A 57,671-nucleotide genomic window follows, 5' to 3' on the forward strand; every position below is an offset into this window, starting at 1 on the left:
TTCAAACCAAATTACTTATAAAAATTTGATGAAAGATTTTTATCAAAAAAACACGTATGAAGCTTGGCAGAAAGACATATTAACAAAACAGTTAACATGGTTGAATTGATGTCATTTTGTTTTTTGATTATTAATAATAGTTTTGCCTCGCATTAAGAAATTCCGATAAGGGATGCCAACCGAGAAAATGCCACGGTGGTAAAGCAATGCGGGCTTTGCAGGTCAAAAAGAATAATTGAATAAAAACCTAAAGCTTTGCATGAATTTTCTTATTGCATTATTTTATTATTAAACCATAACAAAAAATAAATAAAACATGTCGTATCTTTTCACATCAGAGTCCGTATCAGAAGGACACCCAGACAAAGTAGCCGATCAAATTTCGGATGCATTAATCGACAATTTTTTGGCTTTTGACCCTACTTCTAAAGTAGCGTGTGAAACTTTGGTTACCACAGGTCAAGTGATTTTGGCGGGTGAAGTAAAATCGAATACTTATTTAGACGTACAACAAATTGCTCGTGAGGTAATCCGAAAAATTGGCTATACTAAAAGTGAATATATGTTTGAAGCCGATTCTTGTGGGGTACTTTCAGCCATTCACGAACAATCTTCTGATATCAATCAAGGTGTAGAAAGAGCCAATCCCGAAGACCAAGGTGCCGGTGATCAAGGTATGATGTTCGGTTATGCGACCAACGAAACTGAAAATTATATGCCTTTGGCTTTGGATTTATCTCATGCTTTGTTGATTGAATTAGCCAATTTAAGAAGAGAAAACAGCGAAATTAAATACCTGCGCCCTGATGCAAAATCTCAAGTTACTTTAGAGTATTCTGATGACAACAAACCGGTTCGTATAGACGCTATCGTAATTTCGACACAGCATGATGATTTCGGTGCCGAGACTGAAATGCTCGCTAAAATCAAAAGCGATTTGATTTCGATTTTGATTCCAAGAATTAAAGCGAAATATCCACAATATGCACATTTGTTTAATGACAATATTACGTATCACATCAACCCAACCGGAAAGTTTGTTATTGGTGGGCCACATGGCGATACTGGTTTGACTGGACGAAAAATCATCGTGGATACTTATGGTGGAAAAGGCGCTCACGGTGGTGGTGCTTTCTCAGGAAAAGACCCGAGTAAAGTGGACAGAAGTGCTGCTTATGCAACGCGTCACATTGCCAAAAACTTGGTCGCTGCCGGATTGTGCGATGAAGTTTTGGTTCAGGTGTCTTATGCGATTGGTGTTGCAAAACCAACTTCTATCAACGTCGTAACTTATGGTACTTCTAAAGTGAATCTGACTGACGGAGAAATCAGTAAAAAAGTGGAAAGCATTTTTGATATGCGTCCATATTTTATCGAGCAACGTTTGAAACTCAGAAATCCTATTTATAGTGAAACTGCGGCTTATGGTCATATGGGTCGTAAACCACAAACGGTAACCAAAACTTTTAAAGCGCCGGGTGGCCATGAAAAAACGGTTACGGTTGATTTGTTTACTTGGGAAAAATTAGACTATGTTGATCAAGTGAAAGCCGCGTTTGGTATTTAACCGCAAGGCACGCAAAGTATAGCGCAAAGCGCGCAAAGTTTAAAACCTGGCTTCCTTGTGGAGTCAGGTTTTTTTTAGCCCTGATTATTTGAGATTAAGAGGAGGAAGCCCAGTGGGCTTCAGGTATTTTATAAATGCTCTTGTAAAATAAGAATCTTAATTTTAGAGAAATGCCCTAGCCCTGATAGTAGTGGAAATCCTTTTGTGGCGGTGTTCGCCATAAAAGATTGGGAACGGAAAGCAGGTTCCCGGCTCCTGAAAATAAATATTCTGAAAAGAATCGTTATTGGCGTTTGATACAAGATTCATTAATTGTAAATTCGTTTTATGAAAAAAGTTTTTGCTTTATTTTGGTTGATTTGTTTCTCAAACGCTCTTGCGCAAAAGCCTGTAGCTGTTGACACATTTGCTTTGAATGCCGATACTTTTCTGGGTTATGATTCGTTGGGCGCGATGTATAGTGTTTCGGAAAATGTACTCACAAAAAAAACCGATAAGGAAATCCGACAGTTTAAGCATCCGCAATTGGGAAAAATAACGCGGGTTGATTTGCAGAATCCGTTGAAAATTGTGGTGTTTTTTGGGGATTTTAATACCGTGATTTTGCTCGACAATCAGCTCAATGAAACGCAGAAAATAGATTTGTCGGACAACAACAATTCGGTATTGGCGCTCGGTATTGGCTTGGCTTCTGGCAACCGCCTTTGGTTGTACAACGGCTTATCGCAGAAGATTGGTTTGTATGATTATACGAAAAAGGATTTTCAAAAACTAACTACACCATTGGCTCATACGATGGTTGATTACGAATCGGATTTTAATTATTTTCGATGGATGGATGATGAGTATCATGCTTTCAATTGCGATGTATATGGGAAGATTGAAGCATTGGGAACGGTTCCTGAGTATGATCAAATGCAATGGGTGACGGATGCGGTTTTGTTATATAAAAAAGGCGGTGAATTGTATCGGTATGAATTTGTCGGAAATAAATCGACTTTAATCGAAATCGACAAAAAAACCTTTAAAAAATTTACATACAAAGACCAAATTTTATCTATTTTTACAGACCAAGGAATTACGAATTATAAAATCACAGTACCATAATGCACATAGCAGTAGCAGGAAACATCGGCGCAGGAAAAACCACACTCACACGATTATTGGCCAAGCATTTCAAATGGGAGCCGCATTTTGAAGATGTGGTTGACAATCCGTATCTCGATGATTTCTACCATCAAATGGAGCGTTGGTCGTTTAACTTGCAGATTTATTTTCTCAACAGCAGGTTTCGCCAGATTTTGCAAATTCGTGAAAGCGGTAAGAAGATTATTCAAGACCGAACGATTTATGAAGATGCGCATATTTTTGCACCGAATCTTCACGCTATGGGCTTGATGACAAATCGTGATTTTGAAAACTACAAATCGCTTTTTGAATTGATGGAATCGTTGGTGGAAGCTCCCGATATGTTGATTTATTTGCGCAGCTCGATTCCGAATTTGGTGTCGCAGATTCACAAACGCGGGCGCGAGTATGAGAATTCGATTTCGATTGATTATTTAAGTCGATTGAACGAACGTTATGAAGCTTGGATTCACTCATACACGAAAGGAAAGTTGTTGATTATTGATGTGGATAATATTGATTTCGTCAACAATCCTGAGGACTTAGGGATGATTTTGAATAAGATTGATGCGGAATTGCACGGTTTATTTTAGGCATTAAACATTCAATCATTACTTCTGTTCGGCTATAAATGAAATCGGAAACTATGAAGTATTCCTCAACAACGCTAACCAACACTTCACTAGTCGCTTATATTCTTATCATTCCTTTTTTAACGGCAGTTTATTTCGGGCTAACCCTACCTGTTTCATTCGATGAGTCCTGCACGTTTCTGCTTTTTACCAACAAAGGACTTCTAGAAACCATAACGCATTACCCTGCTCCTAACAATCACGTCTTATTTTCGATACTAACCCATCTGACGAATGGTATTCCGAACATTTCCAATCTGATGCGAATCCGAATTCCGGCAATCGGCATTCACCTTCTTACCCTTATATCGCTTTATCGATTTGTTGCTACTTTCTTTAATAGAAATCTAGCAGTGGTGGTGGTTTGCGTTTCTTCGTTGCTGTTTTTAAACATCTATTACAGCTATATGGCAAGAGGTTATGGGCTGATTAATTTATGCTTTGTCAACTGCCTTTATTATTCTTTTAAGATTTGCAATGCAATAGAAACTCGTAAAAGTTTGATTTTATTCGGGCTGTTTTCGGTAGTGGGTATGTATACTATTCCAACGTTTATTTATCCGATTGTTACTTTATCGGTTTTTATCATTCTGGTAAAGCCCAATTTATTTTGGACGCAAGTCAAAGTTGGACTTTGTGTTTTAACACTAACCTCAATGCTTTATGCTCCGATTATTTATTATGATGGTTTGGATAGTATTACGGGTAATTCATTTGTAAAGCCCATGCCGTTTATTAAAACGTTGCATTCTATACCGCTTTATTATTTAAATACAATCGCTGAAATAACCGGCATTCATTGGAGCATTGTCATTATACTAATGGGTTGGAGTGGTTATAAAATCCTAAAATCAGGAACTAAAATAGAGCGTTATTTTACTTTAATTGCAATAGCTGCTCCAGCCATTTTATTATGTATACAGCGCGTAAATCCTTATGCTCGTGTTTTTAATTATAATAGTTTTGTTTTCGTGTTGATTCTTTTTCTTCCTTATCAAAATCAAATTAAAAACCTTAAACTAAGCACCCTTTTAATCCCAATTCTAATCGCTCAAAGTTTATTGTTGTTGCATTTTAATGCTGCTATACTAAAATATGAAGATAAAGATTGTGCTATCAATATTACCTCTAATGCGATTATTAAAAAGATTATGGGCAACAAGCGTTATTTACTCAACGGCACACTTTTAAATTATAATCTTGAGTTTGATTTAATTTCGAAAGGATTCAAAAACTACCAAATTGACATGCCAAACCGATGTTTTATGAATGCAGATACAATTTCAAATTATGACTTTGTCGTTACCGAACCCGCATTGGACAAAACTCAAAAGAAGAAACCTTTATACCAAACGGAATATTACACTATTTATGGTAGTCATTGATTAAAAACAAAAAATCCCCAACAATAGGGGTTTTTCAATTCTTTTAAGGCTTGTTCTAAATCTCTAATTTACGTTTAAATTTCTCGATTTGTCTGCGATGTCTCAGCACATGCACAATGGCGTGTTCCATCATTTGTTCGATGTCATAGACTTGACCCCAGGTTGTTTTGATTTTTTTGTCTTCATCGAATTCTTCTAGTTCATCATCTTCAATGGTTTCGAAAGTTTCGTTGGTGTATGCGATTAAATTTTCTAAATCATCTCGATATTCTATCACGGTCATCCGCAATACTTTTCCGGGACGATTGTCATTGATTTTTTTTAATTTTCGAATATAGCCCGCATACGAATAACCTGAGCTTACAATATGCGTTAGTATGGTTTGAATGGATTGGCAATCGGGATTGGTTGTGTTGGCATCGACAACGGTCGTTAAGTTGGCGTACGAAACATTTACAATAACATGCTGCAATGCTGTTACTACATTTCGATATTCTCCAAGAAGCGCATTGACGGCCTTTTTTTCGTTCATTTTAAAATGTAAATCCCTCGATTTAAAATCATTAAGCAGCCAAATATAATACTTATACTGTATTATGTTAAAATTTTGAATTTTAAATATTAACTAAAATGAGTTTAAATGTTAACAAAAAAAAGCCCCGATAATATCGAGGCTTCTTTTTTATCTACTATAAAATATTATTTCAAAGCATCTACTTTAGCTTTTACTTCAGCTTCCGTTCCTTCGAAAGTTTGTGTTGCTGAAGTTCCGTTTACAGTTGTTGTAACAGTAGCTTTAGATTTGCCATTGTTGTTGCTGATTTCAACTCTTACGGTTTTATCTTGAGTCATAGCGCCTTCCGGTTTTTTTGCACAACAATCTTTTTTAGTTGCGATGAATTTTCCGTCGGCATCATAATGTGACAAACACATTTCTTTTTGCTCTGGTGTACATCCTAGTGAATCACACATTTTGGCACATTCATCTTTGGTCATGGTAGCACATTTGCTCATATCGCATTTGCCAACCATGTCGCCTGAACATTCCATTTTCATTTCAACACATTCCTTTTTCATCATGTTTGAATCACTTCCATTTCCTAAGATTGGAGCGATTACTAGACCGATTAGGCAAGTCAATTTGATTAAGATGTTCATCGACGGACCTGAAGTATCTTTAAATGGATCTCCAACCGTATCCCCGGTTACAGCCGCTTTATGCGCATCTGAACCTTTGTAAGTCATTTCACCATTGATCATCACACCAGCTTCGAAAGATTTCTTAGCGTTATCCCAAGCACCACCGGCGTTGTTTTGGAACACAGCCCAAAGTACACCTGAAACGGTAACTCCGGCCATATAACCTCCTAACATTTCAGCAATTAATTGGTTGTTGTCTCCGTAAACCAATTTCCCTAACAATACAATTGCGATTGGGAAACCGATCGTCATGATTCCCGGCAACATCATTTCACGCAATGCCGCTTTGGTAGAGATTTCAACACATTTACCGTATTCCGGTTTTCCGGTTCCTTCCATGATTCCCGGAATTTCCTTGAACTGGCGACGTACTTCGTAAACCATATCCATCGCAGCTTTTCCAACTGAATTCATGGCTAATGCTGAGAACACAACTGGTATCATTCCACCTACGAATAACATCGCTAAAACCGGAGCTTTAAAAATGTTGATTCCGTCGATTCCTGTGAAGGTTACGTAAGCCGCAAACAATGCCAAAGATGTCAATGCTGCTGAAGCGATTGCAAATCCTTTTCCTGTTGCTGCTGTAGTGTTTCCAACTGAATCTAAAATGTCTGTTCTTGTACGCACTTCTTTTGGTAATTCGCTCATTTCAGCAATTCCACCGGCGTTATCCGAAATTGGACCGAAAGCATCGATGGCTAATTGCATGGCTGTAGTGGCCATCATGGCTGAAGCTGCTAAAGCTACACCGTAGAAACCTGCCAAAGCATAGGTCGACCAGATTGCACCTGCGAATAATAAAACTGTTGGGAAAGTAGAAATCATTCCAGTTGCTAAACCGGCAATCACGTTAGTTCCTGCTCCAGTTGATGATTTTTGTACGATAGCCAAAACTGGTTTTGTACCCAATCCTGTATAATATTCCGTTACTGATGAAATGGCTCCACCAACAAATAATCCGATGATTGTCGCGTAGAAAACACGCATTGAAGAAATATCTTGTAAACCTTCACCGAAGAAAGTCATTTTCATGGTTTCCGGTAACATGTGTTTTACTAAGAAGAAACAACAAACGGCTGTCAATACGATAGAAACCCAGTTTCCGATATTCAAAGCTTTTTGCACTTGTGCTTCTTTAGCGTTGTCATCCGTGATTTTCACCAACATGGTTCCGATGATCGAGAATAAAATTCCAAAACCGGCAATCGCCATTGGTAATAAAATTGGTCCGATTCCGCCGAAAGCATCTTGAATGCTACCGCCCATATCTTTGATTACGTAGTTTCCAAGAACCATCGCAGCCAAAACTGTTGCTACATAAGAACCGAATAAATCGGCACCCATTCCGGCAACGTCACCTACGTTATCTCCAACGTTATCTGCAATTGTAGCAGGATTTCTTGGATCATCTTCTGGAATACCTGCTTCTACTTTACCAACTAAGTCAGCACCAACGTCAGCAGCTTTGGTATAAATACCTCCACCAACACGTGCAAACAAAGCAATCGACTCAGCTCCTAAAGAGAAACCTGCCAATGTTTCAAGAACAACGGTCATGTCTTCGGTTGATGTCCATGCGCCTTGCATGAATATGTTGAAGAACACAATGAAGAAAGTAGTCAAACCTAAAACAGCTAAACCTGCAACACCCAATCCCATTACGGTTCCACCACCGAAAGAAACTTTCAATGCTTGTGGCAAACTCGTACGAGCGGCTTGTGTGGTTCTTACATTGGTTTTTGTTGCGATTTTCATTCCCATGTTCCCTGCCAAAGCAGAGAAAAAGGCACCGAAAATAAAGGCAACTACAATTAATATATTGGTTTTAACACCAGGAAGAAAAGTAATCCCGGCCAAAACGATACTCGCTAATACAACGAATATGGCTAATAATCTGTATTCTGCTTTAAGGAAAGCCAACGCACCTTCGTAGATGTAATCTGAAATCTCTTTCATTTTACCATCACCGGCGTCTTGTTTTAAAACCCAAGCTCTTTTGTAAGCCATAAAAAGCAATCCAATGAATGCCATTAATATCGGCACATAAATCATGTTTTCCATAAATATTTAAATGTTTATTATAAATTTTAATCGGGGGCAAAAGTAACAAAACATTAACAAAAAACAACTATATCAGTTGAATAATGTTAATTGACCATACGAAACTTTATACTGTTTATCTATCTTTCTTTTAATCTGCTTTGCTTTGCGTCTTCGCGTCTTTGCGAGATATAAAATTCGCTCGCAAAGACGCAAAGGCGCAAAGTCATTTTTTAATAAATATATTCGACTGTTCGGTTTCGTTTGTTCAGATAATGGTGCCACAAAAGAAAAGTCGCGGCAGTTCGGTAAGGAGCCCATTGCAAAGCAAATTCTTCCATGGTTTCTTTGGTGTGAATGTCGAATAGTTCTTTTAAGGTATTGACAACTGCGATATCGCCGAGCGGCATCACATCGGGTGCTTGTAATGAAAACATCAGATACACATCGATAGTCCAGTGGCCGATGCCTTTGATTTTTATGAGTTCATTTCGGACTTCCGTTGCAGATTTTTCAGCAAAACTTTCTAGATGGATTTCTTTATTGATGATGATTTGCGACAATCCTTTGATATAACCTGTTTTTTGTCTGCTGACACCAACGGCACGAAAATCTTCGTCAGATAAATTGACTAAAGTTTCGGGTTCAATTGATATTGTTTTTGTTTTGAGCTTTAAATATGTTGCTTTGGCGGAATCAATCGAAACTTGTTGTTCGAGAATCAGCAGCACTAAAGTTTCGAAACCTTGCGGACGAAATGGGATTTTGGGTGGCCCATATTGATTGATGATTTTTTGAAAAACCGGTTCGAGGTTCGCTAAATGGTTGATGGCTTCTTTCATATGATGTGGTCTAGCCCAGATGGGAACGGCATCCTTTTTCTTGCTCCTTTAGCAAGGAAAAGATATAGTGGACAGCTGGATCAAGCTCCTAAAAATAAAAACCTATCGAAGCTTTGACGGTAAATTTATTCGCGCCTTGTACCTCGAGATAGTTGCCTCGCCAAGAGAAATCGATGCGCAACACCTTGAAAATGTTTCCGACACCGGCACTGCATTCCCAATAGAATTTTTCAGGCGCATTGTAGACCAAACCCGAAGCGTTGATCGCTCTGTTCTCGTCTGAAACCGTTCCGTAAACCCCTTTGGCTCCGATAATTTCACGCCAATTGAGCTTTCTAAGAAACGGTACACGTGCGAAAATCTTACCTTGGAAATTGTGTATCCATTGGAATGTAGCGTATTCATCGGTTACAAATTCGTAGAATTTTAAGTTGTTGAATGTGTTTTCGATGGTGAAATACGTTTGATTTCCGGGTACAACACTCAATAATCCGAGCGGCACTTTACCATAAGTTTTCCCGAATTCGGTAATCAGGTTGGTACGTCCGATAGCGCCGATGATAATCGGTTGGTTGTAATAAATCTGGAATTTATTGTATGAGAAATCACCATTCATAAAGCCTTTGTATCCGCGACTGTAATTGAAAAATACGCGAGGAAATGGGTTGTCTACTTCGTTGCGTTCTACACCAAAACCAACTGTTTTTCTTCTTGGAGTATATTCAATTTGAAGATTGGCTTCGGGTTGAATCACATCGCTTTTGACTTTGGTTAATGCTAAATCGGTGTAATAATCAAGGCTGAATGTAGAAGCTGGTGATGCTGAAACCAATGTTCTGTATGAAAATCCGGTTTGGAGTCTCAAGTTTTTGACAGGCTCAATTTCAAGTGCTATTGCGGTGAGATTGATATTCGTCAGTTTGCCATTACTTCCATTGGTGAATAATGCCGAAGATGCGAAACTTCTTCCGAGTACGTCGTTGCTTGTGGTTAGGCTGGCGCCAATTTGTTCTACATCGCGCCGGTTTCCTCCTGAAATGATGAGGCGGTTTTTCTTATTAAGCATCCATTTGCCGGAAAGACCGTATTTGAATTTGTCGTCTTTAAAGCCATATGCCGTGTAACCTTGCAATCGCCAAGGATCATTGGCACCGAAATAAGTTCTGAGGCCGGCACGCAAGCGCAAACCTTCAACATCATTATTTCCGATGGTGGAATAAATCGAACCGAATTCTACATTCCCTAACGAAACGAAACCGCTGCTGATAATCGACACAGCATCATACAAACGTTTGAATTTTTTGACCGTTTTTAAAGTGTCGAGCATTTTATAAACGCCGAGTTCGTCTTTAGATAATTTTTCAAAACGATTTTCTTCCCAATATTCGTTGGGTTTGACGTAGACGGATTCGTCAACATAATTGACATCTTGCTTATAGAATTCGTCCGGTTTCTCGATGTTGAACTTATGATTTCTGTAATAAGTCGTTCGTTTTCCGTAGACGCCTTTCGATTTTTCTTTTTTGTTTAAAGCAAAATCGGACATCATATAATCTTTGGTCAATAGGAAGACTGAGTCGTTCATTACTTCGAATTCCTGTTCGATATAGACATCTTTGACCCAGTTGATGTTGGCGCTTTTCGTTACCGCCATATTGATGTTCTTGATCGCCCATGTGGTATCATTCACCCAAAAATCACCTTTGAATGTGAGTTCATTTTTTCGTCTTGGGTAAAACACAATGTTGTAGCAAAGTTTTTTGTCGATGTAAGCTGTGTCGGTCAATACATAATTATAGACATCGATTCCGGTTCTCGATAATGGGCTGGTGAAACTCTTGTCGAAAAACGTTACGTAATTGTTGTAGATGTCGTAATCGGAATATAGATCCTTGATGAAAGCGATGATTTGTTGGTTGGTTTCAAAACCTGAGTTTTTATTGGCCTTGAGAATGTCTTTGACTTTCTTTTTTACATTATCGCCATACACATCCGACAATGCTTCGTTGATGAAAATCGGCAAATAGGTTTTTCCGGTCACTTTAGAAGTATCGACTTGGTTGAAGATAAATTCCATGCCTTTGAAGATTTTTCTCTTCATGAAAGCACTGTCGATCGAGTTCATATCGAATTCGACTTTTTCGTATTTCTCCATCTGGTATTGGTTGAACATATTCAAACCATTCTTACGCTTGCGCGCCCAAATTTTTCTTAGAATGTCTAACGCGGGATTGTTTTTCTTGGAAGTTTTTCCGGCATAAACCACCACTTCTTTTAGGTTTTGCGAATCTTTCAAAATGATTTTAAAATCATAATTGACTTCTTTGGTCAATGTCACTTCTTTGGTTTGAAAACCAATAAAGGATACGACGAGTGTTTTATAGGATTTATCAGATTCAATATAGAAATGACCGTCTTCATTGGTTACGGTTCCCAAACTCGAATTCTTAAAAACCACATTCGCATACGGAACTGGCTGATTGGTATTATCAACGACGATACCACTCACTTTGGTTTGTGCCAAAAGCCATTGCGACAGAAAGGCGAATACTACTAATAATAACTTCTTTTTCATAAACTAAAAAACTTCACCAAACAGGATTCGATGAAGTTTCAAATATAGTAATTAGTTATGAGTTATGAATTATGAGTTATGAGTTTGCCAATTCTGCATAAACTCATAACTCATAATTCATAATTCATAATTATTTCTTATACATCACTTTCTTAACCGCCTTAATCACATCTTCCGAATTCGGCAACCATTCTTTGAGTAAAGTTGGAGAATACGGTGCGGGTGTATCAGCAGTTGTAATTCTTTGAATAGGCGCATCCAGAAAATCGAACGCGCGTTCTTGCACTATATAGGTAATCTCAGAAGCTACACTCGCAAATGGCCATGCTTCTTCAAGCACTACCAAACGGTTGGTTTTTTTGACTGAGTTTAGAATCGCATCATAATCCATTGGGCGAACTGTACGCAAGTCGATGATTTCACAAGAAATACCGTCTTGGGCTAATGCATCTGCTGCGATGTGGGCTTCTTTGATGATTTTCCCGAACGACACAATCGTTACATCGGTTCCTTCTCTTTTAATATCGGCAACACCTAATGGAATCGTGTATTCACCTTCGGGCACTTCGCCTTTGTCGCCATACATTTGCTCTGATTCCATGAAAATCACTGGGTCGTTATCGCGAATGGCAGCTTTCAATAAACCTTTTGCATCATAAACTGTAGATGGAACGACCACTTTCAAACCAGGCGTATTGGCAAACCAATTTTCAAAAGCCTGTGAATGCGTTGCACCCAATTGTCCCGCAGAAGCTGTTGGACCACGAAACACCATTGGCATTGGGAATTGTCCCGCTGACATCTGGCGCATTTTCGCAGCGTTGTTGATGATTTGATCGATACCCACAAGCGAAAAGTTAAACGTCATATATTCTACGATTGGTCTGCAACCATTCATTGCTGAACCAACCGCTATTCCTGCAAAACCAAGCTCTGCAATCGGTGTATCAATCACACGTTTCGGTCCGAATTCGTCGAGCATTCCTTTCGACGCTTTGTATGCACCGTTATATTCTGCGACTTCCTCACCCATCAAATACACGGATTCGTCACGGCGCATTTCTTCACTCATGGCTTCGGCAATCGCTTCTCTAAATTGTATCGTTCTCATATAAATATTCTTTGTATCAATTTTGGATAGCAAAAGTAAAAATTTAAAAACGATAAAAGATTTTTTTTATGGTTTTTTGTGGGCGATAAAAGTGAAAACCGATTTTATTCTGAACGAAATCGATGTAACTGACTTTTTAAAACAACAAAACACCATCATTTCAATAGTGCTTGTTTGATAAGGCCATTTTATTTATACGTTACCCATTATCTTCTTCAAGATCATTATGGTCATCGCTGCCGATGCTGTAGCCGTTATTTTCCTCATCCTCACTACCGATATTTTCCTGATCGTCATCGAGCTCCGAACCCGGGACATCCAAATCATCTCCTGAATGGTCTTCGGTGAAATTTTTCTCATTTCTTTTCCCATCGGCAGTATTGGACGATTTTACCTTAGAAATATCCTCCGGATTGATTTCAGTTTCTTCCTTATCTTGGTTGTAAATGTCTTCACTTGGCGGATAATTGACGTTACCCGGAAAGGCTTTGTCTGGATTCTCTGTAGCTTTATTTTTCGGTGTTTTGACAGTGCTTTTCATGATAAATTTGATTTAAATTTTGATTAGTTCATTTTTTCTTTCTCTTTTTTGAGTTTTAATTCTTCAATATCGGCGTCCATTTTTTCTTTTTTCATTCCAACCCTTATAAAACCAAAAAGGCTCATATAAACATTAGCTACCCAGACCAAAGCAAACATTGAAATTAAGTACCCACGCCAATCTTCATACAACAACTGAAACTTTGTAATAATCAAAAGAAACACCGTAACATAATGACTAAAACAATATTCGCAGGTAAATAAGTAGAAAAATTTACGTGCTAAAATCGATTTTGAGAATTTAGATTTTTGAGCACAAAAGTCTCTGGGTTCCTTAAAAATTTCTTCCCTAGTTACCGTCCAAGCGATACACGCAATTGGAATTGCTAAGACAAACAAATAGTATAATTGTTGTGATAATTCCATTGCAAACTTTGTTTTAAACGTCGCTTTTTTTATTTACTCCCGCTTCACTCAACGCTATGGCTATAGCTTGATTTCGGTTTTTTACGTTTCCTCCGGCTCCGTCTTTTCCTGATTTTAATGTCCCTTCTTTAAATTCATGCATCACTTTTTCAATTTTTGCTTTTTGCTTTTTCGTCTCTTTAGCCATAATTTCATAGTGTTATATTGTTGAATTAAGAAAGTGGCATCTGCTACTTTTTCTTGTTCAATAAAGGTACTTTAGGCACACTTTTTTTTATTTACAAAAATTAATTTTTCTGTTATACAATTGACACCTTACGAAATCGAAATAGTAGCGCAAAATATTATGCATGCATAATACTTTTATTCAAAATAATTTTATACTTTCGCAGCAGAAATACTCTTTAAAATTTTATAAAAAATGAAAATATTAGTTTGCATCAGCCATGTTCCTGATACTACTTCCAAAATTAATTTCACCAATGGCGACTCAGAATTCGACACCAATGGCGTGCAGTTCGTGATCAATCCGAATGACGAATTTGGTCTGACGCGTGCGATTTGGTTTCAAGAACAACAAGGCGCGAATGTTACCGTTGTCAATGTTGGCGGATCTGATACAGAACCAACGTTAAGAAAAGCATTAGCGATTGGTGCTAACGAAGCAATTCGTGTGAACGCCAATCCAACTGACGGGTTTTTTGTAGCCAAACAATTGGCCGAAGTGATCAAAAATGGTGGTTATGATTTGGTGATTGCCGGAAGAGAATCGTTAGATTATAACGGTGGTATGGTTCCCGGAATGTTAGCAGGTTTACTGGGTTTCAATTTTGTAAACTCTTGCATCGAACTCACTGTTGACGGAACCAACGCAAAAGCTTCACGCGAAATTGACGGTGGAAAAGAAATCGTATCGACTTCATTACCTTTAATTATAGGTGGACAAAAAGGATTGGTAGAAGAAAAGGATTTGCGCATCCCAAACATGCGTGGTATCATGACAGCCAGAACCAAAGTATTGACTGTTTTAGAACCTGTTGCAGCCAACACAGAAACCAAAGCAGTAAAGTTTGAAAAACCGGCGCCAAAATCAGCTGTGAAATTATTCTCAGCAGACGATTTAGACGGCTTGGTTAACGCATTGCACAACGAAGCTAAAGTTATCTAATAGATGACGAATCCGCGTTAGGGATTGGAAGCAGTACCGTGTACTGCGGAAAGCCCGACCCGCAGGGGAACGCCCAAAAATTAAATTCAAAATTCAAAATAATTTCAGATGTCTATATTAATATACGCAGAATCTGCAGAAGGAAAATTTAAGAAAGTCGCTTTCGAATTGGCATCCTACGCCAAAGCGGTAGCGCAATCATTAGGAACAACGGTAACTGCCGTGACAGTAAACGCCGGAAACGTTTCAGAATTATCGAAATACGGTGTCGACAAAGTGCTCAAAATCAACAACGACAAACTGGCCGGATTTACTGCGAAAGCATATGCCGACGCAATCAAACAAGCGGCTCAGAAAGAAAACGTAAAATTGGTTTTGTTGTCATCGACGACTGACAGTTTGTATTTGGCACCTTTGGTTGCTGTAGGTTTAGAAGCCGGATTTGCATCGAACGTCGTTGGATTACCGGTGAGTACTTCGCCATTTCAAGTAAAAAGAAACGCATTCTCGAATAAAGCATTCAACATTACTGAAATCAGCACCGACGTGAAAGTGTTGAGTTTGGGTAAAAACTCGTACGGTGTTTTTGAAAACGCTTCTTCCTTAACAGAAGAAGATTTTGCGCCATCAATTAGCGATGCTGATTTTGGTGTAAAAGTACAATCGGTTGAGAAATCATCCGGAAAAGTAACGATTGCCGATGCTGATATTGTAGTTTCAGCTGGTCGCGGCATGAAAGGGCCGGAAAACTGGGGCATCATTGAAGAAATGGCTAGTGTTTTGGGTGCAGCAACGGCTTGTTCGAAGCCGGTTTCTGATTTAGACTGGAGACCTCACGGAGAACACGTTGGACAAACCGGAAAACCTGTAGCGGCGAACTTATATATCGCGGTTGGAATTTCAGGAGCGATACAGCATATTGCGGGAATCAACTCGTCGAAAGTGAAATTGGTGATCAACTCAGATCCTGAAGCGCCTTTCTTTAAGGTTGCCGATTACGGAGTGGTTGGTGATCTTTTTGAGATTGTTCCTAAATTGACTGAAAAATTAAAAGCATTTAAGGCACAAAATTCATAATTTTTTTTAAATTGTGCCTGTGAAAGGCTATCTAAATGCAGTTCGTTTAGATAGCCTTTTTTTGTTTAAAAATGTATTGGTAGTTTCTATCAATTCGTTGTACTTTTGCAATTATGAGTTTAGTAAAGTTAACTATAAAAGGAATCTCCTACAGCCAAACGCAAAACGGAGCGTATGCATTGATTCTGAATGAAGTGGATGGTGAGCGAAAACTACCAATCGTTATTGGTGCTTTTGAAGCACAATCGATTGCCATTGCACTTGAAAAAGAAATCAAACCGCCGCGTCCGTTGACCCATGATTTATTCAAAAATTTTGCTGAGCGCTTTGATATTGTTGTCAAGCAAGTCATCATCCACAAATTGGTTGATGGTGTTTTCTATTCGAGCATCATTTGTGAAAGAGACAAAATCGAAGAAATTATCGATGCCAGAACTTCTGATGCGATTGCATTGGCGTTGCGTTTTTCGGCGCCGATTTTTACTTATAAAAACATCTTGGATAAAGCGGGGATTTATCTCAAAAGCAATTCCATTGAAGCCAATAAAGACAGCGAAGAACTCGACGGCGTGCTTTCTACACCCGAAACTTTTGGCATGGAAGAAAGCAACCAATCCGGTGATACTTATACCAAACACAGCTTATCGGAACTGCACGAACTTTTAGAAGGTGCCGTTCAGGATGAGGATTATGAGAAAGCTGCGAAGATTCGCGATGAGATTTCGAAAAGAGAATCTTAATATGTTGAATCGTTGATTTGTTTAATCGTGTAATCGATAGTCCTAATCAACGAAACCCGGTTAAACGATTCCACGATTAAACGATTAAACAACAAAAATGAAACAATACCACGACCTAGTAAAACACGTCTTAGCCAACGGAACCCAAAAAGGCGACCGCACTGGAACCGGAACCAAAAGTGTGTTCGGTTATCAGATGCGATTTGACTTGAGTGAAGGTTTTCCGATGGTGACGACTAAAAAACTGCATTTGAAATCGATCATTTATGAACTGCTTTGGTTTTTGAAAGGCGATACGAATATTGGCTACCTCAACGAAAATGGCGTTAAAATCTGGGATGAATGGGCCGACGAAAATGGTAATCTTGGACCGGTTTACGGGCACCAATGGCGCAATTGGAATAGCGAAGGCATTGACCAAATCACAGAATTGATTGACACTTTAAAAACCAATCCGAACAGTCGCCGCATGTTGATTTCCGCTTGGAATCCATCCGTTTTGCCTGATACATCGAAATCTTTTGCTGAAAATGTGGCTAACGGAAAAGTGGCTTTACCGCCTTGTCATGCGTTTTTCCAGTTTTATGTAGCGGATGGGAAATTATCTTGTCAATTGTACCAACGCAGCGCCGATATCTTTTTGGGTGTGCCTTTTAATATTGCTTCTTATGCATTGTTAGTATTGATGATTGCACAGGTTTGTGATTTACAACCAGGTGAATTTATTCATACGTTTGGCGATGCGCATATTTACAACAACCACTTTGAGCAATTGGAATTGCAATTGTCTCGCGATCTGAAACCTTTGCCTAAAATGATTTTGAACCCCGAGGTGAAGCACATTCTTGATTTTACTTTTGAGGATTTTACTTTGGTGGATTATGACCCGCATCCGCATATTAAAGGTGCTGTTGCAATTTAAAAACTTATCACACAAAAACCTCAAATTTTCCTTTGAGGTTTTTTTATCAGCAAACATTATTCTCCTACTTTTCTGATTATGAATTTTTTAGCACTTTCAACCAACAGCATCATTCCATTTTCTTAATAACTATTTCATTGTAGCTTCTTAACCAACTAGGAATATCAATGCTTTTATCTAGATTTGGAATATCAATTTTTAAATCAATTATGGGTGCATTTGTGATTAGTAAACGATTCAATGGTGATTTCAAATTTATTTTCGCTACCCGAAAAGGTAAAACGATATTCACGAGCATTGCGTGCAAACATAAGTCAGATTGTGAACTGATGATTGCCGCTATCAAAAACAATTTAGAATTGTTCGCCTTTACAAAGATTCGAAATGCCGGTGGCAAATATTCTTTCCGATTGTCGAAAGACGGATTGGTTTTGGCCAATAGCAGAAAATATTCAACGGAATTGATGCTAAAGAAAGGTATTGATGAGATTACAAAATATATTGCTGTTGCAGAAATTCTAGATTTTTCCGAAAACGAATTGGTGTTTGCTGATGAAGATGTGGCTTTTGGATAAACTTCTCGTTTTAATGCATAAAAAAACCTCTAACATAATTAGAGGTTTTTTTTCAGAGCGGAAGACGAGGCTCGAACTCGCGACAACCAGCTTGGAAGGCTGGAGCTCTACCAACTGAGCTACTTCCGCGTTTTGGTGGTGCAAATATAAATAATAAGTTTATTGACTTGCAAGTTTTTTTTAATAAAATTGCTTTTTTATTTGAACCCAACCATGCTTTTACGAGCCAATGTTTTTATCCTTAAATTGTTATCGAATTAATTCATCAATAAGAATATGATTGTTATCAAAAAAATCACCGCCGACGAGTTATATCCTATACGTCACGAGATTTTACGAAAAGGGGAAACTTTTGAAAAATGCATTTATCCCAACGATAATGCAGCATCAACATTCCATCTCGGCTTGTATGAAGATGCCGTTTTGGCTGGCGTAGTTTCCGTATTTCAAACCAAAAGTGTGGTCTTTAAAGATGAAAAACAATTCCAAATTCGCGGGATGGCGGTTTTAAATAAACATCAAAAAAAAGGATACGGTGCTGCTTTGGTTCGGGAAGTCGAATCGTATTTAAAAGCAAACGAAAACAACTACACACTATGGTTCAACGCGCGCATTATAGCCGTCGGGTTTTATGAAAAAATGGGATTTGAAAAAATCGGCAATGCTTTTGAAATCGACACGATCGGCATTCATTATATCATGTATAAAAAGCAACATGACTAAACAATAAAACAATTTAAGAAAACAAATTCTCGCTTGAATAATTTCTTGAAGGATGGTATATAAACAAACACGATTTGTTTTTAATCATTTGAATAATTTCATTCGAAAGCTCCGCAGGAACTGCAGGACAACCTTGACTTCTACCCAATCGTTGGTGGTTTCTGATAAAATCCGTAGAAACATAGTCAGCAGCATGCATCACAATACCTCTTTGTCGGGCGTGATCATTCACTCCTTTTTCCAATCCGTCGAGTTTTAGAGACATGCCATGTTTCCCGTTGTAAATTTCTCCTGTAGTATAAAAACCCAAGCTACTTTTATTTGAAGAATCCGCATTGGAGAATGAATTCGCAAACTCCTCACCTGTGTTTTTACCGTGAGCAACATATGTATTCATCAATATGGTATTGGTAGCCAAATCTATAATCCAAAGTCTTTTGGTGTTTGATGATAAACTGAAGTCGATAATCGTAAGCATGTCTTTTTCCAACATGCCTTTTTGCTGCAATTGGTAAAACCCTTTTAAGGCTTGTGAGAAGCTTTTGAGTTGTGGCAATTCAAAATGATTGGCATTCAAACCCGCATATAAGTTCGCAGCTTTAGCTTCAAAACTACCATGAGTTTTGGAAATAATATTTGAATCGGAAAGATTTGTTTCGATTGGTGCAAATGACATCAAAAAAAACAAGGAGACGAAATAAAATATTTTATAATTCATTGATTTAGGTTAGGTTATACAATAGACTCGGGGCAGCAAACTTATTAAAACATATTGAACTGACCAACTTTTTTAACAAAAAAATACGATTATCTACTGAAATAATCGACGAAATGCATGTTTTGAAACAAAATCGCTGCAAGACTTATTTTTATCAACTGCGTAAAATTCGGGGATAAACCAAAACGAAAGTTTTTTGATTTTAGTATAAATCTATTGGTGCTTTCAATTTAATCGTTATTTTTGTTTAACAAATCACCACCATTTATGAGTAAATTTTCTTACTTCATACTACTTTTTACAAGCCTATTTCATGTTGTTTCCTACGCTCAAAAGAAAACGCTGCATGCTGTTGCTTCGGGCAATATTACCATCGACGGAAAATTTGACGAACCCATTTGGGAATACGCTCCGGTCGCCAAAGACTTCATCATGTTTTCTCCCGATAACGGAAAACCAATCGACGAAGCAAAAAAAACAGAAGTGCAAGTAGCTTATAATGATGACGCCATATACATTGCTGCCAAGATGTATGATGACGAACCCAACAACATCAAAAGCGAAATTACCCAACGTGATATTTTTGGTACAGCCGATCATTTTGCTGTATTCATCAACGGATTCAATGACAGCCAACAAGATTTTCGTTTTTTCCTTAGTGCCGCCGGTGTTCAAATCGATTGCATTTTTACCAATGCCAATGGCGAAGATTTTACTTGGGATGCCATTTGGGATAGCCGTGTAGTGAAAACAGATTACGGTTGGGCTGCGGAAATAAAAATTCCTTATGCTGCATTGCGATTTCCAAAAGCTGAAAAACAAACTTGGGGATTGAATTTCTACCGCGAAATTAGAAATACCAGACAATCATACACTTGGAATTTCATCGATACTAAAATCAATAATGAGAGTGCACAATCCGGAATTCTCGAAGGCATCGACAACATCAATACACCAACGCGCCTTTTCTTCATCCCCTATTCCTCTGTATATATAAACACCAACGACCATGACAAAACCAGCGGCGAAATCAAAGGTGGTCTTGATGTGAAATATGGTATCTCCAACTCATTTACACTTGATGCCATCCTAATTCCAGATTTTGGGCAAACCAAATTCGACAATGTAGAATTGAATCTGAGTCCATTCGAACAGCAATTCAGCGAAAATCGACCGTTCTTTACAGAAGGTACCGATTTGTTTAACAAAGGCAGTTTGTTTTATTCGCGTCGTATAGGAAAAACCCCTGAGATTGAACTCAATGCCGACGAAACAATCAAAGAAAATCCGAGTTCCATCAAATTGGTCAATGCCGTTAAAGTTTCAGGACGTACCAAAAACGGACTTGGAATCGGTGTGCTCAATGCCATTACAGAAAAAACCAGTGTGACCATCGATGACAGTAATACCAATACTTCACGCAGGGCTGTGCTTTCACCATTAACCAATTACAACGTACTGACCTTAGACCAACGTTTCCGTAAAAACTCTTCAGTTTCTTTTATCAACACCAACGTAACACGCGATGGTAGTTTCCGCGATGCCAACGTATCAGGGTTGCTTTTCGACCTCAATACGAAAGCCAACACTTATAATGTAAGAGGGCAATTCAAATACAGTTTAGTCAACGAAAATCCTTTCGACAAAAAAGGCTATAGTTCCCTTTTATCAGTTGGTGAAACCAGCGGAAAATTTCGTTATTCAGCAACCGGCAGATATGTCTCCAAAGATTATGACTGCAATGATCTTGGTATCAATTTTCAAACGCATTACCATATATTACAAAGTGATGCCAGTTATCGCATCATCAATCCGACCAATACGTTCAATACGTTCCAAATTTCGTCAACCTTATATTCCGAATTCGATAACCGTTCGGGGCGATTACAAGAAGGCACCATAATTCTCGGACTAGATTCCAACACCAAGAAAAATAACTATATAGGTTCGGGCATCACCATACGTCCGCACAAAATTTACGATTTCTATGAGCCGCGTTCCTTAGGCGAAACTCAGTTTGTAACGGCTCCTGAGTACATCGAAACTAAATTGTATTACTCTCCGAATTACAACAAAAAATTCATCATCGATGTCAATACCACCTACGCCGTTTTCAACGAAAAAGACCGCATCAATTATGGTTTTTCGGTTGGCCCTCGTTACCGTATCAACGACCACATTTTACTGGTTTACAAATTCACTTTCCTACGCCAAAACAACAATACCGGCTATATCGATGATTTTGATCACGACGCCAACGCAGCCACAGCTGACAAAATTATTTTCGCACGTCGCAATCGCATTACTTACACCAATACCCTCGAAGGCAAATACGCCATCAACAACAAAATCAATCTGAACCTTTCCGTACGTCATTATTGGTCGTATGCCAAGAACCGCAACATTCTCGAATTAGAACCCAACGGAGATCTTACCGAAATTGATTATTATAACCTCAATAAAGATTCTAATTTCAAAACTTGGAATTTCGACCTCTCCTACAATTGGTGGTTCGCCCCAGGCAGCCAAGTTTCGCTGTTGTATCGCAACAACTCCTTGATTTCGGAAGATGTTTTCAACACGCGTTTTACCAAAAATTTTAGCGACAGTGTCAACAACACCAACCTCGATCACGTTTTCTCCGTCAGCATCCGATATTTTATCGATTACAATTCCTTGAAACATCATTAATATTCTTTAATTTCGTAGCTATTTCCTGCTCTACGCTTCAATCTTTCACGCCGAACAACGGCGCAAAAGGATAACCGCTGCGATCAGGGCTAGGGCACCTCATTTCAAAACAACGACTCGTCATCACGAGCAAAGCGACGTGACCTCAAACCAATAAAAAACTCAGCAAAAAAATCATGAACAAGAAAGTAATCCTAATGATTCTAGACGGTTGGGGAAAATCACCCGACCCAAAAGTATCCGCAATTGATAATGCCAATGTGCCTTTCATCAATTCGCTTTATACAAAATACCCAAACGCACAATTGCGTACCGATGGCCTCAACGTCGGACTTCCTGAAGGACAAATGGGCAACAGTGAAGTGGGCCACATGAACCTTGGCGCCGGTCGAATCGTGTATCAAGATTTGGCCAAAATCAATTTGGCGGTGCTCAATAAAACGTTTGATAAAGAGAAAGCCATTGCCGATGCATTTCATTATGCCAAAGAATATGATAAAGATGTTCATTTCCTTGGACTCGTTTCTGATGGCGGTGTGCATTCACACATCAACCATCTCAAAGGTCTTATCGACGCAGCGAATAATTACGGTTTGCAGAAAGTTTTCATCCATGCATTTACGGACGGCCGCGATGTCGACCCAAAATCAGGAACCGGTTTTATCGGCGATATCGTCAATCATGTCAAAGGAACTCCCGCAAAACTAGCTACTGTCATTGGCCGATATTACGCCATGGATCGTGACAAACGCTGGGAACGTGTCAAAGAATCGTATGATTTACTCGTACACGGAATTGGTGTGCATTCCAAAGATGCCGTCAAAAGTATCGAAGAAAACTACGCAAAAAATGTGACTGACGAATTCATGCCAGCCACGGTCATGACCAATGATCAAGATCAGCCGATTGCAACAATTAAAGAAAGCGATGTCGTGATTTTCTTCAATTTCCGAACAGACCGTGGCAGACAACTAACCGAAGTACTTTCGCAGAAAGACCACCTCGACTATAACATGCACAAAATGAATCTGTATTATGTCACGATGACCAATTATGACGATACTTTCAATAACATTTACCGCATTTTCGACAAAGACAACATCACCGAAACTTTGGGTGAGGTTTTAGAAAAACACCATAAGAAACAAATCCGAATTGCTGAAACTGAGAAATATCCACATGTGACTTTCTTCTTTTCAGGCGGTCGCGAAGAACCTTTTGAAGGCGAAACCAGAATCATGCGCAACTCCCCAAAAGTAGCGACTTACGATTTGCAACCCGAAATGAGTGCCTACGAATTAGCAAACGCTTTGGTTCCGGAATTAGAAAAAGGTGAAGTTGATTTTGTGTGTTTGAATTTTGCCAATGGCGATATGGTTGGTCATACCGGTGTCATGAGTGCCGCCATAAAAGCTTGTGAAGCCGTCGATGCTTGTGTAGAAAAAGTCATTACTGCAGCATTGAAAAATAATTACACCACAATAGTGATTGCAGATCATGGCAATTGCGAAACGATGATCAATCCTGATGGAAGCCCCAATACAGCGCATACGACGAATCCGGTTCCGATTATTTTGGTGGATCCCGAATTGAAACAAATTCACGATGGCGTTCTAGGCGATTTAGCACCAACCATACTAGCATTAATGGGCATTGAAAAACCCGAAGTCATGACGAGACATTCTTTATTGTAAAAAATCGAACACAGATTTTATAGATTAGTTCATGTCAATCCGTGAAATCTGCGAAATCCGTGTTCAATAAAAAAGTTCCAAATTGGAGCTTTTATTTTTTACATTTTATTTAGTAAATCATAATATTCGCGTTCGATATTTTCCTGATGATTCGGATGGGCAATACGAACCAATTCTTTAGCACGTTGGCGAAGTGTTTTCCCATACAAATCAGCAATCCCGTTTTCGGTGATTACATAATGAATGTGCCCTCTAGTGGTAACTACACCCGCACCTTGCTTTAGAAAAGGAACAATTCTGCTTTCCCCTCTTTTAGTCGTTGAAGGCAACGCAATAATGGCTTTACCACCGGGGCTTAACGAAGCGCCTCGAATAAAATCCATTTGACCACCAACTCCGGAATACATTTGTGGACCAATCGAATCTGCACAAACTTGTCCGGTCAAATCCACTTCAATCGCCGAATTAATCGCAATCATATTCGGGTTTTTCCTAATGCGAGCGGTGTCATTCACCATCGAAGATTCTTTCATTTCTATAAACGGATTGTCATTCACAAAATCATACAATCGCTTAGAACCAATAAGGAACGTTGCCAAAACCCTACCTCTTAATGTGCCTTTGTAATTGCAATTGATGACGTCGTTTTCAATCAAATCGATGACGCCATCAGAAAACATTTCGGTGTGCAAACCCAAATCTTTATGGTTTTTCAGTTTGCTCAAAGCTGCATTTGGAATCGAACCAATACCCATTTGCAAAGTACTTTTGTTATCAATTAAAGAAGCCACATAGCCACCAATTTTTTCTTCATCAGCAGTAAATGGAACCACTTCATGAGCATAAATTGGAACATCTACTTCGACTAAATAATCAATTTCAGAAACATGCAAAATACCGTCACCAAAAGTTCTTGGCATTTGAGGATTGACTTGCGCTATTACAATTTTAGCATTTTCTATCGCTGCTACAGTCGCTTCCACAGAAACACCTAGCGAGCAATAACCATGTTTATCCGGTGGCGAAACATGAATAAACGCCACATCGATTGGCAACACGTTTTTACGAAACAGGTGTGGTAATTCGCTTAAAAATACTGGTGTATAGGATCCGTTTCCCGCTTTTAAAGTATGCCGTACATTGGCTCCAATAAAAAAGGAATTCACGTGAAAACTATCTGCCAATGCCGGATTCGCATAACGCGCCTCGCCTTCGGTATGCAAATGACAAACCTCAACATTGCGCAATTCTGAAGCCCTTTCTGTTAAGGCATTGGCCAAAATCGTGGGCGCAGCAGCTGCGGCTTGAAGATAAACCCTGTCTCCTGATTTTACTACTTTGACAGCTTCTGCTGCCGTTACATATTGACTCATACCTAAAAATTTTAATCAAATGTACGCGCGATTTCATTTTTAAAATATGACAAATCTCATTTACTATCTTAAAATTGAAAATAATAAATAAAAGTTAAATTTTCATAATCAATAGTATTACTATTATATTTGCATAAAAAACAATCAATATGCAGACTTTATTCGCAAACTTTAAAATTCAAATCAATCCCAAAATTTTTGTAAAAGATCCCGAAACATCTGTCCTTGGAAAAAAAATCATTGAGCACAGTATTCTGTTGATTAACGACATTGGTTTTGAAAACTTTACTTTTAAAAAATTGGGCGATCGCATTGGTTCGAATGAAAGTTCCTTGTACCGCTATTTTGAAAACAAGCACAAACTACTAATTTACTTGTCATCATGGTATTGGAGTTGGATGGAATATAAATTAGTATTCACGACCAGCAACATCGAAAATGCGGAAGAAAAATTAAAAAAAGCTATTGCTACCATTACTGAAAAAATTGAAGACGATTCAAATACCGAGCATATTAACGAAGCGATTTTGAATAAAATTATCATTGCTGAATTTACCAAAACCCTACATACAAAAGAAATAGATCAAGAAAATAAAGAAGGTTTTTTCTCGATTTACACTCGAATCATCAACAGAATTGTAACGATAATTCATGAGGTCAATCCGCAATATCCATTTGCCAAAAGTCTAGTATCTATGATAGTAGAAGGGAGTTTGCACCAACACTTCTTGCAAGAACACTTGCCTTTGATTACTGATTGTGATGAAAATGTAAGTCCAACAGATTTCTATCAAAACCTCGTATTCACACTCCTAAAAAAATAATCCATGTCTGCATTAACAAGGTTTTATAATTTATTGCGACTCGATAAAAAAGATGTCTTTCAATTGCTCTTTTATGCCATTTTTGCCGGACTACTAAGTTTGTCCTTGCCGTTAGGCATCCAAGCGATTATCAATTTTATTCAGGCAGGACGCATTAGCGCCTCTTGGATAGTTTTAATTGTTTTAGTGGTTATTGGCGTGGCATTGATTGGGATTTTATCTTTGATGCAACTCCGAATTTCGGAAAATCTTCAACAAAAAATATTTGTTCGTGCTTCATTTGATTTTGCTTCGAGATTCCCTAAAATAAAATTTGAAGCGCTCTACAACAAATATCCTCCTGAATTGGCCAACCGTTTTTTTGATACCATCTCTATTCAAAAAGGAACATCAAAATTGCTGTTGGATTTTTCAGCAGCAATACTTCAAATTGCTTTTGGAATTATTCTGCTCTCGCTTTATCATCCATACTTCATCATTTTCGGAATCTTATTAATTTTTTTGTTGTATTTTATTTTTAAATTCTCCTACCATTCCGGTTTAGAAACGAGTTTAAAAGAATCCCATTTCAAGTATAAAGTAGCGAGTTGGCTACAAGAATTAGCGCGCAACAATTTTAGTTTCAGAAGCAATCTCAATTACGATTTCGCCTTAGAAAAAAATAATGCTTTGGTTAGTGATTATTTGGGTTATCGTGAAAAACATTTCAGAATCATTCAAAAACAATTCAGCCAACTCATTGTTTTCAAAATGATTATCACAGCGAGTTTGCTTTCGATTGGCGGCTATTTGGTGATTCAGCAAAAAATGAATATTGGTCAATTTGTAGCTGCAGAAATCATCATTTTGTTAGTTATCAATTCTGTAGAAAAAATCATTCTCGGATTGGAGACTTTTTACGATGTATTGACTTCGGTTGAAAAAATTGGCACAATCACCGATTTGACTTTAGAAGAGGATATATCACAAGAATATGATTGCTGCTTCACCAACATTCAATTGGAAATTGAAAATTTGAAATTTCGGTTTCCTGATTCCAAAAATGATGTGATAAAAACCATTTCCTTGAAAATCAATCAAGGTGAAAAAATATATCTTGATGGTGAAAACGGCTCTGGAAAAACCACATTAATCCGCATTTTATCAGGGTTATTACAACCCACGTCAGGCGCTTTTTTCATAAATGATGATACGTTTAGAAAAATCAACCTGCAACAATATCGCTCTCAAATTGGGACGATTCTTAACGGTGAAACACCTTTTGAAGGAACCATTCGCGAGAACATTACTTTTAATGATCTGTCAGTTTCTATTGAAGAATTAAAATGGGTGATTGAAGCCATGCAACTCGGCGATGTCATCAAATCATTACCGAACGGACTCGACACAAAAATCTTTCCGGAAGGCAAACAACTGACTTCTTCTAACGCTCAGAAAATACTTTTAGCTCGAAGTATTATACACAAACCAAAAGTCTTGTTTTTTGAAAATCCGACAGACCACATGGATGAAGCGGTTGCAAAAGACATTATCGAATTTTTGTGTGCTCCCGAACACCAATGGACTGTCATTGTTTCATCTAAAAACCAATTGTGGAAAACAAAAGCCACCCGCCACATTGTGATGCAGAGTGGAAAAATGATTTCCGACATCCAAAAAACATAAGTTATGCTGAACATATCCCATACCAATCAGAAAATTAAGCCGCTCGAAAAATACTCTGCGGTCAAAAATTTAAGTAACAGACCACATTATAAAATTTTAAATCGAATTATTTTTGCAGTGTCCGTTCTAGGGCTAATTATGCTATTCTTGCCGTGGACACAAAACATTTCCGGCGCCGGTGCCATTACTACACTAAAACCAAATCAACGACCACAAACCATTCAAACGGTGATTCCGGGTCGAATCGAAAAATGGTATGTTAAAGAAGGTGATTTTGTTCAAAAAGGCGATACAATTTTATTCATTTCTGAAATCAAAGAAGATTATTTCGATCCCAATTTGGTCAGCAATACCAAAAATCAGGTAGAAGCCAAAAAGAAATCGGCGGTTTCTTATGTCTCGAAAGTTTCAGCCTTGTCGAATCAAATTCAGTCTATCGAATACGAAAAGGGATTGAAGCTACAACAAGCAGAAAATAAAATCAAACAAGCTTTTCTGAAGATAAAAAGCGACAGCATTGATTTGGAAGCCGTTAAAACGCAAATTAAAATTGCCAAAACGCAATTCAACCGATCGACACAATTGCACAAAGAAGGTCTGAAGCCATTAATCGATGTGGAAGAAAAACGATTAAAATTGCAAGAATCAGAAGCCAAAATCATTACCCAAGAAAACAAATTATTGACGAGCAAAAACGAGTACATCAACACGAAAGTAGAAATCAATAGAATCAAAGCCGAATACAACGAGAAAAACGCCAAAGCCGAAAGCGATCAATTTACAGCTTTGAGCAACCAGTACGATACGGAAGCTCAAGTCAATAAACTCGAAAACCAATACACTAATTATAGTATTCGTAACGGTTTGTATTATATCAAAGCACCGCAATCGGGTTATGTCAATCGCGCTTTGCAAGCTGGTTTGGGTGAAACCATCAAAGAAGGCACGCCCATCGTAAGCATCATGCCTTCTGAATACGAAATTGCAGTAGAAACTTACGTCGACCCAATTGATTTGCCTTTATTACATCGCGGCGAAAAAGTACGCGTTTGGTTTGACGGTTGGCCGACCATCGTATTTTCGGGCTGGCCGAATATGTCGTTTGGTACTTTTGGTGGCAGAATCGTAGCCATTGAAAATTTTATCAGCGACAACGGAAAATTTAGAGTACTCATTGCACCTGATGCGCAAGAACTTCCTTGGCCAAAACAGTTGAGCATTGGCGGCGGCGCCCAAACGATTGCACTGCTCAACAATGTTCCGATTTGGTATGAAATATGGCGAACACTCAACGGTTTTCCACCCAATTATTATCAACCAAAAACCAACAAATCAAAAGTAACCAAATCATGAAAACGATACTAACATTCTTTTTGTTTTTGGGATGCTTGAGTTTTGGACAGGAAAAAGTGCCGCATGAACTTAGCTATAATGAGTTTTTGGGATTCGTCAAAAAATACCATCCGTTGGTTAAAAATGCACAGATTCAGATTAATGAAGCCCAAGCATCTTTAATGAAGGCTCGCGGCGCGTTCGATCCTAAAATAGAAGTTGATTTTAATAAAAAACAGTTTAAAGATCAAGCCTATTATTCGATACTGAACAGCAGTTTTAAAATCCCAACTTGGTATGGTATCGAACTCAAAGCCAGCTTCGATAATAATGAAGGCATCTATCTCAATCCGGAAAACACTTTGCCAAATCAGGGATTAACTTCACTTGGCATTAGTATTCCGTTGGGTCAAGGTTTGTTCATCAATGATCGAATGGCGAACTTGAGAAAAGCCAAAATGCAAATCCAATTAAGCAAATCTGAACAACAATTAGAAGCCGTTTCCGTCATGTATGAAGCTTCTATCGCTTATTTTAATTGGAAAAAAGCTCATGATGAAGTGCAATTGTACAAACAATATAAAGTAAATGCCTTGCAACGTTTTAAAGGAATCAAAACCTTAATAGAACAAGGGGACAAGCCAGCCATTGATAGTATTGAAGCCAAAATCGTTCTAAAAAACCGAGAATTGAATTTGGAAGACGCCCAACTCAAACTGACCAAAGCCAAATTAACATTAGGTGTTTTTTTGTGGCTCGAGAACAATATTCCGTTAGAGTTGGGTGAACAAACCATCCCCGAAACGGCACTCAAATCGACCATTCAAGAAACGTTAAAAACCAACGACTTGTTGCAATCTGATTTCACGATTGCAAAGCATCCAAAAATCAATGCGCTGCAAAGTAAAATTGCAATATTAAATGTAGACCGAAAATGGAAAGCCAATCAGCTGTTACCTAAAATCGATTTGGGGTATACGTATCTTTCAGAACCGAGTTATTTTGATCGATATCGGTTGGAAGATTACAAAATCGGTGTCAATTTTTCGTTTCCAATATTGTTGCGTAAAGAGCGTGGCGATTTGAAACTGGCGCAATATAAAATTCAAGAAACACAATCCATTCTCGATTTTGAAAGACTGCAATTGACCAATAAAATTAAAGGACAACAAGCCGAAATTGGATCACTTACCAAACAAAATGAATACATCAGCAACTTGGTCGAAGATCATAAAACCATGCTACAATCTGAAGATCGGTTATTCGATTTAGGAGAAAGTTCACTTTTCCTAATCAATTCAAGGGAGAACAATTTAGTGACTGCCCAATTGAATCAAATTGCGTTAGAAAACCGTTATTATATTTCAAATTCTGAGCTTTTTAAAATCATCGCCAATCCGAATTAAATATCCTAAAAATCATTACTTTTGACGGCTCAATTAACAAGAACATGATTATCCAAAAAACAAGAGAAGAAATTGAATTGATGCGCGAAAGTGCGTTGATTGTTTCTAAAACTTTAGGCATGATTGCAAGTGAAATCAAACCCGGAGTAACCACTTTATACCTCGATAAATTAGCCGAAACATTCATTCGTGATCATGGCGCAGAACCTAGTTTTTTAGGTTTGTATGGTTTTCCAAATTCGCTTTGTATGAGCCCGAATGCGCAAGTTGTTCACGGCATTCCGAACAATACGCCACTTCAAGAAGGCGATGTGATTTCTGTTGATTGCGGTGCTTTCAAAAACGGTTATCATGGTGACCATGCGTATTCTTTTGAAATTGGAGAAGTCGCACCCGAAACCAAAAGATTACTTCAAGTAACCAAAGAATCTTTATATGTAGGAATCCGAGAATTCAAAATCGGAAACCGTGTTGAAGATGTTGGTAACGCCATTCAAAAATATACAGAATCACATGGTTATGGTGTCGTTCGTGAATTGGTCGGACATGGTTTAGGCCAGAAAATGCACGAAGATCCCGAAATGCCCAATTACGGAAAACGCGGTCGCGGAAAATTATTTATTGAAGGCATGGTTGTAGCCATTGAGCCGATGATCAACATGGGAACGCGTAATATCAAACAACTCAAAGACGGCTGGACAATCCTGACTGCTGATGGAAAACCGAGTGCGCACTTCGAACATGACGTAGCCATCATCGATGGGAAACCTGAATTGCTTTCAACATTTGCATACGTGTATCAAGCATTAGGAATTGTGAGCAATGAGGAAGATGAGTTTCGTCGTGAACCTTTGACATTGTAATGAAGAAACTTTTTAAACTCATATTAAATACCATCCCACGTCCAATCCTAATCCGATTGAGTTATATCGTTCGTCCTATTTTAGCATTGACATTAAAAGGTAATCGATACACCGATCCCATCGATGGGAAAAGTTTCCGCATGTTTTTGCCTTACGGATACGGAACACAACGCAACAATGTATTGTCACCGAGCACACTTTCACTAGAAAGACATCGACTGCTTTGGCTTTACCTAAAAAACGAAACTGATTTTTTTTCAGCACCAAAAAAAGTACTACACTTCGCTCCGGAGCAAGCTTTTTACGAGCTTTTCCGCAACCAAAAAAACTTAGATTACACCACCACCGATTTGCTTTCACCACTAGCCGATGTTAAAGCTGATATTTGCAATCTGCCTTTCGAAGACAATACTTACGATGTCATTTTATGCAATCATGTTCTCGAACACATTCCTGATGACACCAAAGCCATGCAGGAATTATATCGTGTACTAAAACCAGGCGGCATGGGCATTTTTCAAATTCCACAAGACTTAAATAGAGCTAGTACTTTTTCAGATGACACGATTACGGATCAGAAAGAACGCGCTAAAATTTTCGGACAATACGACCACGTTCGCATCTACGGAAGAGATTATTTCGACAAACTCAGAAGCATTGGATTCCTAGTCAATGAAGTCGATTATACCAAAACACTTTCTCCCGAATTAGTCGACCAATATTGTCTCGCCCAAGGCGAAATCATTCCCGTTTGCACCAAAAAATAATCGTATGCAAACGTTAATTTTCATCGATTTAAAATCAATATAGTAGTATATTTACTTTTCGAAATAATTACGCTAGTATGTTGAAATCACTTTACACTATAATATTACTCGTCTTGACTTGCGCTTTAAGCAACGCCCAAGAAGAAAAAGAAGTCATTCCGCCTTACAATATCAAAACCGTTTCGTTTGTGCAAAACGGACAAAACATCGTCCCAATATTTCAATTGGGCGACACCTTTCAATTGGCATTTGATGATTTATTTGGCAACGAAGCCAATTACTATTACCAAATCGTGCATTGCGATTATGATTGGAAACCATCGCAACTTTCCATCAATGAATACATGCAAGGTTTCGACAACCAACGCATCCAAGATTACACCAATTCCTATAACACACTCCAAGTTTATTCGCACTACAAAATACAATTCCCAAACAAAAATACCCGATTGCTGGTCAGCGGCAACTACATGATTAAAATCGTCAACGAAGATCGCGATGTGGTTTTTTCAAGAAAATTTATTATGTATGAAAACCTCGTAACCGTTTCTTCACAAGTTAAAAGAGCCAGAAACGTAGCCGATGTCAACTACAAACACAACATGGAGTTTACCATCAAATCAACTAGTATCACCTTTCAAAGCCCATTAACCAATGTTAAAATACTACTGCTCCAGAACGGCCAATTAAACTCCGGCATCACCAACATCAAACCCATGTATACCATCGGCAATGATTTGATTTATAAATACGACGCCGAAACCCAATTTTGGGCCGGAAACGAATTCCGCTATTTCGAGAATAAAGACATCCGAAGCGCCGTCAACAACATTGCAAGAATCGATTCTCAAGGCGGTGTTTACAATGGTTATTTATATACCGATGAAGCCAGATCACGCGAACAATATTCTTACAATCCTGACATCAATGGTAACTTCATTACCAAAAACTTAAATGCCGAAAACAACGACATCGAAGCCGATTACGCTTGGATCTTTTTCTCACTTTCCGCGCCGTCCTATTTCGACAAAAAAGACATTTATGTCAATGGCATGTTCAACAATTACGCGATATCGCCCGAAAACAAAATGGACTATAACGCCGAAAAATCGGTCTATGAAAAAGCCATCATGATCAAGCAAGGTTTTACGAATTACCAATACGTTGTGGCCGATAAATCAGGGAAAATTGATGCCGAAAAAGCCATCGACGGCAACTTCTACCAAACCGTAAGCGATTATTTTACGTTAATCTATTACAAAGAAAACAGCCAACGTTATGACCGCATCATTGGCAAAAGTGTTGTGACTTCGGAGAATATTATTAATTAAGAAAATTTAACTTTAATTTATCGTAGAAAATTCAATTTTTCGTAAATTTGACAGCAATTCACTTATAAATCAACCATGGTTTCACAAATAACAAGAGGCATAAAAATTTCGGTTTTGACGACTTTTGAAGGCACGTACTTCAAGAATCACAAAATCCATTTTGCTTTTAGTTACGAAGTCTCAATCGAAAACCACAGCAAAGATTCGGTGCAACTCACTTCCCGCCATTGGGAAATTTTCGATTCGCTCAATGATCTCGAAATCGTAGATGGCGAAGGCGTTATCGGTAAAAAACCGGTTTTAAAACCAGGAGAAACGCACACGTATAGTTCAGGTTGTCTGCTTGCTTCTCCGTTTGGTGCGATGCGCGGTCATTTCAACATGATCAATTTCACCTCAACCAAAAACTTCAAAGTGATTGTTCCGACTTTCAAATTGAGTGCTCCTTTTGCTTTAAATTAGAAGCTCATCCAGCTATCCGTTCCAAGTTTTTGGCTTCCCGACTTTTTTTGAAAAGCAAAAAAAGAGCTTCTGCTAGTCGCTTTTTTTTACTAACAAAAAATAGCCGGCAAACCAAAAAGCTTTCTCTGCTATCTGGGCTAAAAACCCCGAAACATTCACACAGTTTTATAAATATTGATATCCTGTTTTTCAATAAACCTTTGTACTTTTGTAACCGATTTAATTGAGAACACACATCCAACAATCTAATAATCCAGCAATCTAACAATCTAACAATCTAACATATGCTCAAAGGATTCTTTCACGTACCCAAAGCAGTTAACGAACCTGTAAAATCGTACGCACCCAATTCACCCGAAAAAGCGGCTGTTTTAGCAACATACAAAAAAATGTGGAACGAAAAAATCGACGTGCCACTCTACATCGGAAGCGAAGAAATCCGAACCGGAAATACGCGAAACATGACCGCGCCACACGACCACCAACATGTCGTAGGAACGTATCATCTCGCAGAAAAAAAACATATCGAACAAGCCATTGCCAACGCATTAGCATCAAAAGCCAAATGGGCAAACCTAGCTTGGGAACAACGCGCAGCCATCTTTTTAAAAGCAGCTGAACTTATAGCCGGACCTTATCGTGCGCGCATCAACGCTGCAACCATGATTGCGCAATCTAAAAATATATTTCAAGCCGAAATCGACGCTTCTTGTGAACTGATTGATTTCTTGCGCTACAACGTTGAGTTCATGACGCAGATTTACAACGACCAACCCAAATCAGATTCCTCAGTTTGGAACCGTTTGGAATACCGTCCGTTAGAAGGTTTTGTGTATGCGATTACACCATTCAACTTTACCGCCATTGCCGCCAATCTTCCTGCAAGTGCTGCGATGATGGGCAATGTCGTAATTTGGAAACCAAGTGACAGTCAAGTGTTTTCTGCTAAAATCATCATCGATGTTTTCAAAGAAGCCGGACTTCCTGATGGCGTGATCAACGTAGTTTTTGGCGATGCACAAATGATTAGCGAAACGATTTTTGCAAGCCGTGATTTTGCGGGTGTTCATTTTACAGGATCCACGCATGTGTTCAAAGACATTTGGAAAAACATCGGAACCAACATTCACCATTATAAAACCTACCCAAGAATTGTGGGTGAAACCGGCGGAAAAGATTTCATCGTAGCACATCCAAGTGCGAATGTGAAACAAGTCGTAACCGGAATTGTGCGTGGCGCTTTTGAGTTTCAAGGACAGAAATGTTCGGCAGCATCGAGAGCTTATGTTCCAAAAAGTTTGTGGAATGACGTCAAATCACAATTGATTGCAGATGTGAAATCGATGAAAATGGGTTCGCCTGAAGACTTCGGAAACTTCATAACCGCAGTCATTCACGAAGGCTCATTCGACAAATTGGCGAGCTATATCGACCAAGCTAAAAAAGATGCTGATGCAGAAATTATAGTGGGTGGAAACTATGACAAATCGAAAGGTTATTTTATTGAACCAACGGTTATCGTAACCACGAATCCGAAATACACTACGATGGAAACTGAATTGTTCGGACCGGTAATTACAATTTACGTTTACGAAGATTCTAAATGGAGTGAAACCTTAAAACTTGTCGATGAAACTTCAGAATATGCCTTAACCGGAGCTATTTTTAGTCAAGATCGTTACGCGATTGAAGAAGCTACAACAGCACTTCAAAACGCAGCCGGAAATTTCTACGTCAATGACAAACCTACGGGTGCCGTAGTTGGCATGCAACCTTTTGGTGGCGCTCGTGCTTCGGGAACCAATGACAAAGCGGGCTCGGCACTGAATCTGTTGCGTTGGGCTTCACCAAGAACCATCAAAGAAACTTTCGTGACACCAGAAGATTATCGTTATCCGTTTTTGGGAGAATAATCAAAATATATTTTATAGAAAAGCCTAATGCAAAACGTTAGGCTTTTTTTATTGTTCTGATTCTCAGAATTATTTAGTACATTCGATACTCTTTTTAAAATCAATGTTTATGAAAACAAAATTACTTCTTGCCCTTTCGTTTTTTACCTTTTTATGTAAAGCACAAGCGCCTATTAATTCATATTACTCAGTTGACGGATCAACCTTTACGGTGGTTAATTCCGTTCTTCCACTAGATGACACACCAACAGGCGCCAATGCGACATGGGATTTTACCTCGCTTAATCAAATCGGAACCTCCACAGAAACCAATCTAGCACCAACATCACAAGAAAGTACCACTTTCCCGAATACGACTACCAATACATTGACAACAACCGAAATTAATTTTCTGATTTCAGAATCCAATATCTACTCCAAAAATAACGCTGGCGAAGTTTCGATTACCGGAATTGTCAATTCAGAAATTGAACTAAATTTTGTAGATGACAATGCTTTGTTAGGTACTTTTCCGCTAAATTATGGTTATTCAAATTCTGATACTGTGGCAGGAACTTTCATTTCTGGAGCGTTCAATGGAGACGTTGCCGGAACGGTAAACACTAGTGTTGATGCTTATGGAACATTAAATCTTAATATAGACAGTGCTGGAGAAACTTCTTATGCAGTAACTCGCCTTAAATCTGTTCAAAATATTACTTTGCACCATTTTGTTTTCGGGAATGTAGGTACAATAGCTCAGACTGTCTACTATTATTACATCAATGGAGGTCCAAATTCTGCCATATTCAAAACGTCTCGCACCATCGTGAATGTTCCTTTGCAAGGCATCAATAATGAAACTACGGATCGAATGGAAAAATACAATATTCCGTTGGGTGTTGTTAGTAACATTGCTGTAGCAGATCAGTTAACTTTGTTTCCAAATCCAACTAATGATGTGCTTAACATTGATAACAAAACGATGCAAGCTATTAAACAAATTACCATTACTGATATGAGTGGAAGAATGGTGATGCGCAATAATGGCAATGTTAATTTGATATCGATTGGTCATTTGAAAAAAGGAATTTACACTGCAACTTTGGAAACAGAAACGAATAAAGTCACTCAAAAAATCATAAAAAAATAGATTTTAAAATTATTTTTTAGAAATTAAAAAACCACAAAAGCATTTAGTTTTTGTGGTTTTTTAATTGTGAAATGAAAGGTAATTATTACGCTTTAAACTTTAGTGGCAAATGCACTACTTTTTTGGTTTCGAAAAATTCGTCTTCAAAAAAATCAGCAATATCAAATTGTGTAGCTTTTGGAAATAAAGCCAATTCATCGGTCAAATCGCCACCTTTTAAATACAGAATACCATTCTTCAATTCGTGTTTGTTTTGCTTTTTGATTTTGTCTTTAACCCACGATACGAAATCCGGCATGTTGGTCACGGCACGACTCACGATAAAATCATAATCGCCTTTGACATTTTCGGCTCGCAATTGTTCGGCTTTCACATTTTTCAATCCGATGGATTCTGCAACGGCTTTGACCACATTGATTTTTTTTAAAATCACATCAATCAAATAAAAACGGGTTTCTGGAAACAATATCGCCAACGGAATTCCGGGAAAACCACCGCCTGTACCTACATCTAAAACATAAGTTCCGGGTTCAAACTTTTGAATCTTCGCAATCGCCAACGAATGCAATACATGCTTAATGTATAGCGCATCAATATCTTTTCTGGAAACTACATTAATTTTAGCATTCCAATCCTGATATAAGGCTTCGAGCATTTCAAATTGTTTGATTTGCTCATCCGTCAGATTTGGAAAATACTTAAGAATCTCTTCCATGCTTTAATTTTTTAACAAAAGTAATACTTTACTGTTGATATATTTATGGGAACTTTGGCAATCCAAAAATTAATAATAAGTACATTTGCACATTATACCAAATCATATGAATACTACTGCTCCAACATTTTCAAATCAAGATAATCTGAAGTTTTTCAGGACGTTAAACTCAAGAGTCAATAATTATTTCAAAGAAAACAACATCCCGAAAACCGGGAACTGGAAAATTCATTTGAAAACCGTAATTCTATTTACCATTTTTCTGACACCTTATTTTTTAATTCTGACTTTAGATATGTCGATTTGGTATCAATTGCTGCTCAACATTTTAATGGGCATCGGAATGGCTGGTATTGGGATGAATGTCATGCATGATGGGAATCACGGCGCTTATTCTTCAAAATCTTGGATCAACAAATTTATGGGTGGAAGCATTTATGTTTTGGCCGGAAATGTATACAATTGGCAAGTGCAACATAATGTTTTGCACCATACTTACACCAATATTCATGGTCATGATGAAGATTTGGATGCCGGAAGAATCATTCGTTTTACTCAAAATGCGGAATGGCATAAGTTTCATAAATTCCAACATTATTATTCTTTCTTTTTGTATGGATTGCTGACATTCAACTGGTCGCTTACGACTGATTTCAAACAAATGCGCGCCTATTTAAAAAGAAAATTATCTTACGGAACACCGCAAAGTCCACGACGATTGTGGACCGTTTTAGTCATTACCAAAATCATTTACGTTTTAATTTGGGTGGTGTTGCCTATCAGTTTCGGCGTGACTTGGTGGAAAGTATTTCTGGGATTTTTCGTGATGCATTATGTAGCCGGTTTGATTTTGAGTATCGTTTTTCAATTGGCGCACGTCGTTGAAGAAACAGACAATCCTATTCCGAATTCAAATGGCGAAATCGAAAATACATGGGCGATTCATCAATTGTATACTACTGCGAATTTTGCTCCTAAAAACAAAATCGTCAACTGGTTTACCGGCGGATTAAACCACCAAATCGAACACCATTTGTATCCTCATATCAGTCACATTCATTACGGGAAAATCGCCGAATTTGTAAAACAAACAGCCGAGGAATGCAACTTGCCGTATCATGAATTTAAAACCATGAGAAGTGCAGTCATCGCACATTACAAACATTTAAAAGATTTAGGGCAAGAGCCACAATTAGCATAAACCATAAAGACGCCATCATAAGCGTCTTTTGCTTTTCAAAAACAGACCATCTTTAAAATTTACTACATGAACCATTTTCTTTCGGATAGAATCAACCAATTATCGACATCGCAAACCTTAGCCATGGCTGCTTTAGCCCGAGAATTAAAAGCACAAGGAAAAGATATTATCAGTTTGAGTTTGGGCGAGCCCGATTTCAACACCCCTGATTTTATTAAAGAAGCCGCGAAGAAAGCCATCGATGAAAATTACAGCACTTACACGCCGGTTGATGGTTATGCCGAATTGAAAGAAGCGATTTGTAGAAAATTCAAAAGAGACAATAATTTAGAATATAAACCAGCCAATATTGTGGTTTCTACAGGAGCCAAGCAATCCTTATATAACATTGCACAAGTCATGCTCAATGATGGTGATGAAGTGATTCTTCCTGCGCCGTATTGGGTGAGTTATTATGAAATCATCAAAATGTCGGGTGGTATTCCGGTTGAAGTTCCAACTTCTGTGGAAACCGATTTTAAAATCACACCAGAACAATTAGAAAAAGCCATCACACCTAAAACCAAAATGATATGGTATAGTTCGCCTTGCAATCCGAGTGGTTCGGTTTACAATCGTGAAGAAATGACCGCGTTGGCGAAAGTCTTGGAAAAACATCCAAATATTTTTATTGTTGCTGATGAAATCTACGAACATATCAATTTCTCCGGAACGTTTTGCAGCATCGCTTCTATACCTGGCATGTTCGACAGAACGATTACTGTTAACGGAGTGGCGAAAGCATTCGCAATGACAGGTTGGAGAATTGGTTATATTGGCGCACCAGAATTCATCGCCAAAGCCTGCACCAAAATGCAAGGTCAAGTCACCAGTGGCGCCAACAGTATTGCACAACGCGCTACGATTGCTGCTGTAGATGCTGATCCTAAAGTTTTGAAATTTATGGTCGATGCGTTTCACCGTCGTAGGGACTTGGTTGTTGGTTTGGTTAAAGACATTCCTGGTTTTAAACTCAATATTCCTGAAGGTGCGTTCTATGTTTTTCCGGATGTATCTTTTTATTTTGGCAAAACATTGCGTGGCACAAAAATCAATAACGCTGATGATTTTTCGATGTATTTGTTATCTGAAGCCAATGTGGCCACAGTAACCGGAGATGCTTTTGGAAACCCAAATTGTATTCGTTTTTCATATGCAACCAGCGAAGAATTGTTAATTGAAGCGATGCGAAGAATTAAAGAAGCAGTTTCGTGAAAAAAATAACTACCATCTTAATCATTTTCTTTTGTTTTGCTATGCATGCACAAACAAAAGCAAAAACCCAAATCATTGAAGTGGCTTGCGGTCAATGTCAATTCGGAATGAAAGCAAAAGGCTGTGATTTAGCCACTCGTATCGATGGTAAATCTTACTTTATTAATGGCACTAAAATCGATGATCACGGTGATGCGCATGCTAAAGATGGATTTTGTTCTGCAGTCAGAAAAGCGGAAGTAATCGGACAAATAAAAGACAATCGTTTTGTGGTATCTTATTTCAAACTACTTCCTATAAAATAATAATCCGATTGAATCCGATTCTCGACAATATTTCAAAAATTGTAACGCTGACTCCTGAAGAAGCACAACTGTTTTTGTCGAAGACCGAAACCAAGCATTACAAGGCAAAATCGATTGTCTTAAACGCAGGCGAGATTTGTAAACATTCTTATTTTGTAAATTCCGGTTTGCTTCGAAGTTTTAATATCAATGACAACATTGTTGAACACGTATTGAGTTTCGCATGCGAAGGTTGGTGGATTGGCGACATGTATAGTTTGCTTTCCCAAAAACCCGGCAATCTTTTTATCGAAGTTATAGAAGATGCTGAAGTCGTGTTGCTTTCAAAGGAAAATCAAGAACAACTATATCATGACATCCCGAAACTCGAACGCTTTTTCAGAATCTTAACCGAGAACTCATTAGTAGCAAATCAAGAGCGCTTGATGGATAATTTGAGTTTATCCGCCGAAGACCGCTTTGAGAAATTCTGCTCGAAATACCCAACCTTAATTCAGAAAGTACCGCAAAAGCACATCGCTTCTTATATTGGTGTGACGCCAGAGTTTTTTAGTAAGATGAAAGCGCGACTGTTGAAAAAATAAAATTCAACCGCAAGGTTCGCGAAGGTTAAACGCAAAGTTCACAAAGATTTTTGTTTTTTATTTCTTAATCTAGGTTAAGTGATTTTCGTTTCCATCGATGGTAAATTTGTATCATAATAATTACTAAATTTATACATCATGAAAAATACCATTTTACACAAAGCTGATACACGTGGCCATGCCGATCACGGATGGTTGAATGCACACCACACTTTTAGTTTTGCTAGCTATTATGACGCGGACCGTGTCCAGTTTGGCGTGTTGCGTGTCTTAAACGATGACATTGTTGCATCAGGCATGGGCTTCGGAACGCATCCGCACGATAACATGGAAATCATTACGATTCCTCTCGAAGGCGATTTGGCACACAAAGACAGCATGGGCAATACCGAAGTGATCAAATTTGGCGATGTTCAGGTGATGAGTGCCGGAACCGGAATTCAACATTCAGAGTTCAATCCGAACCATGATAAACGTACCAATTTGCTTCAGATATGGGTGTTCCCTAAAGTGCGAAATGTCGAGCCACGTTACCAACAAATTACTTTAGACACTACGGATCGTCATAATAAATTACAGCAAATCCTTTCGCCTAATGCTGATGATGCCGGCGTTTGGATCCATCAAGACGCGTGGTTTCACATGGGAAATTTAGACCAAGGAACTATTATAGACTACAATCGAAAAAAAGAAGGTAATGGTTTGTATGTGTTTGTAATCAAAGGCAGCGTAAAAGTAGATGGTGAGGCATTGCAACAACGCGACGGTCTTGGCATCACCGATTTTGAGAAAGTTACTTTTGAAGCTACCACAGACGCAGAAATATTATTGATGGAAGTTCCGATGAACCAATAAACCAACAATTATGAACGAAGTACAATTAAAAATCAATGATAAAAACGGTTTTTTTTATATTGATATTGATGGCAAACACGAAGCGATGATGACCTTCGTTTTTGCTGGTGAAGATAAAATCATTATTGATCATACCGAAGTAAAACCCGGCAATGAAGGCAAAGGTTTCGGAAAAAAAATGGTCACCAAAGCAGTAGAATTTGCTCGAGAAAAAGGCATCAAGATTATTCCATTATGTCCTTTTGCCAAAAGTGTGTTTGATAAAACTCCCGAATTTAAAGACGTTTTATAATCATGGGAAATCGGTTTGAAGAAGATATCTTAGGTCACATCGGCACACAAAAATACAAATGCACGATTGTTTGGCGCAACGGCAAATTGATTATGGATGAACCCGAAAGTATTGGTGGCGGGAATTTAGGCCCAGATCCATTTTCGACATTACTGGCTTCGTTGGCTGGCTGCACGTTGTCGACATTGCGAATGTATATCGATAGAAAAGGTTGGGATATTCCGCAGATTGACGTCGCTTTGAATATGGAACAAAAGTCAGATTCTGAAACGACAACTATCATTTCAAGAAGGATTTCATTCCCGGAAGTGGTATCAGCAGAACAAAAAGAACGCTTGTTGACGATTGCTGAGAAATGTCCAATCTCGAAACTATTAAAAGGAAATACAATCATTAATACAACGCTTTAATCATGGATCCGAACAACCTCAAAAAAGAATACACCAACGGTGAAGTTACTATCGTTTGGGAATCCGGAAAATGCATTCATTCCGGCAATTGTGTGCGCAACAACCCTGATGTTTTTAAACCCAAAGAAAAACCGTGGATTACACCCGAAGGTTCCTCAACAGAAAAAATTATTGAAACAGTAAACAAATGTCCTTCGGGCGCTTTAACCTATTATCTCAATAAATGAAAAAAATCATAGCCTTTGGCGGTTCGTCAAGCAAGAATTCTATCAACAAACAATTGGCGACTTATGCTGCCAATCTTTTCAAAAATGTTGAAATCGAAGTTTTGGATTTAAACGATTATGAAATGCCTGTTTTTTCTGTTGATAAAGAAAAAGAAAATGGCATTCACAATTTAGCGCATGAGTTTTACGCCAAAATCGGAAGTGCAGATTTTATTGTACTTTCTTTGGCTGAACACAACGGCGCCTATTCTTCAGCATTCAAAAACACGTTGGATTGGGCCTCAAGAATCAACAACAAAACTTTTCAGCAAAAACCGATGTTGTTATTAGCAACTTCTCCTGGTGCTCGGGGCGGCGGAAGTGTTTTGGACATTGCTGCGAAAAGATTTCCGTTTCAAGGTGCTGAAGTTAAAGGCACTTTTTCGTTGCCAACATTTTATGAAAATTTCGATACTGTGAATGGCATCATCAATCCTGAATTAAAAAATCAACTGCTCGAAATCATCGATGCGATTGAAATCTAATTTAATTGCTATTTTTGCTTTTCAAAACACTAAAACTAAGAAATGAAAGCATACATATTTCCAGGACAAGGCGCGCAATTTACCGGAATGGGTAAAGATTTATATGAAACTTCAGCCGTAGCCAAAACGTTATTCGAACAAGCCAACGACATCTTAGGTTTCCGTATCACCGACATCATGTTTGAAGGTACAGCCGAGCAACTCAAAGAAACCAAAGTCACGCAACCTGCTGTGTTTTTACACTCGGTTATTCTTGCCAAAACTTTGGATAATTTCAAACCTGAAATGGTAGCCGGGCATTCATTGGGCGAATTTTCTGCTTTGGTTGCCAATGGTGCTTTGTCATTTGAAGATGGATTAAAACTGGTTTCTCAACGTGCTATCGCGATGCAAAAAGCCTGTGAAATCAAACCTTCAACCATGGCAGCAGTGTTAGGTTTGGAGGACAAAATTGTAGAAGATGTTTGCGCTTCGATTGATGGAATTGTAGTCGCTGCTAATTATAACTGCCCTGGTCAATTAGTAATTTCAGGCGAATTTTCAGCCGTTGAAAAAGCGTGTGAAGCCATGAAAGAAGCCGGAGCCAAAAGAGCATTATTACTACCTGTTGGTGGAGGTTTTCATTCACCGATGATGGAACCAGCTCGCGAAGAATTAGCCGCCGCTATTGAAGCCACAACCTTTTCAAAACCGATTTGCCCAGTATATCAAAATGTAACGGCAAGTGCAGTTTCCGATGCAGATGAAATCAAGAAAAACTTAATCATACAATTGACTGCCCCTGTAAAATGGACACAATCCGTACAGCAAATGATTGCTAATGGCGCGACTTCATTTACAGAAGTTGGCCCAGGAAAAGTATTGGTTGGTTTGGTAAATAAGATTAATCGAGAGGTGGAAACGATTTCTGCATAAATAATTCTCGTGATTGTATATAAAAACCTCAAACAGTGTTTGGGGTTTTTTCATTATTAATTATTAATTATTCATTGTTAATTATCTAAATTTGTTTAAGATAAAAACGTGTACTATGAAAAATTCAAACTTTCTTCTCATCCTGTTTTTTATTTTTTCGAATGGTGTTTATTCACAATTGCTTGACAAAGAGATCAATCATCAGAATATTTTACTTGCGAACACCAATGATGCGGTTCATCCTTGCATCACACCACAAGAGTATATGTTGTTGAATCAGGAGTGTGCTATGAATAGGCAAGGTCTTGGACTCAACTCCAATCTTCATCGGGAAATCCTGACTACTCCTTTAGCTTGGCCTTTGCGTGCTGCTACTGGTTTTACGGATTGTGATTTTTATTTTATTGGCGCTTATGTCGACCAAAATATTGCTGCTACTTCGGTGATGGATTATAATTGTGAAACCAACACTTACGATGGTCATCACGGAACTGATATTGCCATTTGGCCTTATGGTTTTTATAAAATGGACAACAGTCAAGTGGAAGTCGTTGCCGCAGCTGCTGGAACCATTATTCAAAGAGCAGATGGCAATTTCGACAGGAATTGTTCGGCCAATACATTGACGGCGAATTCGATAATTCTTCAACATGCCGATGGATCTTGCACATTGTATTGGCATATGAAAAAAAATTCTGTGACTTCTAAAGTTGTGGGTCAAACCGTAGCAGCCGGAGAATATTTGGGTGTTGTCGGAAGTTCAGGAAGTGCCAGCGGACCGCATCTGCATTTTGAAGTTTGGTCCGGAACTACGAATACCACATACCAAGATCCTTTTGCTGGTACTTGCAACACACTCAATGCAAATTCCTGGTGGATTTCTCAAAAGCCACACACCAATCCGGCGGTACTTAAAGTTTCTACCAACTCGACTGATTTGGTGATGCCTGGATGTCCGACTACGGAAACGCCTAATGAGAGTAATTCTTTTACCATTCCATTTCAAGGTCCGGGTTTGCCTGCAGGTTATGCGAAGTTTTATATTTTTTTACGCGAAGCCACAGTGGGAACTAATGTCGATTTGAAGATTTTAAATCCGAACGGCACAACCTTCAATAGTTGGACATATGCGGTTACAACTTTTAATAAGGTAAGTTATTGGGGTTGGTCGAAAGTGTTGCCGACGATTTCCGGAGTTTATAAATTTCAGGCAACGTATAATGGTATCACTTGTGTTCAAAACTTTACCATTGTAAATCCGTTGGGCATAGCTAATAATGCATCAACAACTGCTGTTGAAATATATCCGAATCCAACATCTTCTGTAGTTAATCTCATTGGTGATACTGTTGAAAATGGAAAATACACTTATACCTTATCTACAGTTTCCGGACAGATTGTAAAACGGGAAAGTTTCAACATTCAAAATAATGACATTCAAAAAAGCATTTCCATTGAGGAATTCCCAAGTGCAATCTACTTCTTAACGCTTACCGGAACCAACACCAAAACCATCAAAAAAATCATCAAACAATAAAAAATCCCGAACGTTAATTCGGGATTCTGTCTTATAATCTCAGAATCTTAAAATCTTACGATCTAATTTTCTGTTCCCATTTCCAAGCGCTAGACAAAGAATGTTCTAACGTTGATTGTGCTTTCCAACCCAAAACAGTATTCGCTCTATCAGTATTGGCATAGGCTGACGTGATATCGCCTTCTCTTCTGCTAACGATTTTGTACGGTAATTTTTTACCGCTTACTTTTTCGAAAGTATTGATGACTTCTAAAACCGAGCTTCCGGTTCCGGTTCCGAGGTTGAAGATTTCAACTTTGGTTGCATTTTTCTTATTGATTAATCTCTGCAATGCTACTACGTGTGCTTTTGCCAAATCGACAACGTGAATGTAATCGCGGATGCAGGTTCCGTCGGGTGTTGGATAATCATCACCATACACAGCCAATTCAGCACGCATTCCGATTCCGGTTTGTGTAATGAAAGGAATTAAATTTTGAGGAACGCCAATCGGCAACTCGCCTATTTCAGCCGATGGATGTGCTCCGACGGGATTAAAATAACGCAACAATATGGCATTGATGTTGGTCACTTTGGCCACATCGGTAATAATATCTTCACCCATTTGCTTCGTCGCTCCATAAGGTGAAAGGGCTTTTTGGAGTGGCGCTTCTTCGGTAATCGGCATTTTTTCCGCTTGACCATAAACGGTACACGAGGAACTGAAAATAAAATTGGCTTCGGGTTTTTGTTGCAATTCTTGTAGAATATAAACTAAAGAACTGATGTTATTTTCGTAATACAGCAACGGGTTTTCCACACTTTCTCCAACAGCTTTTGAGGCTGCGAAGTGAATGACGCCTGCAATATCATGGTGCTTTTTAAAGAAATTCTGAACTGCCGGTTTTTCACGCAAATCCATTTTTTCGAAAATCGGTGTTTTTCCTGTGATGGCTACAATGCCTTTTAAAACTTCTTCAGATGAATTCGAAAGATTGTCGATGATGACAACTTCGAAGCCTTCGTTTTGCAATTCCACTACGGTATGAGATCCGATGAAACCCAAACCTCCTGTTACTAATACTTTCATTTTGATTGTGGTGTTGATGGTTTGTAAATTGTCCTAGCCCTGATGGCAGCGGTATCCTTTTGTGCCGGCGTTCGGCGCAAAAGATTTAGCGTACAGCAGGAAATAGCTCCTGAAATTATTTAAAAAATCCTAAAACGGTATTTGTAATGTATTGAATTTGTTCGTCATCGAGCTCAGTGTGCATCGGCAATGAAATGACTTCTTTGACCAACTGATTGGTGATTGGGAAATCTTCTTCTTTGTAACGCGCGTCGAGATAAGCCTTCTGACTGTGCAATGGAATCGGGTAATAAATCGCGCATGGAATGTCGTTGTCTAACAAATGTTGCATTAATGCGTCGCGATCGGCATCGATAATTCTGAGTGTATATTGGTGGAAAACGTGGCAATCGCAAATGTCGCAAATTGTTGGCGCAACGATGTTTTTATGACCTTCAAAAGCTTTTGAATATTTTCTTGCGGCATTTTGACGTGCTGCTCCGTACTCGTCTAACAACGGTAATTTAGCATTTAAAACTGCGGCTTGAATGCTGTCTAAACGTGAATTTACGCCAACTACATCATGATGATAACGCACGTACATGCCGTGATTGACGATACCTCTGAGTTTGTGAGCCAGCGCATCATCGTTGGTGAAAATCGCTCCGCCGTCACCGTAGCATCCTAAATTCTTCGATGGGAAAAAAGAGGTTGAAGCGACGTGACCAATCGTTCCTGCTTTCTTTTTCGTTCCGTCGGAAAATTTGCAATTGGCACCAATGGCTTGGGCGTTGTCTTCGATGACGTATAGGTTGTGTTCGTTGGCAATTTTCATAATCGCTTCCATATTGGCGGCGCGACCGAACAAATGCACGGGAACAATGGCTTTGGTTTTGGGTGTGATGGCTTTTTTGATGGCGTCGATGGAGATGTTCATGTTGACCAAATCTACATCGACTAGCACCGGCGTGAGTTGCAATAATGCAATTACTTCGACTGTTGCGGCAAAAGTAAAATCGGCTGTGATGACTTCATCTCCGGGTTTCAAATCCAAGCCCATCATGGCGATTTGCAACGCGTCAGTACCGTTGGCGCAAGGAATCACGTGTTTTACATCGAGGTAAGCTTCAAGATTTTTTTGAAACGTGTGCACTTGTGGGCCGTTGATGTAGGTATTGGTATCTAGAACTTCTTGAATGGAGGCATTTACAGTAGTGGCAATTTTATCGTATTGACTTTTGAGGTCAACCATTTGGATTTTTTTCATCGAAGCATAAAATTTAATTACGCACAAAATTAGTAATTTAATGGCGTAAACCATAAAAATTCTACAAAGTGGTGTATTTTAGCGACACAATTCATTGGCTATGTTTTTTTTGTATAATCTTATTGTAGTTTTTGCTGATTTTGCGGTGAAAATGTTGGCGGTTTTTAGCTCGAAGTTGAAACTTTTTGTTGATGGCAGAAAGGTTGTTTTTGATACTATTGCTGCTAAAATAAAACCAGAAGATAAGACGATTTGGTTTCATGCTGCGTCTTTGGGCGAGTATGAGCAAGGTTTGCCGGTGATGGAGCAAATGAAACTGCAATTCCCAAATCACAAAATCATTTTGACGTTTTTTTCGCCTTCGGGTTTTGAAGTTCGGAAGCATAATATGGTTGCTGATGTTACGGTGTATTTGCCTTTGGATACTAGAAGTAATGCTAAAAAGTTTGTGGATTTGGTGCATCCTGACATGGTGTTTTTTATCAAGTATGAATATTGGCCGAATTATTTGCATGCCTTGAAAACACGTTCGATTCCGACTTATTTGATTTCGGGAATTTTTAGAGAAAAGCAATTGTTTTTTAAATGGTATGGTGGTTTTTACAGAAAAGCGCTCGATACTTTTGAGCATTTTTTTGTGCAGAATTCGCATTCGAAAGAACTTCTTTTACAATTGGGAAAATCGAATGTAACGGTTTCGGGCGATACGCGGTTTGATCGTGTGGCTACTATTTTGGAGAAACACAATGCGTTGGATTTTATTACAGAATTTAAAAACAATAGCCTCACAATTGTTGTCGGCAGTTGTTGGCCAAAGGATGAAAGCCTTTTGGTAGAATTTATTAATAGCACTTTGCTTCCTGTGAAATTTATTCTCGCTCCACATAATATCAGAGCGGAACAGATTCAGGAATTGAAGCAATCGATTACAAAAAAAACAGTTTTGTTTTCTGAAAAAGACGGTCAAGATTTAGCCGCTTTTGATGTTTTCATTATTGACACGATTGGCATTTTAACAAAAATTTATAGTGAAGCTGACATCGCTTATGTTGGTGGTGGTTTCGGAAATCCCGGCGTTCATAACATTTTAGAACCGGCTACTTTTGGTGTTCCGATTGTGATTGGCCCGAATTTTTCTCATTTTGCTGAAGCGACTGCTTTGGTCAATATGGGCGGTTGTGTTTCGATTTCGAATGCGAAGGAATTGAAAGACAGTTTTGAAAATTTGATTCAAAATGTTACAATTCGCGAAGAAAAGGGACATATCTGCAGCACTTTTGTTCAGATGAATATTGGTGCGACAGCTCAGATTTTAAATTACATTCAAAAAAATAAAACATAAATCAAACCTCTTTTTATGAAATCAATAAAATTACTCCTATTATTATTTGTCATTCAAACACAAGCGCAACAAGGCGGTATGTGGATTCCATCGCTGTTGCAAGGCATGAATGAAAAAGAAATGAAAAACTTGGGCATGAAAATGTCGGCGGCTGATATTTACAGCGTCAATAAATCGAGTTTGAAAGATGCAGTGCCTCATTTTAATGGCGGTTGTACGTCGGAAGTGATTTCACCGAAAGGTTTGATTTTGACGAATCATCATTGTGGATTTGACGCGATACAAACGCATTCTTCTGTCGAACATGATTATTTGACCAATGGTTTTTGGGCTTATAAAATGGAAGATGAATTGCCGAATGACGATTTAGAAGTAACGTTTATTGTCAAAATTGAAGATGTAACTTTAAAGGTTTTAGAGGGCGTCGCAGCATTGACATCAGAAGCTGATAAACAAAAGAAAATTCAGGAAAACATTACAGCATTGAATAAATCATTGCCTAAAGAAAGTTGGCAGGAAAACAAAATCAGAACTTTTTATGAAGGCAATCAGTATATGCTTTTTGTAACGGAAAGCTATAAAGATGTGCGTTTGGTAGGTGCGCCGCCATCATCGATCGGGAAGTTTGGTTCGGATACAGACAATTGGGTTTGGCCCAGACATACGGGCGATTTTTCTTTGTTTAGAATTTATGCTGATAAGAATAATCATCCGGCGGCTTATTCGAAAGATAATGTTCCTTATAAGCCAAAACATTTCTTACCTATATCATTGGATGGCGTAGCAGAAGACGATTTTACTTTAGTATTTGGTTATCCTGGGAAAACGAACGAATATCTTCCTGCGGTAGCGATTGAGCAAATTGTCAATGAATTGAATCCGGCGAAAATTGAAATCCGTGATAAAGCATTAAAAGTACAAGATGGATTTATGCGAAAAGACAATGCGATTAAAATTCAATACGCTTCAAAATATGCTGGCATTGCCAACTATTGGAAAAAATGGATTGGTGAAACACAAGGTTTGAAAAAATCGAATGCGGTTGCAATTAAGAAAAAACAAGAATTGGCATTTCAAGAAAAAGTAATCAAAGCCGGAAAGCAAGCGGAATATGGAAACTTGCTGGCTGATTTCGATAAAAATTACAAAGAAATTGCATCTTATGCTTCGAGCAGAGATTATTTTATAGAAGTGGTTTTGCGTAATACTGAATTGCTCAATGTGGCTTATAAAATGTATCAATTAGAGCAACTTTTAAATACTAAAGGTGAACAAGCTTTTACCGACAGAAAAAATAATTTGATTAATGGATTGGGTGAGTTTTACAAAGATTTCAATGCTTCCGTCGATGAAAAAGTTTTCGAACAATTGATCGATTTGTATGCGAATAAATCTCCGAAACAATTTGTACCCGAAAGTTTGGGGAATGCCAATTTGAAAACATTAACATCTGATATATATAGTCAGTCGAGCCTTATCGATTATAATAAAACGAAAGAGTTGTTGGCTGGAGATTCAAAAACGGTGCTTGAAAAATTGAATAATGATAAAGCTTTCCGATTGGTAAAAGAAATGGCGGACAAGTATTTAAAGGATGTTGCACCTAAATATGATGAAATCAATCTTCGCATTACATCATTGCAGCGTACTTATATGAAAGCGCAATTGGAGTTGAATAAAAACGCTAGAATTTTCCCCGATGCCAACAGTACTTTGAGAGTTACTTATGGAAAAGTAAAAGGCTATGAACCGAAAGATGCTACGATATACAAACCTTTCACGTATTTGGATGGCGTTTTAGAAAAGTATATTCCGGGTGATTACGAATTTGATGTGCCTAAAAAACTAATCGATTTATACAGCGCAAAAGATTACGGCGCTTATGGAAGCAAAGGCAAAATGCCGGTTTGCTTTATTGGAACAAATCATACGACAGGAGGAAATTCCGGAAGTCCGGCCATCGATGCATATGGGAATTTAATTGGCTTGAATTTTGACAGAGTTTGGGAAGGAACGATGAGTGATATTTATTACGATCCTGCGATTTGTAGAAACGTTATGGTCGATATTCGGTATGTTTTATTCATCATGGACAAGTATGCCGGAGCAAAAAACCTGATTGACGAATTGAAAATTGTACATCCAAAAATCAAAATTAATAATTCAAAATCAAAAAATTAAGAATAATAATACGATTAATTTTATTTATTAATAATTACAATAAATTTTTAACTATAATAACATTTAATATTTTTTTGGCACAGTACTTGTAAAATGTCCGGCGTTGCAACAGGTTAGATTTTTTTAAAAAAAAATTGAAAAATATTTTTCCATAATAAAAAATTTATATCTTTGCCTCGAATTAATAATTAACCTTTTATAATTAAGTAAGATGAAAAAAGTATTTTTAAGTTTAGCTGTTATCGCTGCATTAACTGTAGTATCTTGTAAACAAGCTGAAGCTCCTGCTGAAGAAGCTCCAGTAACTGAAGAAGTAACTCCTGCTGTTGAGGAAGCTGCTGCTGTAGCTGATACTGCTGCTGCAACTGCAACTGACGCTGCTGCAACTGCAACTGATGCTGCTGCAACTGCAACTGACGCTGCAAAAACTGCAACTGACGCTGCAAAAAAATAATTAGAAAAACTTTCTAAAAATTTTAAAACCACACTTAGGTGTGGTTTTTTTTGTTTTATACATTTTGGAAACTTCGATTATAGGTGTCGAAAATCCAAAGTTATATCCATAAAAAAAGCCTCAAACATAGTTTGAAGCTTTCTTGTACTCAGAGCGGGACTTGAACCCGCACGAACATTGCTGTTCACTGGATTTTAAGTCCAGCGTGTCTACCAATTTCACCATCCGAGCATTAATACTGTGACTTGATTGGAGCGAAAAACGGGGCTCGAACCCGCGACCTCGACCTTGGCAAGGTCGCGCTCTACCAACTGAGCTATTTTCGCATTTATTTTTAAGAACTTTGCGATACTTCTTCCGTATTGCGAGGGCAAATTTAATACTTTAATTCAATTCTACAAGTCTTTTTACAAAAAAAGATTTCGATTTTTTAACTCGCTGTATGCCTATCTTTTAAAGACTTCCAATCTATTTTTTGGTCAGCATTCTTTTGATTTCATTGAGCTTCATCATCGCTTCAATGGGCGTCAATGTATTGATATCTAATGTTAGGATTTCTTCTTTGATTTCTTCTAATAACGGATCATCTAAATTAAAGAAACTCATTTGCATTTCTGCTTTCTCGGCTTTCAAACCCGCTAAGGCATCACCCGAATGATTCTTCTCCAATTTCTTTAATATGCTTTGTGCTTTAGAAATCACAAGCTGTGGGATTCCGGCCATTTTAGCTACGTGAATTCCAAAGCTGTGTGCACTTCCGCCTTTGACCAATTTTCGGATAAAAAGTACGGTATCTTTCAATTCTTTGACTGATACATTATAATTCTGAATCCTAGGCAACAACTCACTCATTTCATTCAACTCATGGTAATGCGTAGCAAATAAAGTCTTAGGCTTTGTAGGATGTTCATGCAAAAATTCTGCAATCGCCCACGCAATTGAAATACCATCATAAGTACTGGTTCCTCTGCCAATCTCATCCAATAAAATCAAACTTCTGTCGGAAAGATTGTTCAATATGGAAGCCGTTTCATTCATCTCTACCATAAATGTAGATTCACCCATAGAAATATTATCACTCGCTCCAACTCGCGTAAATATTTTATCAACGACACCCATTTTCACACTTTCAGCCGGAACGAAACTTCCCATCTGCGCCAATAAAACAATCAAAGCGGTTTGTCTTAAAATAGCTGATTTACCGGACATGTTTGGACCCGTAATCATAATCAATTGCTGCATTTCTCTGTCTAAAAAAACATCATTAGCAATATAAGGAACGCCTAACGGCAATTGTTTTTCAATAACCGGATGGCGTCCGTTTTTAATATCTAAAGCGAAACTGTCATCTAATTCAGGACATACATATTGATTGTCTATAGCCAATTGTGCAAAAGAAGTCAAACAATCAACTTGCGCAATCAAACTCGCATTCAATTGAACCGGTTTAATATACGTCGCAATCCAATGAACCAATTCGTCAAACAAAGCGACTTCTAGTTTATAGATTTTCTCTTCAGCGCCAAGAATTTTAGTTTCATATTCTTTTAGTTCTTCCGTGATATAACGCTCGGCATTGACTAATGTTTGCTTGCGAATCCATTCAGTTGGTACTTTATCTTTATGTGTATTTCGAACTTCTATATAATATCCGAATACATTATTGAATGAAATTTTCAACGATGAAATTCCGGTACGCTCTGATTCTCTGGCTTCAATGCCTTCTAAAAATTCTTTCCCTGAATTGGAAATCATTCTCAATTCATCCAATTCTGCATTGACACCTTTTGCAATAGCGTTTCCTTTAACAATGGCTACTGGCGCTTCTTGATTTAATGTCGATTCGATTTTCGCACGCAATACATCACAATTATCCAATTGTTCTCCGATTCGTTTGACGGATGCCTGAGAACTTTCTAACGCAACCGCTTTAATCGGAAGAATAGCATTAAGCGAATCTTTCAAATAAATAACTTCCCGTGGCGACACTTTTCCCGCTGCAATTTTCGAAATCAATCGCTCTAAATCCGATATTTGCTTGATTTGAAACTGAATGCTTTTTAAAATTTCGAGATTGTCTTTTAAATAACCAACTACTTCATGTCGGCTTTGAATTTTTTGACTGTCTTTCAGCGGCAATGCCATCCAACGTTTGAGTAATCTGCCGCCCATTGGAGAAAGTGTTTTATCAATCACGTCCAATAAAGTCACTGCGCTTGGATTATAACTATGGTATAATTCTAAATTGCGAATCGTAAAGCGATCCATCCAAACGTAAGCATCTTCTGCTATGCGCTGAATGCTTGTAATATGCTGTCGTTTGTTGTGTTGCGTTTCGGATAAATAATAAAGAATAGCCCCTGACGAAATGATACCTTCTGAAAGTTCCTCTATCCCAAAACCTTTTAATGTAGCCGTTTGAAAATGATTTGTCAAAGTTTCAATCGCATAATCTTCTTTATAAACCCAATCTTCGAGGTAAAAATGATTGTAATCCTCGCCAAAAGTTTCTCTAAAATTATTTTTATGGATCTTCGGAATTAAAACTTCACTTGGATTAAAGTTCTGCAATAATTTATCGATGTACTCATCATTGCCTTGCGCTGTGAGAAACTCACCCGTAGAAACATCCAAAAAAGAAACACCTATATGTTTTTTTCCAAAATAAATAGATGCCAGAAAATTATTCGATTTCGATTGCAAGACTTCATCATTCATCGAAACACCCGGAGTTACTAATTCCGTAACACCACGTTTGACAATCGTTTTGGTCATTTTCGGATCTTCGAGCTGGTCGCAAATCGCCACACGAAGTCCGGCTTTCACCAATTTAGGCAAATAAGTATTGAGCGAATGATGTGGAAAACCAGCCAATGCCGTTTCCGTTTCTGAACCTGCACCTCTTTTAGTGAGTACAATTCCCAGTATTTTTGATGCTCTGATGGCATCTTCCCCAAAAGTCTCATAAAAATCGCCCACTCTAAACAACAAACAAGCATCAGGATACTTCCTTTTAATCTCGTTATATTGTTTCATCAACGGAGTTTCTTTTACTTCTTTCTCTTTGGCTGTCAAGGATTGCGAGTGTTAATTGGGTTAAAAATCGAACAGCGAATTTAAAAATTTTAAAGCTAATAAATTGCAATCTCAAAAATTAATTAATTTTAAGAAAGATTTAGGAAGTTGTTTCGTTTTTTTACATAGTTTTGTCTAATAATTTTAATTAAAACAACAATGAAAAAAATAGTATTATTAGCTGTATTAACGATTTTTGGAGTAACAACTTCAAACGCTCAAGCTAAAAAAACTGCTGCAAAACCAGCTGCGAAAAAAGAAGTTGCTCCAACTAAAGCAGAAACTCCAAAAGTAGAAGGAGCCGGAATGGTATTCGAAAACGAAACTATCGATTACGGGACACTTCCTCATAATGCTGACGGAAAACGTGAATTCGTATTCGTAAACAACGGAACAAAACCATTAATCATTACGAATGCAACTGGATCTTGCGGTTGTACTGTACCTTCTTTTCCAAAAGAGCCAATCGCTCCTGGAGCTAAAGCTGTAATTGGTGTGAAATATGCTACTGACAGAGTTGGTGCTTTTACAAAAACGGTAACGGTTACTTCAAATGCTGAAGGTGCTGCATCAAAAGTTTTGACTATCAAAGGAACTATCTTGGGTGACGAACCTGCAAAAGAGACTCCAAAAGGATAATACATTTTACAATATATAGAAAAAGCTTCCATACATTTGGGAGCTTTTTTTTTGTTTCATTTTAATTCCACTTCAACATGCGAAAGCTTGAAAACGGAGAACTACAACGCAAATCTATTGTCGATTTTAAAGCTGCAGACAAAACGCCAATCATTATTGTTTTGGACGACATTCGAAGCTTGAATAACATTGGCTCTGTTTTCAGAACTGCCGATGCTTTTTTGATAGAAAAAATTTATTTGTGTGGCATTACCGCAACACCGCCTAATAAAGAAATTCACAAAACAGCTCTTGGCGCGACGGAAACTGTAGATTGGGAACATCATAGTGATGTAGTTTCTGTCATTCAAAACTTGAAAAACGATGGTGTAAAAGTGTATGCTATCGAACAAGTAGAAAAAGCTATTTTTCTACAAGATTTTGAAATCGATACAACAAAAAAATACGCTTTGGTTTTCGGAAACGAAGTATTTGGGGTCAATCAAAATGCGATAGCGAATTGCGATGGCACGATTGAAATTCCACAATTGGGAACCAAACATTCGCTCAACATTGCGGTTAGTGCAGGAATTGTTGTGTGGGATTTATTTAAAAAAATGCGTTACTAAGGATTCAATACTTTTTGAATTTCCTCTAAAACAAAAATATAATCTTCTTGGTTTTTTACAAAATCACGATCCGAAACATCAATCACCAATACATTCAAATCGGTTTGTGATTTAATATAATCCAAATAACCACGATTGATTTTATCGAGATATTCCGCCGGAATTTCCTGCTCATAACTTCTACCGCGTTGCTTGATGTTTTCCAACAAACGTGTCGTATTTTGATACAAATAAATATACAAATCAGGCTTCGGCATTTCCTTGTATATGATTTCAAACAGCTTCCGATACAATCGATATTCATCATCTGTCAACGTCACTTTTGCAAAAATCAAGGATTTGAAAATATGATAATCGGCAATAATAAAATCTTTAAACAAATCAAACTGCGCCAAATCATCTGCAATCTGTTGGTATCGATCCGCCAAGAATGACATCTCCAAAGGAAAAGCATAACGGTTCTGGTCTTCATAAAACTTAGGTAAAAATGGATTGTCAGCAAAACGTTCCAAGACTGTTTTCGCATTAAAATTCTCAGCAATCTTAGTCGTTAAAGTGGTTTTTCCTGCGCCAATGTTACCTTCAATCGCAATATAATTAAGCTGCTCTAAAGCAATTTTTCGCAACGGAACATCAAGCGATTGCATCATTTTACATTGACTTTTATCTTCCGAAGCTTTCAGAATTTCAGGCAAGTATTTTTGTAAAATCGGATGCCGCCAATCCAAATTCAAATCGCGCATCGGCAAGAGCACAAACATACGTTCTTGCATCGCCGGATGTGGCACTTGAAGGTTTTTCGAATTGATGATTTCTTCATTAAACGCGATCACATCAATATCAATAGGACGCGACTGATAGCCTTCACTTTCAGAACGGACTCTACCGAGTTTTTTTTCAATCGTAAGCACTTTTTCGAGAATCGTTTGCGCATCACTAAGCGTGTGCAAAACCAACGCACAATTGTAGAACGCATCACCTTCAAAACCCCAAGCAGGCGTTTCGTATAGCTTCGAAACTTTCACAACCGTTCCGGCTTCGCGATGAATAAAATCTATAGCGGATTCAATATTCTCCAACCGATTGCCTTGGTTGCTTCCTAACGATAAAATAACTTGATGTTGCGTATTCATATTAACCGCAAATTAAGTAAAAGAATTTTAGAATAGAAGTATATTTGCACCGACTGTTAATAAATTTTACAACGTGTATATTTGTAACATTCAACCTTGAATATCAACTCATCAGAAAAAATAATTATGCGATTTTTAGGAAATGTATTAGCGACGGTTATAGGTCTTTTTGTTTTTTGTATGATTTTCTTCTTTGGAATTTTGTTTATTGGCGCCTTATTTGGCGGTGATGGAGAAACCACCGAAGTGAAAAGCAATTCGGTTATAGAACTCGACTTAT

Annotated in this window: 54 protein-coding genes, 3 tRNA genes and 1 riboswitch (1 of these 58 running past the window's edge); of the genes, 39 read left to right on the top strand and 18 right to left on the bottom strand. The window is 38.1% G+C overall.

Annotation, left to right across the window (positions count from 1 at the left end; translation table 11 throughout):
- Nucleotides 1–144 precede the first annotated feature (144 nt).
- Nucleotides 145–240: riboswitch (SAM-I-IV-variant riboswitch) on the top strand.
- 76 nt (nucleotides 241–316) lie between these two features.
- The 4 genes from metK to RMO03_RS10090 all read left to right on the top strand — a co-directional run bounded on the left by metK (nucleotide 317) and on the right by RMO03_RS10090 (nucleotide 4,712).
- Nucleotides 317–1,567, top strand: a complete 1,251-nt coding sequence (gene metK / locus RMO03_RS10075; RefSeq protein WP_309641976.1) for a methionine adenosyltransferase — start codon at nucleotides 317–319, stop codon at nucleotides 1,565–1,567.
- Nucleotides 1,568–1,894: 327 nt separating this feature from the next.
- Nucleotides 1,895–2,674, top strand: coding sequence for a hypothetical protein (locus RMO03_RS10080; RefSeq protein WP_309641977.1), 780 nt, complete (start codon nucleotides 1,895–1,897; stop codon nucleotides 2,672–2,674).
- Nucleotides 2,674–3,288, top strand: a complete 615-nt coding sequence (locus RMO03_RS10085) for a deoxynucleoside kinase (RefSeq protein WP_309641978.1) — start codon at nucleotides 2,674–2,676, stop codon at nucleotides 3,286–3,288. The genes RMO03_RS10080 and RMO03_RS10085 overlap by 1 nt, the downstream gene beginning before the upstream one ends.
- Before the next feature lie 53 nt (nucleotides 3,289–3,341).
- Nucleotides 3,342–4,712, top strand: coding sequence for a hypothetical protein (locus RMO03_RS10090; protein WP_309641979.1), 1,371 nt, complete (start codon nucleotides 3,342–3,344; stop codon nucleotides 4,710–4,712).
- A 55-nt stretch (nucleotides 4,713–4,767) separates the two neighbouring features.
- On the opposite strand, the gene RMO03_RS10095 is transcribed toward RMO03_RS10090, so the two are convergent.
- The 8 genes from RMO03_RS10095 to RMO03_RS10130 form a co-directional block, all read right to left on the bottom strand.
- Nucleotides 4,768–5,244 carry a DinB family protein gene (locus RMO03_RS10095; RefSeq protein WP_309641980.1) on the bottom strand — a complete coding sequence of 159 codons (477 nt, stop codon included), beginning with the start codon at nucleotides 5,242–5,244 and terminating at the stop codon, nucleotides 4,768–4,770.
- A gap of 167 nt (nucleotides 5,245–5,411) precedes the next feature.
- Nucleotides 5,412–7,976 (bottom strand): sodium-translocating pyrophosphatase, encoded by a 2,565-nt coding sequence (locus tag RMO03_RS10100; RefSeq protein ID WP_309641981.1) that lies wholly within the window; start codon nucleotides 7,974–7,976, stop codon nucleotides 5,412–5,414.
- A 212-nt stretch (nucleotides 7,977–8,188) separates the two neighbouring features.
- A complete protein-coding gene (locus RMO03_RS10105) occupies nucleotides 8,189–8,797 on the bottom strand; it encodes a DNA-3-methyladenine glycosylase 2 family protein (RefSeq protein ID WP_309641982.1) in 609 nt (202 codons plus the stop codon).
- Between the two features lie 88 nt (nucleotides 8,798–8,885).
- Nucleotides 8,886–11,372, bottom strand: coding sequence for a DUF5686 family protein (locus RMO03_RS10110; protein ID WP_309641983.1), 2,487 nt, complete (start codon nucleotides 11,370–11,372; stop codon nucleotides 8,886–8,888).
- A 130-nt stretch (nucleotides 11,373–11,502) separates the two neighbouring features.
- Entirely contained in the window at nucleotides 11,503–12,483 is a 981-nt protein-coding gene (locus tag RMO03_RS10115) for a pyruvate dehydrogenase complex E1 component subunit beta (RefSeq protein WP_309641984.1), read from the bottom strand.
- A 199-nt stretch (nucleotides 12,484–12,682) separates the two neighbouring features.
- Nucleotides 12,683–13,024 carry a hypothetical protein gene (locus RMO03_RS10120; RefSeq protein WP_309641985.1) on the bottom strand — a complete coding sequence of 114 codons (342 nt, stop codon included), beginning with the start codon at nucleotides 13,022–13,024 and terminating at the stop codon, nucleotides 12,683–12,685.
- Between the two features lie 23 nt (nucleotides 13,025–13,047).
- A complete protein-coding gene (locus RMO03_RS10125; RefSeq protein ID WP_309641986.1) occupies nucleotides 13,048–13,449 on the bottom strand; it encodes a hypothetical protein in 402 nt (133 codons plus the stop codon).
- Nucleotides 13,450–13,462: 13 nt separating this feature from the next.
- Complete coding sequence (locus RMO03_RS10130) at nucleotides 13,463–13,636, bottom strand: DUF6496 domain-containing protein (protein WP_309641987.1); 174 nt, start codon at nucleotides 13,634–13,636, stop codon at nucleotides 13,463–13,465.
- A 234-nt stretch (nucleotides 13,637–13,870) separates the two neighbouring features.
- On the opposite strand from RMO03_RS10130, the gene RMO03_RS10135 reads away from it, so the two are divergent.
- The 5 genes from RMO03_RS10135 (at nucleotide 13,871) to RMO03_RS10155 (ending at nucleotide 17,931) form a co-directional block, all read left to right on the top strand.
- On the top strand, nucleotides 13,871–14,617 hold the full coding sequence (locus tag RMO03_RS10135) for an electron transfer flavoprotein subunit beta/FixA family protein (RefSeq protein WP_309641988.1): 747 nt from the start codon (nucleotides 13,871–13,873) through the stop codon (nucleotides 14,615–14,617).
- A 108-nt stretch (nucleotides 14,618–14,725) separates the two neighbouring features.
- Nucleotides 14,726–15,694: an electron transfer flavoprotein subunit alpha/FixB family protein gene (locus tag RMO03_RS10140; protein ID WP_309641989.1), complete on the top strand. Its 969-nt coding sequence runs from the start codon at nucleotides 14,726–14,728 to the stop codon at nucleotides 15,692–15,694.
- Between the two features lie 113 nt (nucleotides 15,695–15,807).
- Nucleotides 15,808–16,434 carry a bifunctional nuclease family protein gene (locus RMO03_RS10145; RefSeq protein ID WP_309641990.1) on the top strand — a complete coding sequence of 209 codons (627 nt, stop codon included), beginning with the start codon at nucleotides 15,808–15,810 and terminating at the stop codon, nucleotides 16,432–16,434.
- Nucleotides 16,435–16,531: 97 nt separating this feature from the next.
- A complete protein-coding gene (locus RMO03_RS10150; protein ID WP_309641991.1) occupies nucleotides 16,532–17,356 on the top strand; it encodes a thymidylate synthase in 825 nt (274 codons plus the stop codon).
- Nucleotides 17,357–17,565: 209 nt separating this feature from the next.
- Nucleotides 17,566–17,931 (top strand): DUF1508 domain-containing protein, encoded by a 366-nt coding sequence (locus tag RMO03_RS10155; RefSeq protein ID WP_309641992.1) that lies wholly within the window; start codon nucleotides 17,566–17,568, stop codon nucleotides 17,929–17,931.
- Nucleotides 17,932–17,987: 56 nt separating this feature from the next.
- On the opposite strand, the gene RMO03_RS10160 is transcribed toward RMO03_RS10155, so the two are convergent.
- Nucleotides 17,988–18,060 (bottom strand) — tRNA-Gly (locus RMO03_RS10160).
- Between the two features lie 147 nt (nucleotides 18,061–18,207).
- Between RMO03_RS10160 and RMO03_RS10165 the strand changes: the two genes are divergently transcribed.
- On the top strand, nucleotides 18,208–18,654 hold the full coding sequence (locus tag RMO03_RS10165; RefSeq protein WP_309641993.1) for a GNAT family N-acetyltransferase: 447 nt from the start codon (nucleotides 18,208–18,210) through the stop codon (nucleotides 18,652–18,654).
- 13 nt (nucleotides 18,655–18,667) lie between these two features.
- Here the strand turns inward: RMO03_RS10165 and RMO03_RS10170 are convergent, their stop codons facing one another.
- Complete coding sequence (locus RMO03_RS10170) at nucleotides 18,668–19,372, bottom strand: murein L,D-transpeptidase catalytic domain family protein (RefSeq protein ID WP_309641994.1); 705 nt, start codon at nucleotides 19,370–19,372, stop codon at nucleotides 18,668–18,670.
- 267 nt (nucleotides 19,373–19,639) lie between these two features.
- Here RMO03_RS10170 and RMO03_RS10175 point away from each other — a divergent pair, with 267 nt between their 5' ends.
- Together RMO03_RS10175 and gpmI are read left to right on the top strand one after the other, a co-directional pair.
- A complete protein-coding gene (locus RMO03_RS10175; RefSeq protein ID WP_309641995.1) occupies nucleotides 19,640–22,063 on the top strand; it encodes a DUF5916 domain-containing protein in 2,424 nt (807 codons plus the stop codon).
- Between the two features lie 176 nt (nucleotides 22,064–22,239).
- Nucleotides 22,240–23,757 carry a 2,3-bisphosphoglycerate-independent phosphoglycerate mutase gene (gene gpmI, locus RMO03_RS10180; protein ID WP_309641996.1) on the top strand — a complete coding sequence of 506 codons (1,518 nt, stop codon included), beginning with the start codon at nucleotides 22,240–22,242 and terminating at the stop codon, nucleotides 23,755–23,757.
- Between the two features lie 98 nt (nucleotides 23,758–23,855).
- On the opposite strand, the gene RMO03_RS10185 is transcribed toward gpmI, so the two are convergent.
- A complete protein-coding gene (locus RMO03_RS10185; protein ID WP_309641997.1) occupies nucleotides 23,856–25,130 on the bottom strand; it encodes an acetyl-CoA hydrolase/transferase C-terminal domain-containing protein in 1,275 nt (424 codons plus the stop codon).
- A gap of 149 nt (nucleotides 25,131–25,279) precedes the next feature.
- Between RMO03_RS10185 and RMO03_RS10190 the strand changes: the two genes are divergently transcribed.
- The 10 genes from RMO03_RS10190 to RMO03_RS10235 all read left to right on the top strand — a co-directional run bounded on the left by RMO03_RS10190 (nucleotide 25,280) and on the right by RMO03_RS10235 (nucleotide 36,825).
- Nucleotides 25,280–25,954, top strand: a complete 675-nt coding sequence (locus tag RMO03_RS10190; protein ID WP_309641998.1) for a TetR/AcrR family transcriptional regulator — start codon at nucleotides 25,280–25,282, stop codon at nucleotides 25,952–25,954.
- Nucleotides 25,955–25,957: 3 nt separating this feature from the next.
- A complete protein-coding gene (locus RMO03_RS10195) occupies nucleotides 25,958–27,619 on the top strand; it encodes an ATP-binding cassette domain-containing protein (protein WP_309641999.1) in 1,662 nt (553 codons plus the stop codon).
- Between the two features lie 3 nt (nucleotides 27,620–27,622).
- A complete protein-coding gene (locus tag RMO03_RS10200; RefSeq protein ID WP_309642000.1) occupies nucleotides 27,623–28,972 on the top strand; it encodes a biotin/lipoyl-binding protein in 1,350 nt (449 codons plus the stop codon).
- Nucleotides 28,969–30,357 carry a TolC family protein gene (locus RMO03_RS10205; RefSeq protein WP_309642001.1) on the top strand — a complete coding sequence of 463 codons (1,389 nt, stop codon included), beginning with the start codon at nucleotides 28,969–28,971 and terminating at the stop codon, nucleotides 30,355–30,357. The genes RMO03_RS10200 and RMO03_RS10205 overlap by 4 nt, the downstream gene beginning before the upstream one ends.
- Nucleotides 30,358–30,401: 44 nt before the next feature.
- On the top strand, nucleotides 30,402–31,220 hold the full coding sequence (map, locus tag RMO03_RS10210) for a type I methionyl aminopeptidase (protein WP_309642002.1): 819 nt from the start codon (nucleotides 30,402–30,404) through the stop codon (nucleotides 31,218–31,220).
- A complete protein-coding gene (locus RMO03_RS10215) occupies nucleotides 31,220–31,987 on the top strand; it encodes a methyltransferase domain-containing protein (protein WP_309642003.1) in 768 nt (255 codons plus the stop codon). Before map ends, RMO03_RS10215 begins: the two co-directional genes overlap by 1 nt.
- 77 nt (nucleotides 31,988–32,064) lie before the next feature.
- Entirely contained in the window at nucleotides 32,065–33,318 is a 1,254-nt protein-coding gene (locus tag RMO03_RS10220; RefSeq protein ID WP_309642004.1) for a DUF5103 domain-containing protein, read from the top strand.
- Between the two features lie 75 nt (nucleotides 33,319–33,393).
- A complete protein-coding gene (apaG, locus tag RMO03_RS10225; protein WP_309642005.1) occupies nucleotides 33,394–33,780 on the top strand; it encodes a Co2+/Mg2+ efflux protein ApaG in 387 nt (128 codons plus the stop codon).
- Between the two features lie 284 nt (nucleotides 33,781–34,064).
- Nucleotides 34,065–35,693, top strand: coding sequence for an L-glutamate gamma-semialdehyde dehydrogenase (pruA, locus tag RMO03_RS10230; RefSeq protein WP_309642006.1), 1,629 nt, complete (start codon nucleotides 34,065–34,067; stop codon nucleotides 35,691–35,693).
- Between the two features lie 109 nt (nucleotides 35,694–35,802).
- Nucleotides 35,803–36,825, top strand: coding sequence for a T9SS type A sorting domain-containing protein (locus RMO03_RS10235; RefSeq protein WP_309642007.1), 1,023 nt, complete (start codon nucleotides 35,803–35,805; stop codon nucleotides 36,823–36,825).
- 85 nt (nucleotides 36,826–36,910) lie between these two features.
- Here RMO03_RS10235 and rsmG read toward each other — a convergent pair whose 3' ends face one another.
- Nucleotides 36,911–37,540, bottom strand: a complete 630-nt coding sequence (gene rsmG, locus RMO03_RS10240; protein ID WP_309642008.1) for a 16S rRNA (guanine(527)-N(7))-methyltransferase RsmG — start codon at nucleotides 37,538–37,540, stop codon at nucleotides 36,911–36,913.
- A gap of 106 nt (nucleotides 37,541–37,646) precedes the next feature.
- Between rsmG and RMO03_RS10245 the strand changes: the two genes are divergently transcribed.
- The 11 genes from RMO03_RS10245 to RMO03_RS10295 all read left to right on the top strand — a co-directional run bounded on the left by RMO03_RS10245 (nucleotide 37,647) and on the right by RMO03_RS10295 (nucleotide 45,644).
- On the top strand, nucleotides 37,647–38,741 hold the full coding sequence (locus RMO03_RS10245; RefSeq protein WP_309642009.1) for an acyl-CoA desaturase: 1,095 nt from the start codon (nucleotides 37,647–37,649) through the stop codon (nucleotides 38,739–38,741).
- 66 nt (nucleotides 38,742–38,807) lie between these two features.
- Nucleotides 38,808–39,995, top strand: coding sequence for a pyridoxal phosphate-dependent aminotransferase (locus tag RMO03_RS10250; protein ID WP_309642010.1), 1,188 nt, complete (start codon nucleotides 38,808–38,810; stop codon nucleotides 39,993–39,995).
- A complete protein-coding gene (locus tag RMO03_RS10255; RefSeq protein WP_309642011.1) occupies nucleotides 39,992–40,300 on the top strand; it encodes a DUF6370 family protein in 309 nt (102 codons plus the stop codon). The genes RMO03_RS10250 and RMO03_RS10255 overlap by 4 nt, the downstream gene beginning before the upstream one ends.
- Before the next feature lie 8 nt (nucleotides 40,301–40,308).
- The gene (locus RMO03_RS10260) at nucleotides 40,309–40,884 is read left to right on the top strand and encodes a Crp/Fnr family transcriptional regulator (RefSeq protein ID WP_309642012.1); all 576 of its coding nucleotides are present in this window, start codon (nucleotides 40,309–40,311) and stop codon (nucleotides 40,882–40,884) included.
- A 138-nt stretch (nucleotides 40,885–41,022) separates the two neighbouring features.
- Complete coding sequence (locus RMO03_RS10265; RefSeq protein ID WP_309642013.1) at nucleotides 41,023–41,739, top strand: pirin family protein; 717 nt, start codon at nucleotides 41,023–41,025, stop codon at nucleotides 41,737–41,739.
- Nucleotides 41,740–41,749: 10 nt separating this feature from the next.
- Complete coding sequence (locus RMO03_RS10270) at nucleotides 41,750–42,031, top strand: GNAT family N-acetyltransferase (protein WP_309642014.1); 282 nt, start codon at nucleotides 41,750–41,752, stop codon at nucleotides 42,029–42,031.
- Between the two features lie 2 nt (nucleotides 42,032–42,033).
- A complete protein-coding gene (locus tag RMO03_RS10275; RefSeq protein ID WP_309642015.1) occupies nucleotides 42,034–42,441 on the top strand; it encodes an OsmC family protein in 408 nt (135 codons plus the stop codon).
- Nucleotides 42,442–42,443: 2 nt separating this feature from the next.
- The gene (locus tag RMO03_RS10280; protein ID WP_309642016.1) at nucleotides 42,444–42,668 is read left to right on the top strand and encodes a (4Fe-4S)-binding protein; all 225 of its coding nucleotides are present in this window, start codon (nucleotides 42,444–42,446) and stop codon (nucleotides 42,666–42,668) included.
- The gene (locus RMO03_RS10285) at nucleotides 42,665–43,192 is read left to right on the top strand and encodes an NAD(P)H-dependent oxidoreductase (RefSeq protein WP_309642017.1); all 528 of its coding nucleotides are present in this window, start codon (nucleotides 42,665–42,667) and stop codon (nucleotides 43,190–43,192) included. Before RMO03_RS10280 ends, RMO03_RS10285 begins: the two co-directional genes overlap by 4 nt.
- Before the next feature lie 42 nt (nucleotides 43,193–43,234).
- Complete coding sequence (gene fabD, locus RMO03_RS10290; protein ID WP_309642018.1) at nucleotides 43,235–44,107, top strand: ACP S-malonyltransferase; 873 nt, start codon at nucleotides 43,235–43,237, stop codon at nucleotides 44,105–44,107.
- A gap of 115 nt (nucleotides 44,108–44,222) precedes the next feature.
- Nucleotides 44,223–45,644: a peptidoglycan DD-metalloendopeptidase family protein gene (locus RMO03_RS10295; RefSeq protein ID WP_309642019.1), complete on the top strand. Its 1,422-nt coding sequence runs from the start codon at nucleotides 44,223–44,225 to the stop codon at nucleotides 45,642–45,644.
- 55 nt (nucleotides 45,645–45,699) lie between these two features.
- On the opposite strand, the gene galE is transcribed toward RMO03_RS10295, so the two are convergent.
- Together galE and RMO03_RS10305 are read right to left on the bottom strand one after the other, a co-directional pair.
- Entirely contained in the window at nucleotides 45,700–46,713 is a 1,014-nt protein-coding gene (gene galE, locus RMO03_RS10300) for a UDP-glucose 4-epimerase GalE (protein WP_309642020.1), read from the bottom strand.
- Nucleotides 46,714–46,828: 115 nt separating this feature from the next.
- Nucleotides 46,829–47,959, bottom strand: a complete 1,131-nt coding sequence (locus RMO03_RS10305; RefSeq protein ID WP_309642021.1) for a DegT/DnrJ/EryC1/StrS family aminotransferase — start codon at nucleotides 47,957–47,959, stop codon at nucleotides 46,829–46,831.
- 100 nt (nucleotides 47,960–48,059) lie between these two features.
- On the opposite strand from RMO03_RS10305, the gene RMO03_RS10310 reads away from it, so the two are divergent.
- The 3 genes from RMO03_RS10310 (at nucleotide 48,060) to RMO03_RS10320 (ending at nucleotide 51,936) form a co-directional block, all read left to right on the top strand.
- Nucleotides 48,060–49,301: a glycosyltransferase N-terminal domain-containing protein gene (locus RMO03_RS10310; RefSeq protein WP_309642022.1), complete on the top strand. Its 1,242-nt coding sequence runs from the start codon at nucleotides 48,060–48,062 to the stop codon at nucleotides 49,299–49,301.
- Between the two features lie 15 nt (nucleotides 49,302–49,316).
- Nucleotides 49,317–51,482: a S46 family peptidase gene (locus tag RMO03_RS10315; RefSeq protein WP_309642023.1), complete on the top strand. Its 2,166-nt coding sequence runs from the start codon at nucleotides 49,317–49,319 to the stop codon at nucleotides 51,480–51,482.
- A 211-nt stretch (nucleotides 51,483–51,693) separates the two neighbouring features.
- On the top strand, nucleotides 51,694–51,936 hold the full coding sequence (locus RMO03_RS10320; RefSeq protein ID WP_309642024.1) for a hypothetical protein: 243 nt from the start codon (nucleotides 51,694–51,696) through the stop codon (nucleotides 51,934–51,936).
- Between the two features lie 145 nt (nucleotides 51,937–52,081).
- Here the strand turns inward: RMO03_RS10320 and RMO03_RS10325 are convergent.
- From RMO03_RS10325 to mutS, 3 genes are all read right to left on the bottom strand, one after another.
- Nucleotides 52,082–52,167, bottom strand: a tRNA-Leu gene (locus tag RMO03_RS10325).
- Nucleotides 52,168–52,186: 19 nt separating this feature from the next.
- Nucleotides 52,187–52,262 (bottom strand) — tRNA-Gly (locus RMO03_RS10330).
- 142 nt (nucleotides 52,263–52,404) lie between these two features.
- A complete protein-coding gene (gene mutS, locus RMO03_RS10335) occupies nucleotides 52,405–55,011 on the bottom strand; it encodes a DNA mismatch repair protein MutS (RefSeq protein ID WP_309642025.1) in 2,607 nt (868 codons plus the stop codon).
- 159 nt (nucleotides 55,012–55,170) lie between these two features.
- Between mutS and RMO03_RS10340 the strand changes: the two genes are divergently transcribed.
- A complete protein-coding gene (locus RMO03_RS10340) occupies nucleotides 55,171–55,650 on the top strand; it encodes a DUF1573 domain-containing protein (protein WP_309642026.1) in 480 nt (159 codons plus the stop codon).
- A gap of 77 nt (nucleotides 55,651–55,727) precedes the next feature.
- The gene (locus RMO03_RS10345) at nucleotides 55,728–56,258 is read left to right on the top strand and encodes an RNA methyltransferase (protein ID WP_309642027.1); all 531 of its coding nucleotides are present in this window, start codon (nucleotides 55,728–55,730) and stop codon (nucleotides 56,256–56,258) included.
- On the opposite strand, the gene folK is transcribed toward RMO03_RS10345, so the two are convergent.
- Entirely contained in the window at nucleotides 56,255–57,391 is a 1,137-nt protein-coding gene (gene folK, locus RMO03_RS10350) for a 2-amino-4-hydroxy-6-hydroxymethyldihydropteridine diphosphokinase (protein WP_309642028.1), read from the bottom strand. The genes RMO03_RS10345 and folK overlap by 4 nt on opposite strands.
- A 126-nt stretch (nucleotides 57,392–57,517) precedes the next feature.
- On the opposite strand from folK, the gene sppA reads away from it, so the two are divergent.
- Nucleotides 57,518–57,671, top strand: partial view of a signal peptide peptidase SppA gene (sppA, locus tag RMO03_RS10355; protein WP_309642029.1) — the start only. It continues 1,610 nt past the right edge of the window; only the first 154 of its 1,764 coding nucleotides appear in the window; its start codon is at nucleotides 57,518–57,520; its stop codon lies off the right edge, out of view.

Origin of the sequence: Flavobacterium sp. (genome assembly GCF_031411595.1) — a bacterium.
Lineage (GTDB): Bacteria > Bacteroidota > Bacteroidia > Flavobacteriales > Flavobacteriaceae > Flavobacterium.

Excerpts from the sequence above, each read along its gene's own strand:
- RMO03_RS10185 (WP_309641997.1), bottom strand. The coding sequence starts at position 25,130 with ATGAGTCAATATGTAACGGCAGCAGAAGCTGTCAAAGTAGTAAAATCA.
- RMO03_RS10265 (WP_309642013.1), top strand. The coding sequence starts at position 41,023 with ATGAAAAATACCATTTTACACAAAGCTGATACACGTGGCCATGCCGAT.
- RMO03_RS10145 (WP_309641990.1), top strand. The coding sequence starts at position 15,808 with ATGAGTTTAGTAAAGTTAACTATAAAAGGAATCTCCTACAGCCAAACG.
- RMO03_RS10250 (WP_309642010.1), top strand. The coding sequence starts at position 38,808 with ATGAACCATTTTCTTTCGGATAGAATCAACCAATTATCGACATCGCAA.
- gpmI (WP_309641996.1), top strand. The coding sequence starts at position 22,240 with ATGAACAAGAAAGTAATCCTAATGATTCTAGACGGTTGGGGAAAATCA.
- RMO03_RS10220 (WP_309642004.1), top strand. The coding sequence starts at position 32,065 with ATGTTGAAATCACTTTACACTATAATATTACTCGTCTTGACTTGCGCT.
- RMO03_RS10130 (WP_309641987.1), bottom strand. The coding sequence starts at position 13,636 with ATGGCTAAAGAGACGAAAAAGCAAAAAGCAAAAATTGAAAAAGTGATG.
- RMO03_RS10080 (WP_309641977.1), top strand. The coding sequence starts at position 1,895 with ATGAAAAAAGTTTTTGCTTTATTTTGGTTGATTTGTTTCTCAAACGCT.
- RMO03_RS10235 (WP_309642007.1), top strand. The coding sequence starts at position 35,803 with ATGAAAACAAAATTACTTCTTGCCCTTTCGTTTTTTACCTTTTTATGT.
- RMO03_RS10275 (WP_309642015.1), top strand. The coding sequence starts at position 42,034 with ATGGGAAATCGGTTTGAAGAAGATATCTTAGGTCACATCGGCACACAA.
- RMO03_RS10345 (WP_309642027.1), top strand. The coding sequence starts at position 55,728 with ATGCGAAAGCTTGAAAACGGAGAACTACAACGCAAATCTATTGTCGAT.
- RMO03_RS10150 (WP_309641991.1), top strand. The coding sequence starts at position 16,532 with ATGAAACAATACCACGACCTAGTAAAACACGTCTTAGCCAACGGAACC.
- RMO03_RS10270 (WP_309642014.1), top strand. The coding sequence starts at position 41,750 with ATGAACGAAGTACAATTAAAAATCAATGATAAAAACGGTTTTTTTTAT.
- RMO03_RS10340 (WP_309642026.1), top strand. The coding sequence starts at position 55,171 with ATGAAAAAAATAGTATTATTAGCTGTATTAACGATTTTTGGAGTAACA.
- RMO03_RS10305 (WP_309642021.1), bottom strand. The coding sequence starts at position 47,959 with ATGAAAAAAATCCAAATGGTTGACCTCAAAAGTCAATACGATAAAATT.
- RMO03_RS10175 (WP_309641995.1), top strand. The coding sequence starts at position 19,640 with ATGAGTAAATTTTCTTACTTCATACTACTTTTTACAAGCCTATTTCAT.
- RMO03_RS10120 (WP_309641985.1), bottom strand. The coding sequence starts at position 13,024 with ATGAAAAGCACTGTCAAAACACCGAAAAATAAAGCTACAGAGAATCCA.
- RMO03_RS10140 (WP_309641989.1), top strand. The coding sequence starts at position 14,726 with ATGTCTATATTAATATACGCAGAATCTGCAGAAGGAAAATTTAAGAAA.
- RMO03_RS10285 (WP_309642017.1), top strand. The coding sequence starts at position 42,665 with ATGAAAAAAATCATAGCCTTTGGCGGTTCGTCAAGCAAGAATTCTATC.
- map (WP_309642002.1), top strand. The coding sequence starts at position 30,402 with ATGATTATCCAAAAAACAAGAGAAGAAATTGAATTGATGCGCGAAAGT.
- RMO03_RS10195 (WP_309641999.1), top strand. The coding sequence starts at position 25,958 with ATGTCTGCATTAACAAGGTTTTATAATTTATTGCGACTCGATAAAAAA.
- RMO03_RS10115 (WP_309641984.1), bottom strand. The coding sequence starts at position 12,483 with ATGAGAACGATACAATTTAGAGAAGCGATTGCCGAAGCCATGAGTGAA.
- RMO03_RS10155 (WP_309641992.1), top strand. The coding sequence starts at position 17,566 with ATGGGTGCATTTGTGATTAGTAAACGATTCAATGGTGATTTCAAATTT.
- RMO03_RS10135 (WP_309641988.1), top strand. The coding sequence starts at position 13,871 with ATGAAAATATTAGTTTGCATCAGCCATGTTCCTGATACTACTTCCAAA.
- RMO03_RS10105 (WP_309641982.1), bottom strand. The coding sequence starts at position 8,797 with ATGAAAGAAGCCATCAACCATTTAGCGAACCTCGAACCGGTTTTTCAA.
- RMO03_RS10280 (WP_309642016.1), top strand. The coding sequence starts at position 42,444 with ATGGATCCGAACAACCTCAAAAAAGAATACACCAACGGTGAAGTTACT.
- galE (WP_309642020.1), bottom strand. The coding sequence starts at position 46,713 with ATGAAAGTATTAGTAACAGGAGGTTTGGGTTTCATCGGATCTCATACC.
- RMO03_RS10090 (WP_309641979.1), top strand. The coding sequence starts at position 3,342 with ATGAAGTATTCCTCAACAACGCTAACCAACACTTCACTAGTCGCTTAT.
- fabD (WP_309642018.1), top strand. The coding sequence starts at position 43,235 with ATGAAAGCATACATATTTCCAGGACAAGGCGCGCAATTTACCGGAATG.
- RMO03_RS10205 (WP_309642001.1), top strand. The coding sequence starts at position 28,969 with ATGAAAACGATACTAACATTCTTTTTGTTTTTGGGATGCTTGAGTTTT.
- RMO03_RS10200 (WP_309642000.1), top strand. The coding sequence starts at position 27,623 with ATGCTGAACATATCCCATACCAATCAGAAAATTAAGCCGCTCGAAAAA.
- RMO03_RS10190 (WP_309641998.1), top strand. The coding sequence starts at position 25,280 with ATGCAGACTTTATTCGCAAACTTTAAAATTCAAATCAATCCCAAAATT.
- RMO03_RS10320 (WP_309642024.1), top strand. The coding sequence starts at position 51,694 with ATGAAAAAAGTATTTTTAAGTTTAGCTGTTATCGCTGCATTAACTGTA.
- RMO03_RS10095 (WP_309641980.1), bottom strand. The coding sequence starts at position 5,244 with ATGAACGAAAAAAAGGCCGTCAATGCGCTTCTTGGAGAATATCGAAAT.
- apaG (WP_309642005.1), top strand. The coding sequence starts at position 33,394 with ATGGTTTCACAAATAACAAGAGGCATAAAAATTTCGGTTTTGACGACT.
- folK (WP_309642028.1), bottom strand. The coding sequence starts at position 57,391 with ATGAATACGCAACATCAAGTTATTTTATCGTTAGGAAGCAACCAAGGC.
- metK (WP_309641976.1), top strand. The coding sequence starts at position 317 with ATGTCGTATCTTTTCACATCAGAGTCCGTATCAGAAGGACACCCAGAC.
- RMO03_RS10125 (WP_309641986.1), bottom strand. The coding sequence starts at position 13,449 with ATGGAATTATCACAACAATTATACTATTTGTTTGTCTTAGCAATTCCA.
- RMO03_RS10245 (WP_309642009.1), top strand. The coding sequence starts at position 37,647 with ATGAATACTACTGCTCCAACATTTTCAAATCAAGATAATCTGAAGTTT.
- RMO03_RS10100 (WP_309641981.1), bottom strand. The coding sequence starts at position 7,976 with ATGGAAAACATGATTTATGTGCCGATATTAATGGCATTCATTGGATTG.
- RMO03_RS10310 (WP_309642022.1), top strand. The coding sequence starts at position 48,060 with ATGTTTTTTTTGTATAATCTTATTGTAGTTTTTGCTGATTTTGCGGTG.
- RMO03_RS10295 (WP_309642019.1), top strand. The coding sequence starts at position 44,223 with ATGAAAAATTCAAACTTTCTTCTCATCCTGTTTTTTATTTTTTCGAAT.
- pruA (WP_309642006.1), top strand. The coding sequence starts at position 34,065 with ATGCTCAAAGGATTCTTTCACGTACCCAAAGCAGTTAACGAACCTGTA.
- RMO03_RS10110 (WP_309641983.1), bottom strand. The coding sequence starts at position 11,372 with ATGAAAAAGAAGTTATTATTAGTAGTATTCGCCTTTCTGTCGCAATGG.
- rsmG (WP_309642008.1), bottom strand. The coding sequence starts at position 37,540 with ATGGAAGAGATTCTTAAGTATTTTCCAAATCTGACGGATGAGCAAATC.
- RMO03_RS10315 (WP_309642023.1), top strand. The coding sequence starts at position 49,317 with ATGAAATCAATAAAATTACTCCTATTATTATTTGTCATTCAAACACAA.
- RMO03_RS10085 (WP_309641978.1), top strand. The coding sequence starts at position 2,674 with ATGCACATAGCAGTAGCAGGAAACATCGGCGCAGGAAAAACCACACTC.
- RMO03_RS10170 (WP_309641994.1), bottom strand. The coding sequence starts at position 19,372 with ATGAATTATAAAATATTTTATTTCGTCTCCTTGTTTTTTTTGATGTCA.
- RMO03_RS10215 (WP_309642003.1), top strand. The coding sequence starts at position 31,220 with ATGAAGAAACTTTTTAAACTCATATTAAATACCATCCCACGTCCAATC.
- RMO03_RS10165 (WP_309641993.1), top strand. The coding sequence starts at position 18,208 with ATGATTGTTATCAAAAAAATCACCGCCGACGAGTTATATCCTATACGT.